The sequence below is a fragment of the Mesorhizobium sp. M8A.F.Ca.ET.165.01.1.1 genome (assembly GCF_004792065.1).
Lineage (GTDB): Bacteria > Pseudomonadota > Alphaproteobacteria > Rhizobiales > Rhizobiaceae > Mesorhizobium.
The window spans coordinates 1-57671 of record NZ_SRTH01000013.1 but is presented as its reverse complement, the minus strand read 5'-3'; the positions used below and the strand labels follow the sequence as shown (position 1 = coordinate 57671).

Genomic DNA, 57671 nt, shown 5'->3' with positions numbered 1-57671 from the left:
GGCGATGAAGCGGCCCAATCTGCGGGTCATTGTCAACGCGCTTGTCTCCCGAATTGTCATCGACGAGGCGCGCGCCTCGGGCGTCGAGTTCTTCGAGAACGGCGGGATCCGGCGAGCGTCCGCCACGCGCGAGATTGTCCTGTCGGCTGGTTCGTTCAACTCGCCGAAATTGCTGATGCTGTCGGGCCTCGGCGACGCGGAGGATCTGCAATCGCACGGGATAGCTGTGGTCAACGACCTCAGGGGCGTCGGCAAGAATCTCCAGGATCATGTCAATGCATCGGTCGCCTATGAGGCCACACAACCGGTTTCACTTGCCAGGACATTGCGCTGGCACACGCTAACGGCAGAAATGATCAATGCGCTGGTTTTCCGCCGCGGACAGATCACGCGCAGCCCGTTGGAAGCCGGCGGGTTTTTCAACATCAAGAAGGATGCCGTGGCGCCGGAATGCCAAGCGGTGTTCATCCCCTATTACCCCGGACAGGGGTTGAAGGTGTGGATGCCTTGGGCGGACCGGATGGCCGGACATTCTTTCGTGGTGCATGTCTGGCCCAACAGGCCGGAGAGCCGAGGGATGCTGACGCTTAAGTCGTCAGATCCCCGGGAGGCTCCCATCTTCGATCCGCACTTTCTCACGTCGGAAAACGATCTTGCGCTCACCCGCGATGCGATACGCGCCACCCGCAGGATCCTTCAGCAGGAAGCCTTGGCGCCCTACCGTGGCACGGAACTGGCGCCCGGCGCGGATATCCGTTCGGATGAAGAGCTCGACAGCTATATTCGCACAACGTGCGGCATCGGCCATCACACATGCGGCACGGCCAAGATGGGGCACGACGCGATGGCGGTCGTCGATGATCAGTTGAAGGTCCATGGCGTCGACGGCCTCAGGGTGGCCGATGCCTCGATCATGCCGACAATGGTGAGCGGCAACACCAATGCCGCCACGATCATGATTGCGGAGAAAGCGGCCTCGATGCTATTGCGCGGAAATTAGCGCTCCTGCCTGACTTCGTCGGCAATGGTCCGATCCGGCCTTTCATTTCCCGCCTTTGGCGCCGAGATGGGAGGCTTTCGGCTTTCCCCAGGAAGCCCGCAAGCCGCACATCAACCTCGACGCATATCGCTTGCCCATGAGTTGAAGTCATGGAGAAATGCGTGCAGCCCTATTGGCGGCCGCCATTACTCTCAATAGCGTCATAGCCACCATGAGCAGAGTTCATGGAAAGACAGTGCAAGAGGAGCAGCCAAGCTCGCACATTCGTACCTGTCGGGTTTGGCGGCACAGCCGATCAGCTCCACGCAACTTCAGGGGAGATTGGAACACATGAAACTATCGCTTAAGGGGCTGCTGCTTTCAGGCGTCGCGGCGCTTGCCAGCAGCGGCGCGCTCGCCAAGGACCTCAGTGGCCCCATCTACTTGCTGGTCAACAACGTCACGACTTCGCGCATTGCACAGTTCGATATACCAAACATCACGAAAGCCCTGGAAAAGCAGGCGCCCGGTAGCAAGCTGGTCGTGCTGAATGCGAACGACGACATGCAGCAGCAGGTCTCGCAGACAGACGCCGCGCTGGCCAGCGGCGCTGCCGGCATCGTCCTGATCGCCGTCGATCCCCTGCGTTCGGCCAGCATTCTTGCCAAGGCGGCAGGTGATGGCGTCCCGGTTGTGACCTATGCACACGATCCAGGCGAGGGCCCGGTCGCCTATCACGTATCCGTGCCGTTCGCTGATATCGGCGAGGCGCAGGCCAAGTACCTGGTCGAACATCTGCCGCAACACAGGCCGGTGCGCCTGGCATACATGCTCGGCGATCCGAAGTTCGCCTTCTACACCGAGCAGATGAAAGGTTTCGACCGTTACATCGCTCCGCTTGTGGCGGACGGCACCATCCAGATTGTCTGCCGGGCCGACGCGCTGCTTTACCTCGCGGCCAACGCGCAGAAGAACATGGAGCAATGCCTGACCCAAACCAACAACGAGGTCGACGGAGCCGTGGTGATGAACGACGACACCGGCGGCGGCGTGATCGCCGCCCTGACCGGCCAAGGTCTGGTTGGCAAAGTCGAGCTGTTCGGAGGCTACGATGCCACACTCGAAGGCGTCCAGCGTGTTCTGGCCGGATGGCAGGCGGCCGACATGTCGCCACCCTATGCGGGGATGGCGGACGCCGCCGTGACGTTGGTTCTGGCTGCTGCCCGTGGCGAGCAGCCGCCTTCCGGTTTGGTCAATGGCACCTGGGACAACAAGTTCGTCAAGGGTGGTGTTCCGGCTCACCTGGCCCCAAACGTTTTTATCACCGCCGACAACGTTCAGAAAACCGTGGTCGATGCCGGGCTTTACACCAAGCAGCAGCTCTGCACCGGCATTGCGGCCAAGTCCGATTTCTGCACCAAATAGAGCGTCAGGCGCTGCCGTCCCACGCGGTAGCGCCTTGTCGGCTTGTCTTGAAGGCATGCGATGACCAGATCAGATCCACCCATTCTCGAAATCCGCAATGTTTCAAAACACTTCGGCGCCATATCCGCGCTGACAGATGTGTCATTCAGTGTTTGGCCAGGCGAAGTCGTTGCACTGGTGGGCGACAATGGCGCCGGCAAATCGACGCTGGTCAAGATCATCTCCGGCATCCAGTCTCCCAGCGAGGGCGAGATTTTCTGTGCCGGCCTCGGCGTCGCGCTGCGATCGCCGCACGACGCGGGCCATGCCGGCATCCAGACCGTCTACCAGGACCTGGCGCTGTGCGATAATCTCGACACCGTTCAGAACCTCTTCCTCGGGCGTGAGCTGCACAATCCTTGGTACCTCGGCCGGCGTCTCCAGCGCGGCGCAATGGAAGCGCGAGCTAGAGAGATTCTGGCCAGCCTCGACGTCAAGATCCGCGACGTCAGCAACCCCATAAGTTCGCTCTCCGGCGGTCAGCGCCAGTCGGTCGCCATCTGCCGCTCCATCCTCAGTGACCCCAGGATCGTCTTGCTCGATGAGCCGACAGCGGCATTGGGCGTCGCCCAGCGCAAGCAGGTTCTGGCGTTGATCGACCGGTTGCGAGGGCAGGGGCGCGCCGTCGTGGTGGTGTCTCACGACCTAGGCGACGTCCAGCAGGTCGCCGACCGTGTTGTCGTGCTTCGGCTTGGCAGGAAAGTCGCCGAAGTCTCTCGTGGTGGCTACACCCGCGAGGATCTTATCGGAGCGATAACCGGCGTGATGGACGCCGCCACTCTCGCATCCACCCGCGATTTCAGGGGGGATCTCCATGTCTAGCGCTGCCGATAGTCCTATCGTCGCCAGTCCCAAGACAAGTGTGCGGCACGTCATGAACACGCAGTACATCCTCGAAGCGCTCGCTGGAAAATGGCGCATGGTGCCGGTGCTCATCGTGCTTGCCGTCATCTGGGCCTACTTCTACTCGGCCAATCCGCTGTTCCTGAGCCCACGCAATCTCTCGAACCTGTCGCTGCAGATCGTCGTCACCGGCACGCTGGCTCTCGGTCTGATGTTCGTGCTGGTGATCGGAGAAATCGATCTGTCGGTCGCGGCCGTTGGTGCGGTTTCGGCCGCGATCGCCGCGGGTCTGGCGGTGAACTCGGGTGTGGATGCGACGCTCGCCATCGCCCTCGGTCTGCTGACAGGAGGTCTGATCGGAGGCGTTCAAGGTGTAATCGTCACGATCTTTCGAGCGCCGGCATTCATCGTGACATTGGGCGTGTCCATGGTCCTGCAGGGCGTGTTGCTCGATTTGCTGCCGCCAGGTTCGAATCTGATCTCGCTGGTCGGCCAGCCGATGGGCACGATCTTCTCCCTCTACATGCCGCCGCTGGCGAGCTATGCCATCCTAGTCGGCGTTGTTGTCATCTTCGCCATTCTGTGCCTCCAGACCCACGTGACACGGGTCTCGCGTTCGATTGTCTCCAACCTGGGAACCAGCGTCATCGTACGGGTCGTCCTGCTTGCGGTCGTTGGCGCGGCAACCGTGCGGGTGTTCGACGCCTATCGGGGCGTGCCGGTCATGGTCGCATTCCTGCTCTGCATGCTGGGCGTCTTCGCCTATATCACGACGCAGACGCGTTTCGGCCTCCATCTATTCGCCGTCGGCGCCAATGCAGAGGCCGTCCGCCGCTCGGGCATCTCGGTGAACAGGCTCAAGATCACCGCGTTTGTGCTGACGGGCATGTTCGCGGCACTTGCGGGCATGATGGCGGCAGGCCGCGTCCTCGGCGTGTCACCGGACTCGGCGGATACCACCTTGCTGCTTGAAGCGATTGCCGCTGCCGTGATCGGTGGCGTCAGCCTGTTTGGCGGACGCGGATCCGTCTGGGCAGCTCTCACCGGTGCGCTGGTGATGGGCAGTGTTTCGAATGGCATGCTGCTTATCAATGCAACGACCCAGACGCGGCTCGAGGTGCAGGGCGCTATTCTGGTGCTGGCGGTTGTTCTCGATGCACTGTTGAGTCGGCGCGCGACGCGCCGATAAAGCATCCGGGCGGAAAATCGTGAAACGGGTTCCGCCCGGAATTGCGTCAAGACAACGAGACGACGTTTTGGCCAGCGAAGAAATGGACCTTCGCTGACTGGCTCACTTCACGAAAATGCGCGCCGTCTGTTCTACGGTGCGTTTTGCCTCGGCGCGCAACCATGAACGCATTTTCTGAACGGCGACTTTGCTGCGTTTGGTGCGCGGATAAATCAGGAAGTAGCTCCACGGCGAGCGGACCGGCACGTCGTGCAGCGGCACAAATCGGCCCGACGTCAATTCCTCCAGCACCATGAACAGCGGCATCAGGATTGTGCCCAGGCCTGCCAGAGCTGCCTCGATTCCCATCTGATATTGCTCGAAGACAGGGCCGGCGGTCGGGTTGGGGTGTGACATGCCGATCTCTCGAAACCATTCCCGCCAGGCCGTCGGGCGGTGCGAATGCTGGATCAGCCGCATACCCAAGAGCGCGCTCGGATCTGCCTTGCCGCCAACGATGAGGTCGGGGCGGCACACGGGAATGAGAACCTCGTCCATCAGGAATTCGGACTGCGAGTCCGGCCAAGCGTCGGTGCCATAATGGATGGCGGCGTCGACATCGCTGGCTTCGAACGAAAACTGGCCGATGCTTGCCGTGACGGTCAGCTCGATAGTGGGATTGGCGTTTAGAAACCTGCCGATGCGCGGGGCGAGCCACCGACTTCCAAGGCTGGGCAAGGTGGCGATATGCAGCCGCTCCGAACCACTCTGGAAAGTGCTGAGCCTCAATGTGGCAGCACCCAGATTGGACAGGATCTCGGTGGCCTCGGTGAGATAGAGGGCACCGGGCTCCGTAAGCACCAGGCCATGGCCGGTGCGTTCGAAGAGCAGGGCGCCCGTCGCATCTTCGATCGACCGGACGGCGCGACTGACGCCACTTTGCGTGATCTCTAGTTCATCGGCGGCCCGGGAGAAGTTGCGATATTGCGCCGACAGCACGAAGGCGCGAAGCGCGGCTATCGTCGGCAGGTTGCTTTCCCGCTCGACGGCGTCGCGATGGGCCGGTTTGCGTCCGCCGGCGCTGCTCTCGGGCACGACATCATCTCCATGACTTTGTGTCATGAAGATACAACTGCCGTCTCCTTGTCAATCGCGCCCGCACTTCGCAAAACTGCGGCCAAGAGAATGCGGAAAAGGCCTTTGCTGACAGTCGATCGAGGTGGGCCGGCTTTGAATTCCATCGTTATAGAACAATCCCCGGCGGCGCCCCTACGATGACTAGCAGTCATGACATACCGATTGTCGACGCCCATCACCACATTTGGGATCTGGCCAATCATCGCTACCCCTGGCTCGATCCCGACATGCCTTCGATCGTTGGGGACACGACGGCCATACGTCAAAGCTATGATCCGGTCGCGTATCGATCGGACACCAGCGCATTCAATGTCGTTGCGACAGTCCATCTGGATGGCGGGTTTGATCCGTCGAACCCGGTCGGTGAAACGCGCATGGTTCATGCCGCGTTCGAAAAGCACGGTTTTCCCAACGCGATTGTCGGGAGCGTACGGCTCGATGCAACCGACCTGGCCGACACAATTGACGGTCATCTCAAGGCCTCGCACCTGTTTCGCGGCATCCGCCACATCGTAGCCTGGCACGAAATCCCGCGGCTGAGTTATGCCGATCGGCCTGACTTTTTGACAGATGCGTCATGGGTGGCGGGGTATCGCAGCCTCGCGGCGCACGAACTGTCGTGCGACATGCAGATCTATCCGTCACAGATGGCTGATGCGGCTGAACTTGCCGCGTCCACGCCCGACATCCCCATGATCCTCAATCAGGCGGGCATGCCAGACGGTCTGGTCACCGGCGATTTCGAGCCTTGGCGGCGTGGCATTCGCCTGATGGCGCAAAGCCCGAATGTCGCGCTCAAGATCTCCGGCTTCGGCATGCTGCGCCCCGACTGGACCCTGGCCGATGTGCGCCCGCTGATCGAAGAGGCCATCGAGGTGTTCGGCACCGATCGGGTGATGTTCGGCTCGAACTTCCCCGTGGACAAGCTGTTCGGTGATTTTGCCCGAAGCTTCGATGTCTTCCTCGCAGCGACCCACGCGCTTTCGCACGCCGACCGCATCAAGGTCTTTGCCGCCAATGCGGTCCGCATCTACCGGATCGGTTCCGTCTCTCATCATTCGAAGTCATAGGATTGCCATGCCGTCGCTGCTCTTGAAAAACTGCGCCATTCTCGACGTTGATGCCGGCGCGTTGCTTGGCGAGCGCGATGTTCTGATCTCGGACGGCCGCATCGCCGAGATTGGCGACAACCCGATCAAAGCAAGCCACGATCGGGAGATCGACCTGCGCGGCAAGGTGCTGATGCCGGGGCTGTGCGATGCCCATGTCCACGCAATCGTGCCGATCAACAGCTTCGCGCAACTGACGCGCTGGTCACCCTTCTACACGGCGATCCGGGCCATGCCGATCCTCGAGGGCATGCTGCAGCGCGGCTTCACCACCGTGCGCGACGCCGGCGGCGCGGATTTCGGCATCGCCCGCGCGGTTGCCGAGAAACTGATCCCCGGACCGCGTATCCTCTACAGCGGCAAGGCGCTATCCCAGACCGGCGGTCACGGCGACATGAGAGGCCCCGGCGAAACCGAATTCGACAGCCATTATTATGTTCCCAGCCTTGGCCGGATAGTCGACGGTGTCAGCGAGATCCGCAAGGCAGCGCGCGACGAGATCCGCCGTGGCGCCCACCAGATCAAGCTGATGGTGGGCGGCGGTATTGCGTCCTACACCGACCCGGTGACGTTTGCGCAATTTTCGGGAGAGGAGATTCGTGCCGCCGTCGAGGAGGCGGAAAACGCTGAGCGCTACGTGATGGCGCATGCCTATACCGATCGCTGCATCCATCATGCCGTGTCGAATGGCGTCCGGTCGGTGGAACACGGCAACTTCCTTGAGGACGAGACCGCCAAGCTGATGGTCGAGCGTGACGCCTTCCTGGTCCCGACGCTTTCGGCCTACATCACCATGTGGGAAGAAGGGCTCGAAATCGGCATGCCGGCCGAACTGCACGCCAAGATCAAATACGTCCTGGACGTCGGCTCCAGGTCGCTCGAAATTGCTCAGCGACGCGGGGTGAAGATGGTTTATGGCACCGATCTGATCGGTCCGTTGCATCGGCACCAGTCGCTGGAATTCTCGATCCGCAGCGAGGTCCTGCCTGCCATAGATGTCATCCGCTCGGCAACCAGCACCGCGGCCGAACTGTTCAACATGACCGCCGAGATCGGTCGTGTTGCTGTCGGACTACGAGCCGACCTGCTGGTGGTCGACGGCAACCCCCTCGACGATCTGTCACTGCTGCAGGATCGGGCCAAGCTCAGGATGATCCTGAAGGACGGCGACATCCATAAGCACGATTTGTGAGATCGTAGGCCTGGCTCGCCTGATTAGAGCAACGCCATGCCGAGCAAGACTGGGGAACCCACGATAATCTTCCGGCACAGCCTCCGCTGTGCAGTGGAGATGACCCAAGATGCGCGTGGCAAGGATGAAAGACATCCCGCCAAAAACCTGAATTCGAAGCTGCTACTCGGAAAGACAAGCTTACAAAGTCAGCGAGCCGTCATCTCTGGAACCGGTAGCGTAGCCGTCCTCGATTTTGGCGGTCAACAGAGGCAATTCGTGGCCGAGGAAATCGAGAAAGGCGCGGACGGCCGGCACAAGGCCGCGCCTTGAGGGGAATATGGCGTGTAGCTGATGCGCCGGCAAAGCATGGTCGGGCAGCAGCCGGACCAGCCGGCCCTTGCGGACGGCATCTCCGCAGAGGTTACGTGGCAATTGAGCGATGCCCATTCCCGCAAGAGCTGCCTGGCCCAGCATATGGATATCATCGGTGGCGAGCGCCGGGACATATTCGATGTCGGTTGCCCGGCCGTCCGGCGTGGTAAGGTGCCATAGATTCCGTTCGCCTCTCACGCCAGCCGGACCCAGTCCTTTTTGCAGGTGCATGGACTTGGGCGCGTCGAAGGGCCCGTGGGATGAGACGTATTCAGGACCCGCCACGAGCCACTGCTCGCTGATCCCCAACCGCCTGATCATCAACTGGGAATCCTCGATGGCCGAGCGGACTCGCAATGCGACGTCGTAGCCTTCTCCGATAGGATCGACCCGGCGGTTTGTCAGATCGAGTTCCAGCCTCACGGCCGGGTGATCCCGCATGAATTTCCATAATACGGGCGCGACGAAAACGTGAGCGAGTCCCACCGGGCAACTTACCCGCAGGCGGCCCGCCGGCGCCTCACCCGCTTGCTCGGCGATCTCGAAAGCCATGCGGGCGGCATCGATCATTTCATTGCAGTGCTTGAGGAATTCCCGCCCCACGGAAGTGAGATTGACTGAGCGGGTCGATCGCTGCAGCAGCCGAACGCCGAGACGGGCCTCCAGGGCTGCTATACGTCGGCTGACGCGCGACTTGGGAATGCCGAGCGCAAGCGCCGCCGACGAAAAGCTGCCGTGACGCGCGATGGCTGCAAACATGGTCAGTTCGTTGAGGTCATCCACGGTAAGCTCCGCTCTCGATTGTCTCGTCAGTAGAACAATCTGTGCCATTTAGCTTACTGGTGCAACACCGGTGCGCCGGGATAGCTATGGCTCAACACTTCAACGGAGCCAAATGCCATGCAAATTCTTCATCTCGACTCAAGCATCCAGGGCGCGGCGTCCGCTTCCCGGACGCTGACGAAAGCTGTGGTAGAGAACCTGCTCGATCAACATCCCGGCGCGGCGGTGACCTATCACGATCTGGTGGAAGAGGCGGTCCCCCATCTCGATGGGCCGATCGGGGCAGGGTTTCGCCCGCTCGCCTTCGAAGTATCGGATGAGGCGACACGCCGTGAACACGCGCGGTCCGACGCGCTTGTGGGCGAGTTGATGGCAAGCGATATCGTTGTCGTCGGCGCTCCGATGTACAATTTCTCCGTGGCCAGCCAGCTCAAGGCGTGGCTCGATCGCGTCATCCAGCCCGGCAAGACCTTCCGCTATACCGAAAATGGCCCGATCGGCCTTGCCGGCGGCAAGAAGGTGGTGATCGTTTCGACGCGCGGAGGTTCTTATCTTTCCGGCCCGCTGACCTCCATGGATTTCCAGGAGAGTTACCTCAGAACGGCTTTGGCCTTCATGGGCATCAAGGACCTCGATTTCATCCGGGCGGAGAACATGTCGCGCGGCGACGATGCCCGCGCCCACTCCATGAGCAGTGCTCTTCAGGCCGTTTCCCCGCTGGTTGCCAGCATGGCAGCTTGATTTCGCGGCCTGCAGCGCCCGCTTTCAGGGCTGACGCCCGTGCCGCGCCTCGGTTGGCTTCCGACGGGCAACGTCCGAACTTTCATTCGACACAACCAACTTATCGAAACCCTAACTGGCGGGCGAAGCAACGCCGCCAGAAAACGCGGAGCTATGTCCATGTTCATTCTCGACAGACGAAATCTTCTGGCGCTCGGTGCGGCCGGCGCGGCAACGGCAATGGCAAGTAGACTTTCTCGTGCCGCTGCCGCCGATACCAAGGTGTTCACAGCCGATGAAGCCGGCGTGATGGTCGATAGCACGGTGATTGTCGGCGAGAAATCCGCCGTCGTCATCGACGCCCAGTTTACGGTCGCCAATGCCAAAGCGCTCGCCGACGTCATCCAGGCTACGGGCAGGAAAGTCGAGACCATCCTGGTCACCCACTACCATCCAGACCATTTGCTCGGCCTGTCAGTGCTGCTGGAGCGTTTCCCGGAAGCGAAGCCCCTGACCCATCCGAAGGTCCTTGAGATGATCAACAAGGCGTCCGCTCCGACACTCAAGGTGTTGAGCGAACATGCGCCGCAGGGCGTCTTCACCGACAAGCTCATCGTGCCCGACGTCTTGACCCGCGACCATCTGCTGCTGGAGGGCGAGCGCATCGACATTCTGGACCCGATGCATGGCGACACGGAGTTCGTAACGCCGGTTCACATACCTTCCCTGAACACCCTCATTGCAGCGGATGTCGGGTACACCGATACGCATCTCTGGTTGGAGGAAAACATAACTCCCGACCAGATCGGCAAGTGGCGCGAGAGTACCAAAAGGCTGGAGGCGATCGGCGCAGAAACCGTCATTCCTGGACATCGGAAGCCGGAAAGCCGTTCGGACAATTCCATATTCGCCTATACGAGAGCCTATCTCGACAACTGGGAGAAGGCCTTGCTCAAGAGCAAATCGGCCGATGAGCTGAAGGCTGCGCTTGTCAAAGAGCATCCCGATGCAGGGTTCGCCTTTGCGCTTGAGCGTTCGGTCGCTGCGATCTACGGAAAATAGCGTGTCTCAAACCTGCACCGAGCGGCCAGTCCTGGCCGCTTCGCGTGCGGCCACGGCAAATTTCAAGGATTTCAAGCCGTCGCGGCCCGTCACCGTTGGCGACCCATTGCCAGCCATCGCTGCGTTGAAGTCGCTGACGACTTTGTCGTAGGCGTTGACATGGTCGATCTGCTCTTCGACCTTTTCGCCATTCCTGCGCACGAACACGCGTCCACCACCACGCTGGAGCAGAACGTCGTCCGCAAACACCGAAGCCTTCGTGCCAAAGAGCTCAACCGTCGTTCTAGCGTGATCGATGGCAAAGCTCTCGGTGATCTGAACAATCGTCCCGGTCTTCATTCGGGCGACGATCGCGACCGTGTCCTCGACTTCCTTCGACGTTATTCCATTGTTGGCGGTCATCGCGACGACCTCCTGCGCTTCCGTACCCAGGATGTAGTGCAAAAGGTCTGCGTCATGCACGGTAAGGTCGAAGAACACGCCGGCTCCGGCGGTCACGGAATCGGTTCTCCAGCCGCGATTGGCGACTGGAAGCAGCACACCGAACGTCATGCGGGCCGCGACCAGCGTACCCAATTCCCCATTCTTCACCAGATCGTGGAGCCTGATATGGGTCGCCATGTTCCGCAGGTGGTGGTTGATGCCCAAAACGCGATTGTGCGTTTCGGCGGCCGCAATCATGGCTTCGGCCTCGGCGACTGTCATTGCCATCGGCTTTTCGCCGAGCACATGTTTGCCTGCCAGGATTGCCGCAATCGCATCGGGGGCATGCTTCTCATTGGTGTTGCTTATGTAGACGGCATCGACGTCCGAGCGAAGCAGCGCTTCAATGGTATCGTGGATCTGCGGGATGCCGTTTCGCTCGGCGTAGGCGTGTCCACGGGCCGTGTCGGAGGAGAAGACGGCGGCGACCTCGCTGTTCGGATCGCCGTTGATAGCTGGTATCAGCCATTCCTCGGCAATCCGGCTGGCGCCGATCAATCCCCATTTGTAAATTTTGCTCATCGATTTCTTCCTACTGGAACTCATGGTCATAGAGGGAGGATCTTATCCAAGCTGACACCGGGAGGGCGTTCTCCGGACTGCAGAATGGAGAGAAAACTCCGGTCGCGGTCAGCTGATCCGGCTACCGGTTTGCTTGTCGAAGGCGATCAGCTTCGTTGTGTTCAGGCGTAGTCGGGTCGGGCCAAGTCCAATGATCGAACCTGCACGCAGCCGCGCCGTCAGCTCGGCGCCGGCGAATTTGAAGATGATGACGTCGTCTGAACCAGTGGGCTCGATCAACTCGATGACGACGTCGATATCGAGATCGTTCTCACCTGCGCTTCCCGAGACGTTGGAGAAATTCTCGGGGCGGATGCCAAAGGTGCAGGCAGGGGCCGCTGTCGAAAGATGCGTGACCAACGCTGCAGGCAGGGGGATCACATCCGGCGCGTCGCCAAACCTTGCCGTCAGGCTGCTGCCGGTCTTGACCACGCTGCCATCGATCAGGTTTATGCGCGGCGCGCCGATAAAGGTGGCGACGAATGTGTTGGCCGGCCTGTCATAGACCTCGTTAGGCGTCCCGACCTGCTGCAGCGCGCCTTTGTCCAGAATTGCAATGCGCGTTGCCAGCGTCATCGCTTCGATCTGGTCGTGGGTGACGTAGACGGTGGTCTTGCCCATCCGCTGATGAAGCTTCTTCAATTCCGTGCGCATCTCCACCCGCAGCAGCGCGTCGAGATTGGAAAGAGGTTCATCGAACAGGAAGATGCTGGGTTCGCGGACAAGGGCGCGCCCGATGGCAACGCGCTGACGTTGTCCGCCCGACAACTGCGACGGTTTGCGGTCCAGCAGGTGCTCGATTTGCAAAAGCTTGGCGACACCCTGCACGGCATCCGCACGTTTCGCGCTGGAGACTTTCCGCATTTCCAGCGGGAACGAGATGTTCTGGCGCACAGTCATTGATGGATAGAGCGCATAGGACTGAAACACCATTGCGATGTCGCGGTGCTGGCATGGCAAATCGTTGATCACCCTACCATTCAGTTTGATCTCGCCCGAGGTCACTCCATGAAGGCCTGCTATCGCATGCAGCAATGTGGACTTGCCACAGCCGGAAGGGCCAAGCAGGACGAGAAACTCGCCGGAATCTATTTCCAGGTTGATGTTCTTCAGCACCGCGAGGTTCGGGCCGTAGAATTTGTTGATCTGGTTGAGGGCGAGGGATGACATCGACGTACCTTGTGTAAGGGCAACTGGCCTTGTGAACGGGTGGCAACGACAAAACATAGGCTTCGCGCTCCGCTTGGAGCACGGTTCGGGTATGGCAGCCGATTGGACCAGAATTCGAGGGTGACGCTTGCGGCCGAGAGCGGGATTAGCTGTCAGGCCCTCCCATCTTGTTGATCAGAACGGTCGGTCCGGATCTCTTCCAGTCGAGAACGGCATCGAAGCCCAGCAATCTGCGCCGGGACAAGGTCAAATGGTTGAACATCGCCTCGTAAGCCAGAAGCGGCTCCTTGGCTGCGATAGCATCGACGATCGGTGCGTGCTCGACGCGAACCACCTCCAGCCGGGTCTGGGTCGCTGTGGTCGCGAACTGACCAATCAACCGCATGCCGAAAACGATCTGCTTGTGCAGCATGGACATTGTGCTGGCGTACATGGAGTTCTGTGAGGCCTGCGCGACAGCGATATGAAAATCCAGGTCGAGATCGCCAAAGGCCTCATCGCTCATGCCTTCCTCGAAAGCATTGTGTGCCGCGATGATCACATCCATGTCTTCGTCACGGCGGCGCAGGGCGGCCACGGCCGCCGCGTCGCATTCGATGGTGAGCCGGAACTCGAATGCATGGATGAGATCGGCGATGTTCTCGATGGGGCGGAAACCCTTTGCAGGCGCTTCGGAGCCGTTGAGGACGTAGCTGCCTGAACCACGCTTCGAGTTGATGATGCCGTCATTGCGCAGCCGGATAAGGGCTTCGCGTACCACCGGCCGGGACACTCCATGCTGCTCGGCAAGCTCCATCTCGGTGGGGATACGCGTCCCTTCGGACCATTGCCCGCTGTCGACGAGTTGCCTCATCGTCTCGTAGAGCTTTTCCGAAAGTTTGGTCCTTTGGGCGTAAGCCATTCCAGTGCCTCATTACATATTTGTAAATCTACACGTCATTTGTCAGATTTCAAGCTTGATTTACGCTTAAAAGTCAGACATTGTCATTTTGTTCGATGCTGAGCTCGGTGTGAGTCCTCCCTCTGCACCAGCTTGCAGGAAACCGCCCGCCGGCACGCATTGCCAGAGGCCTCGCCTGGAGAATCTGCGTTTGGCACAGCATTTGTGCAGGGCGCGGGGCACAGGGCTGTGCACGATGCCGGGCAATCCTGAGCCGGGACCAGGCAATGGCCGGCGGGCAAATTCGTCCTGCCTCAACGGCAACGTCTGTTCGAGGCGCATACGGCCAACCTGAGGACTTTCCCTGATGAACCTGCCGCAATCGCTGTATGACGAGGTATTTGGGACGACTCCGCACTGGATTTATCATGCGTGGCTGATGTTCACGATCTGGATCGTGCTGGTGCCGGCCGTCCTGCTGCTGACGCGTTTTGGCAAACCGGCGCCGTCGCTGATCGGCATCCCGAAAGGAAGCCCTAAGCTCGGTCGTAAGCTGTTCTGGTTCACCATGCACCGGGTCGGCTTGTCGGTGCTTGCCATGGCCAGCGTTGTCGCTGGGACTATCGCCATTGCCGCCAGTGGAGGTTTCAGCGCCACGCTTCATTCGGTGTTCGGCATCGCGACAGTGGTCTTTGGCGTAATGCAGATCGTCAGCGCCTGGTTCCGCGGCTCGCACGGCGTCCGTAATCCGGCAGGTTCAGCCACTAATGAGCCTCCTGTTCCGCACGGCGATCACTATGAGATGACGGCACGACGGCGCTGGTTTGAAGCCTATCACAAGACGGCCGGCTGGCTGACGGTTGCCTGCGCGTTGGGCGCCGTCGCCACTGGGCTTTCACAATTTTGGGTGCCTGGCGTAGGGGTAGTTCTGGCGCTTCTTGCCGTGCTCTACGCACTGATCGCTGTCGTCCTTGAGGCGCGCGGTTATCGCCACGACACCTACATGTCGAATTTTGGCACGGGCGCGCATCACCCATTCAATGAGAAAAGAATAGAAGAAATGTCTCGCAGATAGCCCTGGCTATCGCCGTTTGCTGGTTTGGTCAGCACGACTTGCCGGCTGTGGAATATGAAACGGAAGGCTTGCCCCGCTTTTCAGTTGTCGAGCTGGTTGATGCGATCAGCCTCAATTCTGGTGCCGTCGCGTTCCCCGACCGGGCCATATCCACCACCGCCAGGCGTCTGGACAACGAGCGTATCGCCAGCTGGGACGAGTTGCTTGCCTTTGCCGCGCAGCCGCGGTCCCGATTTCAGCCCAACATAGCCGGCGCCGCCCTCCGCGCCGCCAAACCGTCCTCGCGCCGTATGCTCGATGCGATCAAGTGCGGCATAGATATAGAACGGATGGTTGTCGCGATGACCGATCTCGATGATCTGGCCGAGCCCGCCCCGGAAGCGGCCCTGTCCGCCGCTTCCCGGGCGCAGTTCCTTGCGCCAGAAGACCAGCGGCGTCATGGTCTCCAATATCTCGATCGGCACGCCCGAAACGCCGCTCGGAAAGGCGGTGGCGTTGAGCCCGTCGTCATTGGAGCGGGCGCCGGTTCCTCCCGTCTGGACGGACAGTGCCGAGAATCTCGGAGTCTGCCCGATGCCTTGGGTCAGACAGGCATCATGCGCGTCCTCGAGGATGAGATTCCAGAGCGAGGATGCACCCTCGGCCAGCACCTTGTCAGGTACGACCTGAGCCAGGCAGCCGTAGACGACGTCGGGAAGCATCTGGCCGATCACATGCCGTGACGAGACCGGGGCAGGGCGCTGCGCGTTGACGATCGTGTCTTCCGGCGCGGTGACCTCTACCACCGACAGCGACCCCGAATTGTTGGGCACCTGGGGAAAGAGCGCGCAAGCGATCGCGTATGTGGAATAGGCCTGTGCGTAGCTCAACGGCACGTTTATGCCACGTGCCGAAAGGCCTGACGTGCCTGTGAAGTCGACTTGGATCAAATCGCTTGAAATGGTCGTCGTCGCAACCAGGGCAACCGGCTTGTCGTAACCGTCTATCACCATTTCCGCGGTGGTCGTTCCGGTCGGCAGGCCCGCAATCGCAGCAATGGCCGCCTCGCGCGAGCGGCTGACGATCTGGTCGCAGAGCGGTGTGAGATCGCCCAGCGGAAATTCCCCTAACATCTCGCGCAAACGGCCCACCCCGATCGCATTGCAGGCGGCAAGCGACATGAGGTCGCCTTCCATTTCGGCGGGATAGCGCGAATTGCTTCGCGTAAGCGTTATCAGCGTTCCATCGAGCATGCCTTCGGCGATCATCTTCATGGGAGGAACATAAAAACCCTCCTCGAAGACGTCACGGCCGTCAGGTCCGAAGCCGATGCCGCCCACATCCATGAAGTGGCAGGTGGAAGCGAAGAGTCCCACCATCGACCCGGCAAAAAAAGCTGGCGTGACGGCGACGAAATCATGCAGATGGCCGGTGCCAAGCCATGGGTCGTTGGTGATGTAGACGTCGCCATCCTTCATGGACGACGCGGGAAACCGCGCCAGGAAGTGACGAACCGATGCCGCCATGGTGTTGACATGGCCTGGCGTACCGGTCACCGCCTGCGCGATCATCCGCCCATCCGGGTGAAAGAAGCCGGCGGATAGATCTCCGGACTCCCGCACGATTGGGCTGAAGGCTGTGCGCCGCAGCGCCTGGGCCTGTTCTTCGACGACCGCGATCAAGCGATTCCACATGATCTGGAATTCGATCTCGTCGATAGCGGGGATCGGCCGGTCAGTCTGTTGCATGGAAGTCTCCATTATTCCGCGGCCGCCGCAACGCCGATGGCGGTATTGGTGAGTTCAAGATGGCCCAGCCGGTCGACCGCCACTTCAAAATGCGCAGGCACCACCGTGTTGGTCTCGGATTCGGTAATGACAGCGGGGCCGGCGATCGAATGGCCGCTGCCAAGATCGGCACGCAGATAGACCGGCGCCTTGACGGATTTGCCGTCGAAATCGACAAAATCCGTCCAGCCGCTCGGCTTTGGCTTGGCGCTCGGTGGTCGAACTTCCTTCAGCGTCTCGCGCAAGGGCTGGTGCGCCGTCGCGGTGACCGCCCAGGTCAGGATCTCGATTGCGTGGTTCTCCAGGAAGCGTCCAAACACTGCGCTGTAGTGTTCTTCAAAACGCTGGCGCAGCGTGGTGGGATCGATGTTGGCCGATCTATCAAGCGGCAGGTCGACTTCCAGCTCGTGGCCCTGACCGACATAGCGCAGAAATGCCGACGTGCGCATTTCGACCGGGCGCCCGTTTGCCGCCGGCTCGACCACGGAAATGGCTTCGGCGTGCATTTGCAAGATGAGGTCGTGGATGACACCGTCGTTCACGTCGGCAAGACGGCTGTGGCGGCTACGCACGATCTCGTAGGCCAGCGGCGCTTCCAGGAAACCGATGGCTGAGCCAACGCCCGCGCCTATCGGCACGATGACCTTTTCCAGGCCGAGTTTACGGGCAAGCTGGGCCGCATGCATCGGCGCAGCGCCGCCGAACGCGATCATGGCGCGTTTGCGCAGGTCCTTGCCGTGTTCCGCGGCATGGACGCGGCTGGCGTTCGACATGTTTTCTTCGACGATGGCCGCCACGGCCGAGGCAGCGACCACCGATTTTAGGGATAACGGGGAACCGACATGATCGCCCAACGCCTTTTCAGCAAGGTCGCGGCGCAGTCCGACCTTGCCGCCGGCGAAGTTCGTGGCGTCGATGCGGCCAAGAACCAGATCGGCGTCCGTGACCGTGGGGCGATGGCCGCCGCGATTGTAGCACGCCGGACCTGGTTCCGACGACGCACTTTCCGGCCCGACGGTCAGCCGACCAAGGCTGTCGACTTGGGCAATGGAACCGCCGCCGGCGCCGATCTCGACCATTTCGATGACCGGAATGCGAACCGGAAGGCCGCTGCCTCTCAGGAACCGTTCGGTGCGGTCGACCTCGAAGCTGCGGGACTTCAGGGGCGTGCCGTTGTCGATCAGGCAAAGCTTGGCAGTGGTGCCGCCCATGTCGAAGGACACGATCTCCTTCAGACCGCAGTCGCCGGCGATCTTGGAAGCAAGAATGGCGCCGCCGGCCGGGCCTGATTCCACAAGTCGTATCGGGAATGCTGCCGCTTGGTCGACGGTCGTCAGCCCACCACCCGACGTCATCAGCAGCAGGGGAGCGCGCAGCCCACGACGGGCAAGTTCCGTCTTCAGGCGGCCGAGATAGCCGGCCATGATCGGGCGGATATAGGCATTGGCCACGGTGGTTGACGTACGCTCATACTCCCGAACTTCCGGGCAGACTTCGCAGGACAGTGAGAACGTCACGCCCGGTAAGGCGGCCGACAGAACTTCCCGAACCTTTAGCTCATGTGCCGGGTTCGCGTAGGCGTGGATGAACGAGATGGCAACACTTTCGATGCCGGCCGTTTTGAGCGTTTTGCCGAGTTCTGCCACCTGGTCCTCAGGCAACGGTTTCAGCACCGAACCATCGGCGGCGACACGCTCTCCTATGACGAACCGGTGTTTCCTGCCTACAAGGGGTTGAGGCTTCTTGATGAAAATATCGTATTGGTCGTGACGGCTTTCAGAGCCGATCTCGATCGTGTCGCGAAAACCGTCGGTGGTTACAAGGGCTGTGTTCGCCCCGCGCCGTTCGATGATGGCGTTCGTCGCCAGCGTCGTTCCGTGCAGGAACAGATCGAGGTCGGCGAATGACAGCCCTTTCTGCTCCAGGAGATTTTCGACTCCTTCCAGCACCGCTTCCTCGGGTGCCCGTTTCGTCGTCAGCACTTTCGTGGAAGAGCGTTCGCCGGCTATTTCCAGCACGACATCTGTGAAGGTACCGCCGATGTCGACGGACACACGGTTGATTTGCGCGTTCATAGCCTACCTTGGGAATGGAGTTGAAGGTACATTGTCTGACTAATATAGCTATGTCAATCCGGTATCTCCGCTCGCGAGGAAGCCGCCGTGAAAAAGCGATCGCTCTGGAATTTTTATATTGCATTGAAAACATTGAGTTTATTTGAAAGCGGCGACGTTTTCAGTCAGATTTTTTTGATTTCGACGGGCGATTTTTCGGTGAATTTCGCATGACAAACAGAATCACAATTGACAAATATGTAAATTCAAATGACTGTTGATGTGACCGGCTCTTGACGCAGTGGCTGGGGCGGGCGGGATAAGGCGCCGGAGATGCGGCTTTGCAATGGGCAGCATTGTCGACGTGCTGGGAGCCGGCGGATAGCGCGTTCGTTCCCGTCGCGCTCGGCCTGGCCGCGGGTCCTATGGAGTTCAGGCCGTGGGACAGCAGGGCCGGAAGGAATTCAGAATTGTTTCGGAAATTGACATGACATTTACGACGACAAGAAATTTCGACAACTGGATAGATGGCAGCTGGCGTCAGGCGTCAGGGCGCGAAATCGAGCGTCGCAATCCAAGCAATGGCGCCTTGGTCTCGCGATTTCGCGATTCTACGGTAGCCGACGTCGACATGGCTGTTTTGTCCGCAAAAACAGCGTTCAGGACGAAATGGGCCGGTGCGACAGGAGCAGAGCGTTCGGCGGTTCTCGCGAGAGCGGCCGATATCATCCGACGTCGTGCGGATGAACTCGCTTTTTTCGAAATGGCCGAAAGCGGCAAGCCCGCAAAGCAGGCCCGCGTCGAAATAGAACGCTCTTCAATGCTTTGGGACTATGCGGCAACGCAAGCGCGCTCCATCACTGGCGATAGTTTTGGCCAACTCGGCGACTGTTATTTCGCGGCGACGGTGCGTGCGCCGCTCGGTGTCGCTGCCATCATCACGCCTTGGAACTTCCCGTTTCTCATCATCAGCCAGAAATTGCCATTCGCGCTTGCCGCCGGCTGCGCTGCGGTGGTCAAGCCAAGCGAACTGACCAGCGCGACGACTTTGCTGCTCGGCGAAATCCTTCAAGAGGCGGGCCTGCCGGACGGCGTCCTCAACATCGTCGCCGGGTCGGGGGCGACCTGTGGGGATCTGCTACTGCGTCATCTCGACATCGACATGATCTCGTTTACCGGCTCCACCAGAGTGGGCAAGCATGCCATGCGGGTCGGCGCTGACGGCATGAAGAAGGTGTCGTTGGAATTGGGTGGAAAGAACGCGCACATCGTCATGGCGGATGCCGATCTGGACAATGCGCTGGACGCTGCTCTGCACGGAGCATTTCTCAATGCAGGTCAATCCTGCAACCAGGGCAGCAGACTTCTGCTCCAGTCCTCCATCGCGGCGGAATTCATCCGGAAATTCGTCGATTGCGCCGCGCGGGTGACGGTGGGAGATACCCAAGCTGACGGTATGCTGCTCGGACCGATCATCAACAAGGATCAGTACGACAAGATCGTCGATTACATCGCCGTCGGCAAGGCGGAGGGCGCGACACTGGCGCTGGGCGGCACACACCGGGAAGAGAATGGTGGGTATTTCATCCACCCTACGGTCTTCACCGGCGTGCGACCGCATATGCGCATAGCGCGGGAAGAGATTTTTGGTCCGGTCGTATCGATCCTCGAATTCGAGACGCTGGAGGACGCGATCGCTTTGGCAAACGAGTCCGTCTACGGCCTGTCCGCTGGCATCTGGACCGGAAATGTGTCGCACGCGATGAAGGCGGTGCAATCGCTCAACGCTGGCACTGTATGGGTCAACACCTATCTCGATGGCCCGGCCGAGCTTCCTTTCGGCGGCGTGGGCGAAAGCGGCATCGGTCGTGAAGTCGGCAGGCTTGGCGTCGAGGAATTCACAGACATTAAAACAGTCCAGATACGCAGCGGCGGTTATGGCCGTCGCTGGATTGGACAGGCGATTGAGGCCCCCAATGCCTGACACGACGATCAAGCCCGAATATGACTACATCGTTGTCGGCGGCGGTTCAGCCGGCTGTGTGGTCGCCTCCCGCCTGAGCGAGAACCCTCACGTGACGGTGCTGCTGTTGGAAGCCGGCGCCAGGAACGATACACCGCTGGTGCGCTGGCCGGCCGGCTATTCCCGCTTGCAAGGCAACAAGGTGCGCTGGGAATGGTCGACGGTGCCACAGAAGCACCTCAACAACCGGAAGCTTCTGTTCCCGCAAGGCAAGCTTCTCGGCGGCGGCAGTTCGGTCAACTCGATGGTGTACATCAGAGGCAACCGGAAAGACTACGATTCCTGGCGTGAGCAGGGTAACGACGGCTGGGGCTATGACGATCTGCTGCCCTATTTCCGCCGCTCGGAAGACAATGAGCGCTTTGCCGACGCTTTCCACGGCACCGATGGGCCGATGGGAGTTTCGGACCAGCGCCTGCCGATAGATCTGACCCGGAAATTCGTCCGCGCGGCCCAGGAGGCAGGGTTCGATCACAACCCGGATTTCAATGGGCGTGAGCAGTATGGCGTCGGCTACTATCAGGTGACGCAGCGAGCCGTTCGCCGCAGCAGCACGGCTGCCGCCTTCATTTACCCAAACTTGTCACGGCCAAACCTGACCGTGGTGACGGAAACGCGGGTCACCAGGATTGGCATGGAACATGGCCGGGCACGGTCGGTCACCTATCTCGCACCAGGTTCCAATCGCGCCGCGATTGTTCGGGCGGGCAGTGAGATCATCGTTTCCGCCGGCGCGATCAATTCGCCGAAGTTGCTGCTTCTTTCGGGAATCGGACCAGCTTCGGAACTGCGCCAAACAGGCGTGGATACGGTCGTCAACCTGCCAGGCGTTGGCAAGAACCTCCAGGACCACATGGATGTATATTGCTGCGTCAGCCTGAAGGAGCGCGCGTCTTACAACGGCCATGACCGGGGCCTGATGGCCGCCTGGCACGGCCTGCAGTTCCTGATGTTTGGAACCGGTCCGCTCACCAGCAATGTGTGTGAGGGCGGCGCATTTGTCAGTACAACCGGCGACCATGACTGGCCCGACATCCAGATGCATTTCCTGCCGGCCTATGTAATCGATCACGGCCGCGTGCGCGTTGCCGGGCATGGCATGACATTGAACACCGCCTATCTTCGCCCGGAAAGCCGCGGCCAGGTGACGCTGGCATCGACAGATCCCATGGACGATCCTCTTATTGACCCGGATTTCCTGTCCAATCCGAATGATCTTCGACACAGCATCGAAGGCTTCAAGCTGGCGCGTGAAATCTTGTCGCAGCCAAGTTTCAGCAGACTTTACAAGGCGGAGCATCTGCCCGGCAAAGATGTGCGCTCGGACCAGCAAATCACCGAGTACATAAGGCAATGGTCCAAGACCGATTTCCATCCGGCAGGTACCTGCAAGATGGGAAGCGACGATATGGCAGTCGTCGATAAGGACCTGAAGGTGCGTGGCGTCGACGCCCTGCGGGTCATCGACGCATCGATCATGCCGACGCTTGTCAGCGGCAATACCAACGCCCCCTCCATCATGATCGGAGAGCGCGGCGCGGATGCCATCCTTGGAAGGCGGGAACAGACGACACAGCCGCCGATCGAAATCGGACACGCTGCCCAGGTACTCCGTCAGCATGGATTGAGAGGGTGACTGTGAGCCAAGCCCGCCCCTTGATCCTTCATATGTTTCATACGGCGCCTGCGTTGGTTGCTGTGTTCGACGGACTTGCGAAGGAGCTCGGTGCCGGCATAGCGCTGAAGCACACGGTGCGGGAAGATCTGCTGAAGTCGGCGATCGAGTGCGGCAGTGCCACGCCCGAGATCATAGCCGCGGCCGCCGAAGCCATGCTGGCGGAGTTCCGGCTGGGGACGGATGCCGTGATCTGCACCTGCTCCACGATCGGGGCAGCCGCCGACGTCGCCAACTCGACATCGGACAGGCCTGTGTTGCGCATCGACCGGCCCATGGCTCGCGAAAGCGTCAGGACTGCGAGCCGCATTCTGGTCCTGGCTACGCTCGGCACCACGATTGCCCCCACCGCTGCGCTGATCGAGACGGAAGCCAGGGCCGCAGGACGCAAGCCCGATATCGATTCCGTCGTGCTCGACAGAGCGAGACAGCTTTTTCTGAGCGGCAACATCGATGCTTATCTCCAAGCGGTGGCGGAGGGCATCACCGCAGCCACTCTCGACGCCGACGTGGTTGTGCTGGCACAGGCCTCGATGGCTGCCGCATTGCCCCTCGTCGGCAAGACCGAGGTTCCGATCCTGACCAGTCCCCGCATCGGGTTCATCGCTGCGCTTCGGGATCTCCAGCCCGGCGGCGCATGGGGAGCTTAGACAACATGAAGGCTTCCAATAAAATGATCGACTTGCGCAGCGACACGGTCACCACTCCGACCCCTGAAATGATCGAGGCGATGTCGCGCGCCGAGCTCGGGGATGATTTCTTCCGCGACGATCCGACCGTGCTCGACTTCGAGGCGGAGGTCGCGGATCTGCTTGGCGTCGAAAGTGCGATGCTGGTGATCAGCGGCACGATGGGAAATGTCGTATCAGCCATGGCGCTGGCGCCGCGCGGCACCTCGATCATCCTCGAAGCGGCCGCGCATATCCACATCAAGGAAAGCGGCTGGCCGTCGACGATCGCCGGTCTGACACCACGCCCCGTCCAGGGAATAGGCGGCATGATCTCCCCGACGGCGCTCGCGGACGCCATCGCCGTGGGGCAGTCGCGGCTGAGCGCACCTGCAAGCTTGCTCTGCCTTGAAAACACCCACAATGCGGCCGGCGGCAGGGTCATGAGCCCGGAGGATCTCTCCGTTCTGGCTGGCATCGCCCATGAAAGCGGCCTCAATGTCCATCTCGATGGCGCGCGCATCTTCAATGCCGCCATATCCCTTGGCAGATCGGTCAGCGATTTCGTTCAGCCTGTGGACACGACCACGTTCTGCCTGTGCAAGGGCTTGAGTTGCCCGCTCGGTGCGGTCGTTGCTGCGAGTTCCGAGATCATCGAGCAGACCCGGCGGTGGCGGCAGATTCTTGGTGGTGGCATGCGTCAGGCCGGGTTGATAGCCGCGGCCGGGCGGGTCGCGCTACGCACTATGGTCGATCGCCTCGCGGAAGATCACCAGAACGCAAAACTTCTGGCCACACGATTGAGAGACGCCGGCCTGGATGTCGATCCATCCACCGTCGATACCAACATCGTGTTTGTCAATCTGCCCCAAGCTGACTTCGACGTGGACTACCTGCATTCCGAATTGCTCGAAAGCGGCGTGCGCATCTCGCCGGTGAAGGCAGGGCGCTTGCGCCTCCTGACCCACCGGGAGGTTACGCAACGCGAGGCTCTATTGGCCTCTGACCTCATCGCAAAGTCTTGCGCCGCGGCGCGAGGTCGACAGCCGTCTGACGTGAACAAGGCCGGCGTCGACGCGATTTACTAGAAGCGGGCGTCGCTGCCTTCATTTCACGAATTTTGGTCTCGCGGAGTACCTCATGCTTCTGGGTGTCATCGCCGACGATTTTACCGGCGCGAGCGATATCGCCAACACGATCGCCAAGGGCCTTCCCGGCCAGGGCGGGCTCAAGACGTCCCAGTTTCTCGGCGTTCCGGTGCGAGATGCCAAGCCCGACATCGAGGCCGGCGTCATTTCGCTGAAGACCAGGTCTGTGCCGGCCGAGGAGGCAATCGACCAGTCGTTGGCAGCCCTTGCATGGTTGCGGAAACAGGGATGTGAGCAGTTCGTGTTCAAATACTGCTCGACCTTCGATTCCACGCCGGAGGGCAATATAGGGCCGGTCGCAGAGGCGATCGCAGAGGCGCTTTCGGTCAGGGGCGTCGTCGCCTGTCCTGCGTTCCCGACAGCGGGCAGAACCGTCTATCAGGGCCATCTGTTTGTCGGACGTCGGCTTCTTCATGAATCGGGCATGCAGCATCATCCCCTGAACCCGATGACCGACCCGGACCTGAGGCGTTGGCTCCAGCAGCAGTGCGCAACTCCGGTCGGTCATATCGCCTGGCCTAAGGTCAAGGCGGGCAGCGACGCGATCGCGAATGCGCTCAGGGCGTCGGCTGCAAGCGGCGAGGTGCTGGCGATTGTCGACGCCATCGACGATGCGGATTTGCTTGCGATAGGCGCCGCCGTCCGGGACAGCCTGTTTGTAACCGGCGGATCGGGTATCGCTCTCGGCCTGCCCGCCAATTTCATAGCGCAGGAAAAGGCTTCGGGCGCGCTGCCCGAGAAATCGAACGTCGACGGTCCCGAGGCGATCCTTGCCGGCAGTTGCTCCAGTGCGACGCGCGGGCAGATCGACTTCCACCTTCAGTCACATCCCGGCCTCGCGGTGGCGGTCGACGACGTGATGGCCGGGACGATGACCAAGCGTGACATCGTGGCATTCGCCTTGGCAAACATAGGGCGCGAGCCCATTGCCTACTCATCCGCCACGCCGGCCGACGTGGAAGCGGCGCAAGCCCGGTACAGCCGGCAGGCAGTCGCCGATAGACTGGATCGATTGTTTGCCGATGCTGCCCGCGACCTCGTCGATGCCGGGGTTCGGCGGCTGGTCGTCGCTGGCGGTGAAACCTCCGGCGCGGTTGTCAGCGCGCTGGCGGTCGATAGCGTCGCGATTGGCATGGAAATCGATCCAGGCGTGCCTGTGCTTTCCGTTACAGGGCCGGTTACCATGGCGCTCGCGTTGAAATCGGGCAACTTCGGATCGCTCGACTTCTTTTCCAAGGCACTTCAACGAATGGCGGGACGATGACTAGCGAAGAACAGGTTCGGGCCAGCATTGTCAGGCTGGCAAAGTCGCTTTTCGACCGCGGTTTTTCCGTCGGGTCGGCGGGGAACATTTCCTGTGCGGTGGAAGACGGCATTCTCATCACTCCTACCAATTCCTCCCTAGGATCGCTCAACCCGGACAGGATTTCCAAGATCGGCCGGGATGGGCGCCACATATCCGGTGACAAACCGTCAAAGGAGGTCTTCCTGCATCGCGCCTTTTACGAAAGCCGGCCGTCGACTGGCGCAGTCGTCCATCTCCATTCGACCTACTGCACCGCGCTCTCATGCCTGGCCGACGTCGACCCTGACGATTGCATTCCTCCGCTGACGCCCTACGTCATCATGAGGGTCGGGCAGGTTCCGATTCTTCCCTATGTCAGGCCTGGAGACCAAAAGGCGGGCAAGTTGATCGATGATCTGGGCGGGAGATTTGCCGCGGTCCTGCTCGCCAATCATGGACCTGTCGTCGCGGGCTGGGATCTGGAATCCGCGGTGTTCGCCGCCGAGGAACTCGAAGAGACTGCCAAACTGCTCATCGTGCTGCGATCGATGAAGTTGCGCTATCTTACCGACGCCCAGGTCGAGGAACTGGGGACGGTCTTTGGAAAGCCGTAGGGACACGATGGCTGCAGCTCGCGGCTAAGTCAGCCCTGCAAGATCGCGTCCACCCCCTTTTTTGCCAGATCGATGTCTTCCTGCGTGGAAAGGCCGCTGACCGCGACGGCCCCGACCACCTTTCCATCGACAATGACAGGAAGCCCGCCGCCAAAGCCGGTGTAGCGGCTGTCGCCATAGGAGCCCATGTCAAAGCCCGCGCCTGGCGCTCTTGCTGCCTGCCCTACATCCATCGAGGGCCGGCGCTCGCGTGCGGCCGTCCATGCCTTATTGGCTGCGATCAGGATGGATGGATAGGGTGCGCCATCGAGGCGAGACAGGGCGATCAATTCGCCCTGTTGATCCACCACGGCGATGACGGCGCATTTTCCATCGGCTAGGATTGAATCAGCGATAACCCTGATCGCGCGCTCCGCGTCGGCGTGGCCAAGTGTAGGAATGGTCAGCATGATGCGGTCACCCAGATTCAGGTCTGTTCTATCGAAATCGTTCGCCCCGTCTCTGCCGATTCGGCAACCGCCTTTGCCAGCTTCAGGCTCCAGACGCCATCGTCGCCAGACGAGGAGGGCTTACCCCTGTTTTGGATAGCCGCGATGAAATCGGAGATGCCCCTGTCATAGGTCACTTTCAGTTCCAGCGGAATTTCGCGGTCGCCGTCCTTCGTGCGCAGGATCACGCGGCCGCCGGGTGCTTGGGACATGACGTCGATACCCAGGATGCTGCCCCCGCAGCCATGCACTTCGACGCCACGCGGTCCGTGACCGACAACAAAGCTGTCATGGCATTGAACCAAGATGTCGCCCGGAAATTCCCAGACCGACATCACGCTGTCCTCGATGCGTTTCGAGCCTGTTCCGGAAGTCGCGGCGATGGCCGATATCCTGATCGGGTTGGCGTTAAGGTAAAAACGAAGAAGGTCGCCATTGTGAACGGTAATGTCATAGATCACGCCGCCGCCGGCAGCCTTGTCGTGCAGCCGCCAGGTCTTCAGGCTGTCTGGAAGTTCCCCGGCGTGGAAGACGCGGATCGAATTCACCTTTCCGATCGCGCCCTGGTCGATCAGGCTCTTGATGGCACGGTGGCTCTCCATGTTCCGAAGATGGTGGTTGGTCGCCAGAACGACGCCCTTGTTTCGGGCCGCATTGACGATCTTCTGGGCGTCCGCGATCTCCAGTGCCAATGGTTTCTCGCACAGCACGTGCTTGCCGGCCTCGATTGCGGCCAAGGCGTCCGGCACGTGCCGGTCGTTGGTCGTGCTTATATAGACGGCGGTAATTTCAGTGTCCGCAAGCATGGATTCGACTGACGCATAGCTGGCGGCAATAGCCTTGTCGCTGGCGAAGGCCTTGGCTCTGTCCAAATCCGAACTGACGATCGCCTTTACCTTTCCGGACGGATGTTTGCGGATGGAATCCACCATCCACTCGCGTGCGATCGTGCTTGCGCCGATCAGACCCCAGACAACGGTATCGACCATCCTGTTTCCTTCCCTGTTGGTTTCCGCGGACGCTCAGCCCGTGTCGCGGCTTGACCGCGCAATTGTCTGACAACAGATGCATTTGTCAATAAGCCTTACATAAAGGCAGGCGGACCAATGAAATCAAAATTTGCGGCGTTATCTCATAAATTTCAGATTGTTAATGGGCTTTAGGCGCTGGAAGCCACCAAAAAATTGCGCCTGAGGCGATTCTAGTGAGCCGTGATTGTTGACAGATATGTAATATATAAACATGATGGTCAGACATTTGTTGCCAACTGGAGGGTGCGGCTCGCTGGTGCAATGCGAGCACATTGACCAAGCCGATAGAAAATCAGGACAGAACTGGAAACATCGCGAACGAGCCATGCCTGTTTCGACGAAACAAATGTCGTCGGCTGCAGGCTTTGAATCGATGATCGAGATCGAAAATTGTCAGAAAACTAAACAGGGGAATTCAGATGATCACACGTAGTCTTGTCATTGCTTCCATCATGTTGTCGGCATCCTCAACGATGTCGTTTGCCGGGGGAGAGAACGTTGAAGTCATGCATTACTGGACCAGCGGCAGCGAGGCCGCAGGTCTGGACGTATTGAAACAGCTGCTCGAAAAGCGTGGCGTCACATGGGCGGATTCTCCGGTTGCCGGGGGCACCGGAATGAACATGGTACAGGTCCTTCGTGCGCGCATCGCATCCGATACCGCGCCTTCGGCTGCGCAGATGCACGCACAGCAGGTTCAGGCCTGGGCTGCCGAGGGCGTGCTCACCGATCTCAGCGATCTGGCCAAAAAAGAGGACTGGGCCAAGATTATCGCTCCGGAACTGGTGCCGCTTATATCGTACAACGGCAAGACCGTCGCCGTGCCGGTCAATGTCCATCGGTCGAACTGGCTCTGGTACAACAAGAAGGTGTTCGACAAGGCCGGCGTCCAGCCGCCGACCACCTGGGACGAATTCAATCAGGTCTCCGAAAAGCTGCTGGCCGCGGGTGTGACGCCACTGGCCCTTGGCGGTCAGCCCTGGCAGGAAGCTGATCTGTTCGAGAACGTTGTGCTTGGCCTGGGCGGTCCTGACTTCTACCGCAAGGCGCTGATCGAGCAGGATCAGGACGCGATCAAGAGCGAAACGATGGTCAAGGTGTTCGACCAGCTTCGCGTCATGAACAAATTCGTCGACAAGAACTACCCCGGCCGCGACTGGAACCTGGCGACCCAGATGGTGATCAAGGGCGAAGCCGGCATGCAGATTATGGGCGACTGGGCAAAGGGCGAATTGTCGCTCGCCAAGATGGAGCCGAATGTCGACTATGGCTGTTCGCCGGCGCCCGGCACCAAGGGCAATTACGTCTGGCTTACCGACAATTTCGGTTTCTTCACGACGAAGGACGAAAACCGCGTCAAGGGCCAGATGGAGATGGCGTCCGCCATTCTCGACAAGGATTTCCAGGAGGCCTTCAACATCAAGAAAGGGTCGATCCCGTCGCGTGTGGACGTTTCGATGGACAAGTTCGATTTCTGCGGCAAGGCGGCTTATGCCGATCGCGCCGAAGCGCAGAAGACCAACACGTCGCTTCCGTCGCTTACGCACAATGCTGCGACAGGAGCTACCAAGACCGGCGTCTTCCTCGACGTGGTCTCGACCTTCTTCGAAACGCCCACGATGACCTCTCAGCAGGCCATCGATCAACTCGTGGCCGGGTTGAAGTCGGCCGAGTAGCAGCAATCGAGCCGAAGCAACGCCCCCGAACCGGAGTTTCGGAGGCGTTGCCTCAACTACTTCGCATATCGCGCCGCAACCGCCCCTCGCCGCATGGCAGGGGCCGTTATCCGGAGCATGCAGAAAGGCCATACTGTGGCGATGAGTTTTCCCGATGCAGGCGCTTTCGCCGACCGTAGCGCGCCAAAGTCCGATCTTCGGCTGTGGCTGGCCAAGAACGCCTCTCAACTGGCGCTCGCTCCGTCGGTGGTCATCGTGCTGGTTGTCATCTACGGCTTCATGGTCTGGACCGGCGTGATCTCGCTTACTGCTTCCAAAATGCTGCCGAACTACAGCTTTGTCGGATTAGCCCAGTACGGTCGTCTCTGGTCAAATCCGATATGGCAGATCGCCGTGTCCAACATCTTTATATTTGGCTTTCTGTTCATTGGTTTCTCGACGGCAATCGGTCTCGCTCTGGCGATCCTGATCGACCAGAAGATCCGCGCGGAAGGCTTCCTCAGGACCGTCTATCTCTACCCGATGGCGCTGTCCTTCATCGTCACCGGGACGGCGTGGAAGTGGATCCTCAATCCGGGTCTCGGATTGGAGCGTATGCTCCATTTATGGGGCTGGGAAAGCTTCAGGTTCGACTGGCTGGTCAACACCGAATACGCGATTTACACCTTGGTCATCGCCGGCGTGTGGCAGTCTTCGGGCTTTGTAATGGCCCTGTTCCTGGCGGCGTTGCGGGGCATCGATGAGGATCTCGTCAAAGCTGCAAGGCTCGACGGGGCAGGGGCGAGGCAAATCTATCGGCGCATCATCATACCTCAGCTTGGGCCGACCTTCATGACCGTCGGCGTCATCCTGATGCAACAGGCCGTAAAGAGCTTCGACCTCGTCGTCGCCCTGACGTCAGGCGGCCCCGGAAACAGCACCAATCTGCCAGCAACCTTCATGTACACCCAGACCTTCGGGCGCGATCAGATGGCGGTGGGTGCGGCCAGCGCCATCATGATCCTCATGACGGTGGCTGCGATCGTCGTTCCCTATCTTTATATCGACATCAGGAACAACCGCAATGAGCGCTGATGCCATCATCCTGCAGCGAGGCGCGTCGCATCAAGTCGCCCGCATCTTTATCTATGTTTGCCTTATCCTCTTCGCAGCCGTGTATCTTATGCCGCTGCTGGTCGTGGTCCTGACTTCCGTGAAGGACCTTGACGATATCCGCAACGGATCGATCCTTTCGCTTCCGCGGCGTGTTACCTTTGAGCCTTGGCGCCAGGCGTGGTCCGAGGCTTGCATAGGATTGCGCTGCGCCGGCCTCAGGGATTTCTTCATCAACTCCGTGGTGATGATCGTGCCCTCCGTCGCGATTTCCACGGCGGTTGGGGCGATCAATGGCTACGCACTGACACAGTGGAAATTCCGCGGTGCGGATCTGATTTTCGCGATCCTGCTGTTCGGCGTGTTCATTCCATTCCAGATCATCCTGATTCCAATGGCGCGGACCCTGGGCGCTATCGGCGTCGCCAACACCATGGCCGGACTCATAATGGTCCATGTGGTTTACGGCATTCCGTTCACCACGTTGTTCTTCCGGAATTTTTTCCTGTCGCTGCCGTCGGATCTGGTTAAGGCGGCTCGGGTTGACGGCGCCGGTTTCTACCAGACTCTTTGGCGCATCATCCTGCCGATTTCGGTTCCCTGTTTCGTCGTGTCGATCATCTGGCAGTTCACCAACATCTGGAACGATTTCATCTTCGGCACGACCTTTACGTCGGGCGAAAATGTTCCGGTCACCGTGGCGCTAAACAATGTCGTGAACACGACGACGGGCGTCAAAGCCTACAATGTCGATATGGCTTCGGTGATCATGACCGCGCTGCCCACTCTGGCGATATATGTGTTCGCTGGCAGGTATTTCCTGCGAGGTCTGATGGCCGGTTCGATCAAGGGATAACGAAGGGACTGGTCGGCGCTGCTATTCGTGGCCCGCAGATCAATTCCTTCTTTGGGGAACAACACCAACGGGGAGATTTCTAGGAAGGACCAGCAGCCGGTGTTTCCCTGACTGTTTTATCAAAGCCAGGCACGGAGCCTGAAAACCATCACTGAACTGGAGCCCGTGTGAGGCCTCGCATCAAGCTACGCGACCTACAGCAACGTCTTTTGTATGAGACCAAAGTGCAGGCGATAGCGACGCGCTTGGTAGACAAATGGGGTTCTGCGAAGGCTCAGGCGCGTGCCCAGGCGGTGGCGCGACGCTCTGCGGGAACGCGAGCGAAAGTCGCCTGGGATATCGCTATGTCGGTCAGAGACTGCAATCGCCTGGATATTTACTATCACTGACAGGGGGGCGATTAAACTCGTCAATCGGCGCTCCGCCCCTCGCTGACCCAGGTTCCAATTGTCGAATCGTGCAAGACATCCTCCGAGCCTACCAAAAGTATTGCGCTTGCGATCTGAAAATGCGCTACTTAGGGCGGTGACGGTACTTTTCGGGATGGCTTTGGTACGCAGTCGAGTGCCGTAGGGTGAGAAAAATCGCCCGATTGGTCCCGATAGTTGGTGAAACTTCCAAATATTTTTTGCGGCAATTTTCCTTTTAAAATCAAAAGCGTAACTTTTTGACGGGCCATGCGTCGGGTTTCTTGCTTCGCAAGCAAGAAAAAACCCAGCTAGAACAATGGCATAGCTGGGTTGAAAACAATCGAGTGGGAATAGGGGTTAGGCGGCAATAGCGTGGTTTGCCGAACCATTTCCGGCGCGATCGCCTCTTTCGCTGTTTGGTTTAGATAGACCTCTTTCGATCTCCTGGCAAAAAACAGGATTGATCTGAACGAAGTTGGGAACGGTTGTAAGTGCAGTCGGCGCGTCGGAGAGTTGCGGCGTGCAACGGCGTGCAAATAGGCGGGTTCCTTTGCGCTCAGAGACCGTCGTTCAAGGGCAGCTTAGTCCCTGGGCACTTGGTTAGGCTGACCAAAATCGTCACCCTCTACGCTTGGCCATGATCCTGTTCCATCAGCATTATGTGGCCCGATCCGCCTCCGGATTTCGCACGCTCGTCCTTCTTGCAAATGATCACGCGGATGGCTACTTCGACTGACGTATTTCTGGCGGTTTCAGTCAGCGGGCGTTCGCCGTGCGCCCTTCATTGGTTCGTGTCTGTGACTGTAATGCAGCGCGGTCCTTCCAAGCGAGAACGACCATTCAGACTGGCAACGGCGAGCCGTCCTTCATTTGCTTGATCTCAAGCTGGAAATTATCACGGACACTTCAAAAAATTGACACGGTTCCCGGTCGAGCGGGAGCAGCACGCCATGACCCGGCATGGAATGGTCGAGCCTTCAGCCGCAGGCGCTTCGCCTCCGGCAACGGACCCGCGCGCGCCCATGGTGACTATCGATGTCGACAGGGCCACACCCAACCGCATCTCGGGTCGGCAATACCGCGCGGAGGCGCAACGAAGCGGCCTGTCCGCATCCACCCCTGCGCTTCCAAGCGGCGGTCGCGCCATCGCCGACATCAGCCGCAGATCGAAATCCCCATAGCCATCGACTTGTGGCCCGCGGGTTCCTTCCTCGGGGACTTTCGTACGCCTGCCGGCGCCCGAAACTCTTCACGTCTGCAGACTTGCGGCTTCGAGGCTCGGAATGTCAGAAACGGACGTTCAGGCATCCCGCGTCTATCGACGCGGCTTGACCTATTTCTCGAAGCGGGTCATCACCCGTGGAACCGCTTGAGCTCGGCGAGGCCGCATTCGACGGGATGATGCCAGGTAACACGGGAGCGCTGGCAGTCCGTATCGCACGATATGTCCAGGGCCGGTCAAGAGTATCGAGGAGGCAATGTATCGCCTGCTTTATGCCACCGAATGGTTGCACGGTTGGTCGACGGCAAACCGATTCTGAATCAACCGGAAGCGTTTCCCTTGGGGTAAAAGCCCGTCACACTGTTGAGGACGTGGTCAGTGTTCGCAGGTGCCAAAACTGCCGGAGCAAAGGATGCAACCGCGCCAGCATAGGGTTTCGCCAAGGGATAGGCATATGCCCCCCGTTTTGACGTGCTTAACCCTTGCGCCACTAGCGCCTCGGCCTGTTTCACCGCAGCCGCCACGCCGTCGATCACGGGCACGCCGTATTCGCGGCGCAGCTCATCCATAAGGTCGGCCATGCCGGCGCAGCCGAGTACGATCGCCTCAGCGCGATCCTCAGAGAGTGCGCGGGCGATCTCGCTCCTGAGTTTTGATTTTGCGTCCGATGCTGGATCCTCAAGCGACAGTACCGGAATGTCGGCCGCGCGCACCTTCGCCTTGCTTTGCATCCCGTAGCGCTGCACCAGCGCTTCTAGCGGTACCCGGGAGCGATCCATGGTTGTCACCACGGTAAAACGCTGGGCGATGAAAGCTGCGGTCACCAAGGCGGCTTCGCAGATGCCGATAACGGGAATGGTGGCGAGTGCTCGTGCAGCATCAAGGCCGGTATCGTCGAAACAGGCGATCACCGCAGCGTCAGCCCCATTGCGCTCGGCGCCTGCGATTTCATCAAGCAGACGCGGTACCGCCAGTGCCTCGTCGTAATAACCTTCGATCGAAGCTGGGCCCATGCCGGATGTGGCGGCGAGTATCTCAGTCGAGCTCGCCGCGACCGCGGATGCAGCCCTGGCGATCGTCGCGGTCATGCTGGCGGTTGTGTTGGGATTGACGATGAGAATACGCAAGGCGTTACCTCACTTCCATGCGGCGATGATCCCGACTGCTTTGATCCTGCTCAACGCGCATCGCGCTAGAGGGTCGCATGATGGCAGCGCACCAACGTGCCGCCGACAGGGCGGGATTCGGGTGCGTCAGTCCGGCAGGTATCGGTGGCCAGCGGACAGCGCGGATTGTAGGCGCAGCCAGGCGGCGGATCGATCGGGCTCGGCAGGTCGACTGTCGCCGGCACGCGATCGCGGTTTGGGCGATCTAGATTGGGCACGGTATCGAGCAGGAAGCGCGTATAGGGATGTTGCGGCCGTTCGAAGATTTCATCGGTTGCGGCTTCCTCCACGATCCGGCCGAGATACATGACGGCGACACGGTCCGACACGTGCCTCACGGCCGCCAGATTGTGGCTGATGAACAAATAGGTGAGGCCGAGTTCACGCTGCAGGTCTTTGAGCAGATTGAGGATCTGCGCCTGCACCGACACATCGAGAGCCGAGGTCGGCTCGTCACAGACCAGAAACTCCGGTTCGGCAGCCAATGCCCGGGCGATAGAGATGCGCTGGCGCTGGCCACCGGAGAATTCGTGCGGATAGCGGTTGGAATCCTGACCGGAAAGGCCGACCGTCTCCAGCAATTGTCTGACGCGTGTCTGCGTCTCCGCGCCCGAGGGGCGCAAACCCATTTGTTTGATTGGCTCGGCGATGATGGCGCCGACGCGCCAACGCGGATTGAGGCTGGCGAAGGGGTCCTGGAAGATCATCTGGGTGCGCACCAAACCATCGCGACCGCTGCCGTTCGCAAACGAAAGCGTGCCGCGCGTCGGCTGATACAGTCCGACCACCAGGCGCGCCAATGTCGATTTCCCACAGCCGGATTCGCCGACGATCGAAAACGTGGTGCCGCGCGGGATCACAAAACTCAGGCCGTCGACCGCCTTGAGCGTGCGTTGCGGTTTGCGCATCACCGTACGGTCGAACCACGACGGCGAAACGTCGAAGAAACAGGCGACATCGTCGACGCGCAGCGTCGGTTTGGCGAGCAAGTTTGTCATGCTGCCTCCACGGCATCGCCGGCGGCAAGGTTCCAGCAGGCTGCCATGCCCGGGCCATTCGCCAGCAAGGGCGGCAGAGCGCTGCGGCAGCGCGTATCCGCCAGAACGCAGCGCGGATGGAAAGCACAGCCGGGCGGCATGGAATTCAGACGCGGCATCGCGCCGTCAATCTGGACGAGACGCTCGTGACGCGTCACCAGGCTCGGGATCGAGCCGATCAATCCGCGCGTGTAGGGATGTTGCGGCCGGCGGATGGTGTCATCGACCGGCCCGATTTCGACGATGCGCCCGGCATACATTACCGCCACGCGGTCGGCGGTTTCCGCGATCACTCCCATGTCGTGGGTAACCAGCATCACGGCGGTTCCCCTGTCGCGGCAGATGCGTTTCAGCAGCGCGGTGATCTGTGCCTGGATCGAAAGCGTCGGAATATCGATGCAATAGCCAGGTCCACTCGCACATATGGCCGGGATCCAGCCTTTCGGATTGGAATTTCGGGCCTCTTTCCCAAGCCGGCCCGAAGAATTCACACAAGGGACCCGCGCGCCGATTGTAAAACTGTTCGAGGAACAGCGTATAGAGCCCGTCCGGCGGCGATGCGAAGCGTCCCGCGTTTTCGTTGCAAGCACCAGGCAGGCTTCGAACAGATGCATATGTGGATTTTGCCGCCGGGGCAACGTCCCATGCTCGTCCTCGGCCCAGCCGCCCGCCGGATCGGCGAGAGTCGTGTCGATGGCCGTGAGCAAAATTTCGATCTGCTTGCGATAGGCGATGCGGTCCGTGGCTGCGAAAAGGGCGGCGAGCGCTAATAGCACGCAGGCATTGTCGTAAAGGTCGCGGGTCTCGTCCACAGCCGAGCGGGCGACGCGATCAATCGTTCTGGCATAACCCGGCCGAGAGCCGCCGATCCAGGCCGCAGAATGAAGATTGGCGGCATCGCGCCGCGGGGCTGGACGTCGTTCGATCCTGGGCCGCCAACAGACACCTGGACAATCTTAGGCAGATGTCGTGACAGCGCAGATTTTGGCTGTGGATTGCGTCGAACCGGCCGACCCCGCTCTCTCGCCTTTTTTGCGGTGGATCAAAGCGTGCGCGATCCAGCGCTACTACTGATGTCACGAACAGCAGTTATCGCAAGTCCTTAGGTGCCGGTGGCCGGTTGACTGTGAACCAAACAGCGCGGGAAGCGTTTGTGTCCATTCACTGCAGATCGATGGCACAGGCGCATGTCGCGGTACGGCGAGATGCACCAAGAGGCAATGGAGCCAGACATGACCCAACACACCTCTCTACTTGCCCAATCGAGCCAGCCTTCCGAGCATGAATTGCAGGACATCGATGCCTATTGGCGCGCTGCCAACTATCTGACGATTGGCCAGATCTACCTGCTCGACAATCCGCTGCTGCGCGAGCCGTTGCGGCTGGAGCACGTCAAGCCGCGTCTCCTCGGCCACTGGGGAACGTCGCCCGGCTTAAGCTTCATCTATGCGCACCTCAATCGCGCGATCCGGCTCAGGGACGCGAATGTGATCTATGTCTGCGGCCCCGGCCATGGCGGCCCGGCAATGGTGGCGAATACCTATCTGGAGGGCACCTACAGCGAGCTCAATCCCGACATCGCAATGGACGAGCAGGGGATGCGCAAGCTGTTCCGGCAGTTTTCGTTTCCCGGCGGTATCCCGAGCCATGCAGCACCAGATGTGCCCGGCTCGATCCATGAGGGCGGCGAGTTGGGCTATTCGCTCTCGCATGCCTATGGCGCGGCTTTCGACAATCCGGATCTTGTGGTCGCCTGCGTCGTCGGTGACGGCGAGGCTGAAACCGGACCACTGGCAGCCGCGTGGCATTCCAACAAATTCCTCAACCCTGCGCGCGACGGGGCGGTGCTGCCGATCCTGCATCTGAACGGCTACAAGATCGCCAATCCAACCATTCTGGCTCGCATTCCCGAAGACGAATTGCGCGCGCTGTTTGCTGGCTACGGCTATGAGCCGCTGTTCGTGGAAGGCGACGAGCCGGCTCTGATGCATGAGCGGATGGCGAGCGTTCTCGACGATGCGTTTGATCAGATCCAGGCTATCCAGCATGCCGCACGCAACGGACCTGCGGCGACCGCGTCACGACCAAAATGGCCGATGATCGTGTTGCGCAGCCCCAAGGGCTGGACCGGCCCGAAAGAGGTCGACGGCCTGAAGACCGAGGGCTTCTGGCGCTCGCATCAGGTTCCCTTGTCAGGCCTTGCGGAAAACCCCGCGCATCTCAAGCTGCTCGAGGAATGGCTGAAAAGCTACCGGCCCGAGGAGCTGTTCGACGCTGCCGGCGCTCCTGTCGCCGCGATCCGTGCCACGGCACCCCAGGCAACGAAACGAATGAGTGCAAATCCGCACGCCAATGGCGGCCTGCTGCGCAGGTCTCTCGAACTGCCCGGGTTGCATGACCACGCCATTGCGCTCGAGCGCCCCGGCGCCATCAAGGCCGAGTCGACGCGGGCCATGGGCAGTTTCTTGCGAGATGTCATGCAGTTGAACGAGGCTTCGAAGAACTTCCGGATCGTCGGCCCTGACGAGACTGCCTCGAACCGCCTTCAGGACGTGTTTGAGGTGACCGAACGTGGCTGGATGGAAAAGATCCTGCGCGAAGACGTTCATCTGGGACGCGATGGCCGGGTTCTCGAAATCCTCTCTGAGCACACCTGCCAAGGTTGGCTGGAAGGCTACCTGCTTACCGGGCGCCATGGCCTGTTTTCCTGCTACGAGGCGTTTATCCACATCGTCGATTCCATGTTCAACCAGCATGCGAAATGGCTTGACGCCTGCCGCGATATCCCATGGCGGCGGCCGGTCGCATCACTGAACTATCTGCTGTCGAGCCATGTCTGGCATCAGGAACACAACGGTTTCAGCCATCAGGATCCCGGATTCATCGACGTCGCCCTCAACAAGAAGGCGGACATCGTGCGAGTCTACCTGCCACCGGACGCCAACACTTTGCTGTGCGTGACCGACCATGTGCTGCAGACCTGGAACCGCATCAACATCATCGTCGCCGGCAAGCCGCCATCTTGGCAGTGGCTGTCGATGGACAAGGCAATCGTTCACTGCAGGGCGGGGATCGGCGTCTGGGACTGGGCGTCAACGGACGATGGAGCTGAGCCCGACGTCGTGATGGCTTGCGCTGGCGACGTCCCGACCCTCGAAACGCTGGCCGCAGTGCAGATCCTTAGGCAACAGGCTCCTGATCTCAGGATCAGGGTGGTCAATGTTGTCGACCTGATGACCCTTCAGCCTAAGGAATATCATCCGCACGGCCTGTCGGACCGCGAGTTCGATTCGCTGTTCACCGCCGACAAGCCGGTGATCTTCGCCTATCACGGCTATCCCTGGACCATCCATCGCCTGACCTATCGACGCACCAACCACGACAACATCCATGTGCGCGGCTACAATGAGGAGGGCACGACCACGACGCCCTTCGACATGACGGTGCTGAACGGCCTTGACCGCTTTCATATCGTCCAAAGCGTCGTAGATTGGGTTCCACGACTGAAGAGCATGCGGGTCGGGGTTAAGCAGGCGATGGACAGCAAGCTGCTTGAACATCGAGCCTATATTCGCGCCCAAGGGCAGGATATGCCGGAAATCCTTGAGTGGAAGTGGGAACAGGATGCCGATGCGGGGCCGAGGCGTCCAGATTGAGCGGATGCCCGTTCGCAAGCGCAAGGAAACGGCAACATATAGGATGGCTTCATGACCGATGCGATCCTTGTCCTGAACGGCGGTTCTTCGAGCCTGAAGTTCGCCGTTTTCGAGCGACGCGGTGAGCTCCCGCTGCTGCTGCGCGGCAATGTCTCCTCTCTCGGTCAACAACCGCGGCTGCGAGTCGAGGCTGCGGCCGGCAGGTCAAAGTTCGACAAGAGCTTGGGCGAAGCACCGATCGGTGTGGGCAAGGCGTTCGCGGCGGTTGCATCCGTGCTCGCCGAAAACGATCTCCTGCGCCGCATCGACAGGGTAGGACACAGGATCGTTCACGGTGGGCGTGACTTCACCGAAGCGACGCTGCTCGACGAACGCACGCTCAAAGCACTGCGCCTGCTAGAGCCGCTGGCGCCCATCCACCAGCGGATCAATCTCGAGATTGTCGCGCTGGCCGCTGAAATCTTGCCGCAGGCCCTCCAGGTCGGTTGCTTTGACACGGCGTTTCATTCGACCAGACCGGAGCTCGCCAAAATCTACGGGCTGCCGTGCGCGATGACTGACGCGGGCATCGTTTCCTACGGCTTTCATGGGCTGTCCTACAGTCACATCGCTGCGAAGCTGCGTGACCGATACGGCGCGCACGCCGGCGGTCGGGCGATCGTTGCCCATCTCGGCAGTGGCGCCAGCCTGTGCGCGATGGCCGCCGGACGAAGCATCGCCACGACGATGGGGTTTTCGACGCTCGACGGCCTGGTGATGAGCACGCGCTGTGGCGCGCTCGACCCGGGGATTATCCTTCACTTGCTGCAGGAACGGCGACTGTCTGGAGACGAAATGGTCACGCTTCTCTACGAGCAATCGGGCCTGCTCGGAGTGTCTGGAATATCGGGTGATATGCGGACGTTGATCGCCTCGGACGATCCCGCCGCCGCCGAGGCTGTCGCGCTCTTCGTTTATCGGATCGGACGTGAGATTGGATCGCTGGCCGCTGCCATGGGAGGACTGGACACGCTGGTGTTCACGGCTGGCATCGGCGAAAACGCGCCGTTGGTCCGGGAGAGGATTTGCGGTGCCGCTGCCTGGCTTGGAGTCGATCTCGACGAGAAGCGAAACCGAGAGGGCGAGGAACTGGCCAGCAACGCGACTTCCCGCGTCGATGTCCTTGTCATTCCTGCGGATGAAGAATGCGCTGTGGCCGCGGAGATGCTCGTCTTTTGACCTGCCGCGCCCACAACGGCCCGGAAGGGGCCAAGGCAGCTAAGCGGCTGATCGCGCCCCCAGCTCCCGTCGAACCAGGACCAGCGTCGCATCGTCGGGATCGGTCGTGACGGTGAAGCCCATGTCGCGCTCGACCTCGATCGCGGCACGATTCTCGCGGCTCTCGATCGACTCGATCGCTTCCAGGCCGAGGTCTTCGGCATAGTTCGCGATATAAGCGAGCAACTCCCAACCAACGCCCAGATGCTTGCGATCCGCACGAATGCATATCGCGACCTCACCGTTTCGATCGGCGGCATCGCCTGCCAGCGTTGCAACCGCGATCAGCATTCCGTCGGTGGAGAAGGCTAGAAAATTATGGATATGGGCGTCGTCTGAACGCGTCATCGCGACCAGCCGTTCATGCGAGACCTCCTTCACCGCGCCGAGAAAGCGAAAGCGCAGGTCGTCCGGGGTCACATGGGTGAAGAACTCGGCCAGCGTTGGCTCATCCTCAGGGTACGCGCGGCGCACTTCGAAGCGAAATCCGGTGTGGGTGGTAAGTGTATGGTGCATGACAACAGGGTCCTGATCTGAGGCTGACGTTACGCTGTCTGCTTGGGAGGGCTCATTCGCCCATGGTCTGCAACACATCCTGCTTGAGGATTTCGACGCTGCGCAGGTTGAGCAGGCGGATCACGCCCTTATCCTTCAGCCGGGTGAAAACCCGCGACACGGTCTCGATAGTGAGTCCGAGATAGTCGCCGATGTCCATGCGCGACATCGGCAGCTCCACCTGCCGCAATCCACCTTGCCGCTCCATCATGTCGACCAGGAAGGCGGCGACACGTTCGATGGCGTTCTGACGACCGAGGACAAGGAGGTGCTCCTGCGCCCTCGTCAGGCCCTTGAGTGCCAGGGGAAGCAACTGATGGGACATGTCCGCTCCAGCGCTGAAGCGGAAGGCGCGTACCCCGGTGGCATTGATCGCTTCGGCGAAGAAATGATGCGTCGTGTCGCCTTCGAAGCCGAACGTCTCTCCGGCGAGGTGGAAGGCGCTAATCTGCCGGCGGCCGTCCGCGAGCAGGCGATAGATGCGTACGGCGCCGAATTCGACCTGGTAGAAAGCGCCGGCCTTCTCGCCTTGAGCATAAATCTCCGAACCGGCGGGAAAGAAGCTGACCGGCTGTTGCGTTTCCGAGTCGAGGGCCACTGGCAGGCTTGGCTGAGCAGAATGCGACGGCAATGAAATTCTGGAGGCGGTGTAAGCGTGCATGGCTGTTGTCCAGGTTGTTTCGCGACACAGCAATCGCGCGAATCCGCGGGTCGCGAAATTCGGTTTTGTCCCTACGGGAAACTACCTAGGCACGCGCCGGCCCGCTCATGTCCAGAGCAGATTCGATGCGCCGGCTTGGCGCGAGGGTGTCGCCTCTTCCGGCCCTGTCTCCATTGTCAGCCTGTTGTCAGCTTGGCCGCGCTAGCCCGGCGCTGCGACCGGAAATGATTCTTCAAAACCATCGGCTGCGGGGTCGCCGCACGCGATCAGGAGCAATTCTAACATGCAGTTTTTCAAGTCCGGACTGGTCTTGGTCCTCTTGACGGCGTCGGTGCCAGCCTTCGCCAACACGACCGTCAACGTAAAGCTTTGGGACAAGGACGGTGCCGTGAACCCGGACGCCAAGATGGGGATGGGCATGCCGGCAAACATGAGCATGGCGACGATGGCCATCAAGCTGGACAAGACCGTCGTACCCGCGGGCGAGGTTACCTTCAAAGTCAGCAATACGTCCAAGGACACGGTTCACGAAATGATCGTCGTGCCGGCCGCGGATGCGAAAAAGACCGCATTGCCGTATGTGAAAAATGAAAATCGCGTCAACGAGGACGCGGCCGGCCATCTCGGCGAGGTTTCCGAACTCGATCCAGGCAAAACCGGATCGCTGACCCTGGACCTCAAGCCGGGCAGCTATGCCGTTTTTTGCAATATCCCCGGTCATTTCATGAATGGAATGTGGGCAACGATCCTGGTCAAGTAGACGGTGATCCAACGCTGCAACCCGCCCGCCAAAAGGCGCGGCGGGTTGCTGTTCATTGCTTCCCCGATCGAGACCGCTACCGCTTGCGCCCGATACGGCGCCGGGTTGATGATTGGCCGATCGTCAAGCGATGTCCGCCGGTTCGGCGCTGCGTTTTCGTCCGGTGATCATGGCTCGGACCAGGTTTTCGCGGTGGCGAAAGCTTGCCAGGGCGACACCGCCAATATGAAGCAAGACGAGGAGCAACAGGCCGTGCGCCGCCAGGCTATGTGCGGCTTCGACCCAGGGCACACCGAAATAGGCGTCGGTCGTCATCAGCCAGCCGGTAAGAGCGGTTGAAGCCATCGCCGCGATCAAGACGATCACCATCGCGCCGCCAGCCGGATTGTGGCCGATATATCGGGCCTCGCGGCCGCTCAGTATTGCCGAGAGATAACGCGCGACAGTCGCCGGATCACGCACGAATTGGGAGAACCGCGCATAGCGGGTACCAAGAACACCCCACAAAAGCCTTATGCCGATGAGGGCGGCGGCGGCGTATCCGGCCCAGTGGTGGATACCCTCCGAGGAATGGGAGGTGAGCCAGGCCGTGACGAAGCTGAGCACCAATGCCCAATGGAAACTCCGCACGGCCCGATCCCAGACGCGCACCATCGGCGGCGATGGGTGCGCGCCTGCTGCTGCCGGAACGTTCTGATCAATTTTCGCCGGCTTCGGCATTGTCGAGCTTTTCAAGGGTCTCGGCATTGTAGGCCAGATTGACCTTTTTGCCCGCCTTATCGACCGCGTAGACCTCATAGCAGCCCTTCTCGACCTTGATCTGCCGCACGGTGAGGCCTTCGCCAGTCAATTGTGCTTCCAGTGTTGCCTTGGGCTTGAATTGCGATTTTGGGGCGGTGCTGCAGCTGCCGCCGGCGGCGAGCGCCGGTCCCGCGATCATGCCAGCCAAAGCGGCGAAAACGAGTGTGCGATACATGATGACTCCATTCGGAAGGTTGAGCGCCGATGTTGCGCCCGCAGGTGGATCTTCGATCGTCCAGACGGCGATTCTCACCGCCATTGGAGCGAAATAATCAATTCAAGCTGACAACTGGCTGACAATTGTATCATCGGCACCGATCGGGGCCGCGCCGATCAATTTGATCTGGCGCAAGGACGGCGGGTGACGTCGTGAGCAGGATGACGGCCGGATGTAGAGCACTTCTGCTGCCCACCCGGAAAGAGGATCGCCATGAAAACCGTATTGAGGAAAGCAACATTTGGGCTTGCTGCTGCAATGCTCATGGCTAGCCATGCCGGCGCCGCCCAGGCTGACGCGCTCGTCCAGGTTTCGCTCTGGGACAAGGGCGCGAGCACGGAGATGCCGATGGGTCTTGCGTATGCAGCGCCGGGCCTCGATCTCGCCAAGGCGACCATGGGCATCAAGGCTTTGCCAAGTGTGGCAAAGGCCGGAGAGGTCACATTCAATGTGAAGAATGACTCCAAGGACACCGTCCACGAAATGATCGTGATGCACCTTGCCGATCCCGGCAAGCCGCTTCCTTACCTTGAAGCCGAGAACCGCGTCGACGAAGACAAGGCTGGCGACAAGGGCGAAGTTTCGGAGCTTGATCCGGGAAAATCAGGCACGTTGACCGTCGAGCTGAAGGCTGGAAAATACCTGCTTATCTGCAACGTGCCAGGTCACTATGGAGCCGGCATGTGGGCCGAATTCACCGTCGAGCCATAGATAATGAAGCAGGCAGCCGCCTGGCCGGAACCTGTGACTGCCGCAGTTTTCGAAAGCCTGCCGGGATCGCCGGCCTTGTCGGTTTGGCCGCGCCACGGCGGAGGCTGGGCAGTCACGGCATTTGTTTTTCCGGGGCAACATGGAGCACGTCATGAGAGCGATGGTGCTCGAAAACATCGGCGTGCCATTGAAGCTGGTCGACAGGCCTGATCCCATAGCGAGACCCGGTGAGATCAGGTTGAGGATCGAGGCATGCGCTGTCTGCCGGACCGATCTGCATGTCATTGATGGCGATCTGCGTCATCCGAAACTGCCGCTCATTCCGGGTCACGAAATCGTCGGCACTATCGATTCCGTCGGCAAAGGCGTGGCGCGTTCCAGGATCGGGCGCAGGGTTGGCGTGCCTTGGCTTGGGCACACTTGCGGGCATTGTCCCTACTGTGTCGCGGAGAATGAAAATCTCTGCGATCAGCCAGATTTCACGGGTTATACACGCGATGGCGGCTTCGCCAGCCATGTCATTGCCGACGCGCAATTCGCCTTCGATCTGGACACGGATGCCGACCCCGTATCGCAGGCGCCGTTGCTTTGCGCTGGCCTGATCGGCTGGCGATGCCTGAAGAAGGCCGGTGACGGCAAGCGGCTCGGGATCTACGGCTTCGGTGCCGCTGCACATATCGTTGCGCAGATCGCAATCTGGCAGGGTCGTGACATCTTCGCTTTCACCCGGCCCGGCGACAGTGAAGCACGGGAATTCGCCCGCTCGCTCGGCGCGACGTGGGCGGGCGGGTCGGAGGAGCTTCCGCCCAGGCAGCTCGATGCCGCGATCATCTTCGCTCCTGTGGGTGACCTGGTGCCGATCGCACTTGGTGCCGTGCGCAAGGGCGGCCGGGTGGTTTGCGGCGGCATCCACATGAGCGACATTCCGGCGATGGCCTACGAGTTGCTCTGGGAAGAGCGTGAACTGGTGTCGGTTGCAAACCTGACGCGCCGCGACGCCGAAGAGTTCTTTCCCATTGCCAGGCGCGCTCGGGTGCACACGTACACCAAGGTCTACCCGCTGGAACAGGCCAATCAGGCATTGGACGATGTGAGGCAAGGCAGATTGAGCGGCGCCGCCGTCCTGGTGCCGTGATCGGCATTCAACGAGCGTTATGTGGGAGCGTTATCTGGCCCGTCCACCCAGTTCGCGCATATGCCGGATCCACTTCGCACGGGTCGCATCGCTGGCTCCAGCGACCATGCCGAACAAGGTCTCGCGTACCGGACTGATGCCGACAAATTGCAGAATGCTTCGCTTCAGGCCGGCGATGCCGTGTCCGAGGAACCATAGCCGATACACGACGGAAGGCATGCCCATCGTCACCACGACGCGCGCCGAGCGGCCACGAAGCAATGTCTTGGTGAAGCCGCCGCCCTTGTCCGGATAGGCAAAGGCCGTTCCCGGCCGCATGACCTGTTCCAGAAATGCCTTGAGTATGGCCGGCATGGTTCCAAGCCACAGCGGAAAGACAAAGACGACATGCTCAGCCCACACGATCGCCTCGGCTGCTTCTTTCAACTCATCGGGAACCGCACCATGCTCGAACTCCTGCATCGTCCGAAGCATCGGAAAATCGATTGCCCCCAGATCGACCCGGCGGACACCATGCCCTGCCTTTCCCGCGCCCTCGCCATAGGCGTCGGCAAGACCGCGGCAGAGCCGATCCGGGGACGGGTCTGGATGGCCGACCACTATCAGGATGCGTCGCGACATGGTCTACTCCCAGGGAGCCAGGCGTTGCCGCGTCATGGCCGCTCGACCCTTGCCACCTGGTAGGTGTGCATGGTGCCGTTGCGCTCGATCGACACATATTCACCGGTCACGAACCGTTCGTCGCCGAGATGAAAGCCGATTTCGTCATCGCGGTCGCCTTCGGCGTAGTCGAAATACCACTGCCCGCCGGGCTTGCGTCTCAGCCGGCCGATCAGATCCTCCTCGCCAGTCCGAAAGCGGCGAACTCGACATGAGGCCCTGTGCGATTTCCATTCTTCGGCATCGATACGCCCTTCGCCGTTCAGCGGAGCCAGCACGTCGTAACCCTCTTCACGATCTCCTCCCGGGTGATCCTTCTCGCGGGCTAGCAGCAGCCGGACATGGCGGAATTTCGGGGTAAGGTCCTTCAAACTGGTCATGGCGAACTCCTTTTAAGGAGTCCCATAGAGCCGTAGCTGGGCCTGCCCCTTGATCCGCATCAAAGATGGCTCAAGAACCGCGCTTCTATCCCGGGCCAGGCAACAACATGGCGCCATAGCCGGCGGTCGCAGCGGTCAGGGTTGCGCCGGCCAGCGGCACCCAGAACCTGATCGGACCGGCAAATACCGCCAGTGACAGGCGGCCGATCGCATTTGCCGCCAGTGCCGCCAGCACAGCCTGACCGACAGTCTCGACGGGGACCGAATACTTGACCAGCCGCAAGGCACTGAGCACCGAGACGTCGACATCGAACGTGCCTGCCAGCGCTGAGGTAACCAGCAAGCCGCGGCTGCCGAATTGAGCTGCCAATCCAGCGCTTGCGGTCGCGACAAGCGCGAAGAGCAGCGCGAACAGCAACAGCGGACCCAGCTCGAATGGATTGCGCGCAATAGCGCTGCGTTCCTCATTCCCGCTGTCGCGAGTCATCAGCAATGCGCCGCAGACAGCGAAGGCGAGCGCGGCTGCCATCGCCGCTATAGCGACCGAAGCGAACACGCCTGGCTCTATGATCAGAATCACGGCGCAGACGCGGAGCACCGAAACCATTGCAGCCAGGGATGCCGCCCCGGCGAGCGGCAGTGGATTGCCGCCCGACGCGGCATTGCGGGCAAGCGCCAAGGTCACCGCTGTGGAAGAGACGATCGCACCGACGAGCGAACTGACCAGCAGCCCACGCGTATTTCCCAGAATGCGAACAGCCACGTAGCCGGCGAACGATATCGAGGCCATCAGCACCGTCAGGAACCAAACTTCCCAAGGATTGAAACCGCCCCACGGGTCCATCGTCCGGTTTGGCAACAGGGGTAAGACGATCGCCGTCATCACTGCCAGGATCAGCGCCGAACGCAGTTCGACCCAGGTCAGTCGCTTCAAAAGACCGTGCAGGACTTCTCGGCTGGCCAGGATTGCCGCCAGTGCCGCCCCGCCCGCAGCAGCAGCCCGATAATCGCCGGCTACGGAAAGCGCGCCAAGGGCGAAAACGCCCAGGCCTGCGATCACGCTCGTGACGCTGAAATCCTCGTCATGGGCAGCCTCACGCGCCTTGTACCAGGCAAAGATTGCCGCAAAGGCGATGAAGCCTCCGACGAGCACCGATACGGAGCCTAGTGCACTGGCCAGCGCCGCGAGCACGCCACCAAGCAGCCCGGATATGCCGAATGTCCGGATGCCAGCTGTGCGACTGCGGTCGGGCGCATCCCGCTCTTGCCAACCACGCTCCAAGCCGACAAGGAGACCTATTGCGAGGGCCAGTCCAAGCCGGGCGATGAGCGGATCCATTGGCGCGACGACTTCAGGCGGTCACCGTCGGCAGGCGGTCGCGAACCCACCTGACGATCTGGCCTGCCGTCATTGCGCCAGATGTGCGCGCGAGTTCGCGTCCGCCATGGAACAGAATCATGGTCGGGATGCCGCGAATGCCGAGCCTTGCCGCGACAGATTGCTCATTTTCGGAATTGAGTTTGATCAGGCGAACATGTGGCTCCAGTTCGATTGCCGCCGCTTCATAGGCCGGCGCCATCATCTTGCAGGGGCCGCACCAAGGTGCCCAGATGTCGACGACAACGGGAATACTGCTTCGCGTAATCTGGTGATCGAACGTCTTGGCGTCGACGTCCGGGGGGTGACCTGAAAACAGTCTGGTCCGGCACTTTCCACATTTTGCCTCACTGGCATTTCGTGACGGCGGCAGGCGATTGACTCCGCCGCATTTGCTGCAAACCACCAGATTTTGCTGTGCCATGGCCATTCACCGAACTTGTTCTCGACCACTATGCGCGCCACAGATGTCCATCGCCAAGGGTCCGCAAAGCGTTCAGGATAACCGCCACGTCAATCCCTTCCTGAAGTAGCGCTCCGGCAACCGGCGTGATCTGCCCCATGGCCGCTGCGATCATTGCCAGCCCCGACAGCGCCAGTCCGGCAATGATGCTTTGCAAGGCGATCGATCGCGTTCGCCGTGCAATCCGGACGGCATCGGCGACAGGCAGCAGCCTGTCGGTCAGCACGATGACGTCCGCCGCCTCGGAAGAGGCCGTCGCCCCACGCGCGCCCATGGCGACGCCGACCGTCGCGGCGGCAAGGGCGGGTGCATCGTTGATGCCGTCGCCGACCATCATCGTCGGCGCCAAGGCTTTCTCGGCTGTGACCGTCGCGACTTTTTCGGCAGGGGTCGCATCGGCGACCAGGGCGTCGAGGTCGAGCCGGGCGGAGATGCGCTTGGCCGCCACGCCGTCGTCGCCTGTGAGCATGATCATGCGATCAATGCCAGCGGAGCGCAGCTTGCCGAGTGCATCATGCGCATCAACACGCAGGGCGTCGCCGAACGTGAAAACACCGGCAAGCTGCCCGCCGAGTGCTACAAAGACCCTGAGCACCGCCTCGTCCCGGTATTTTTCTTCGCCCCCTTTCGCCCAGTTGGGCAGGGGACTGTCGGCGAGCACAAGAGCCCGCGATCCGGAGGCGATCGCAATGTTCTCGACCCGGCCCTTCAGGCCCGCGCCGCGATGCTCGCGGACATCACGCGGATGCGAAAGCATCAGCTGTCTGCCGCGCGCCTCCCGGATGATCGAGTCGGCGAGCACATGGTGTGAGGCCTGTTCCAGGGATGCCAACAGCTGCAGCAGATGGTTCGCGTCACGGCCGGGTGCGGCTTCGATTTCGATGAGCTCGGCGCCACCGATGGTCAAGGTCCCCGTCTTGTCGAAGATCGCGGTTCGGACTTGCGCTAGAGCCTCCAGCGCCGTGCTGCCTTTCATAAGGATGCCGGCACGCGCGGCACGCGAGACGCCGCCGATGAATGCAACGGGGGCAGCAAGGATGAGCGGGCAGGGCGTTGCGACGACCAGCACCGCAAGCGCTCTGATTGGGTCGCCGGAAACATACCAGGCGGCGCCGGAAACCAGCAGAGTGGCTGGCAGAAGGAACAGGGCAAACCGGTCGGCCATGCGAATGAATGGAGATTTCGCGGTCTGCGCTGCAGCGACCATGCGTACGATCGCGGCATAAGTGCTCTGTTCCGCGAGGGCAGAAGCCCGCATGCTCAAGGTCTCGCCCGCATTGACGGTGCCGCTGCGCAGCACATCCCCCGCGCTACGCCGTTCCGGCAGGGGTTCTCCGCTCACTGCGGACTCGTCGAGAGAGGCCGAAGCATCAAGCAGGATGCCATCGACGGGGAGCAGTTCGCCGGCCCGGACCAGAATCTCGTCGCCGACATCAACGTCCTCGACAGAGATGGTTTCTGTCCCCAGCATTGACGTTCGGTGGGCGACACGCGGCGATCGGTCGGTCAATGCCTTGAGGTTCCGTTCCGCGCGGCCGCGAGCGAAATCCTCAAGCACCGTGCCGCCCGCATACATAATCGCGACCACCACTGCCGCCAAGGGTTGGCCAAGAAACAGCGCGGCGGACATCGACACCAGCGCAATAGCATCGACACCGAAGCGGCCGATCCAGAAATCGCGCAGGATGGAGATGGCGAGAGCCGCTACCACGGGCAACGTCGCCACCGTCCAGATCGTGTCGGCCTCAAGGGGCCCGAGCCCGGTTCGCCACGCTCCGATCCCAACGGCGAGACCCAGGATGGCAATCACCAGCAATGCGCGTCGCAGGATGGACTCGTTCATGCGATGCCTTCCGATCTGATCGATGCTCGCCAATTTTCGTCAGCGCTGACGAGCGCGTCGAACTCGGGCAACAGCTAGTCGCGAGAACCACAGAACGCTTTGATCCAACGCAACGAACGGGCAAGATCGACCGGCGATTATCGCCGCTAACAGGAGACACAAGGGGTGACGATCCGAAATCTCGAACATGCGTTCGCCCCGAAGTCCGTTGCTGTCTTCGGTGCGTCGGTGCGCGAAGGCTCCGTCGGCCATGTCGTTTTCGACAACATCGTCAGCGGTGGCTTCGAGGGCGACATCTGGCCGGTCAACCCGAAATATTCGCAGATCGCCGATCGGCAATGCTATGCTGAAGCGGCGGATCTGCCTGACGTCCCAGACCTTGGTGTCATCGTTACGCCGCCTGAGACAGTTCCCGGCATCGTGCGCGACCTTGCTGAAAAGGGCACGCGGACGGCGGTCGTGATCACTGCCGGGCTTACGCGCGAGAATGGCCTGCGTCAGGCGATGCTGGACGCTGCCAAGCCCACGCTCTTCCGCATCATCGGGCCGAACACGGTCGGGCTGATGATCCCGCCGATGAAGCTAAATGCCGGATTTGCGCATATGGCCGCGAAGTCCGGCAACATCGCACTGCTGTCGCAATCCGGCGCCATTGCCACATCGCTGATCGACTGGGCGGCCGACAACAATGTCGGCTTCTCGCAGATCGTCTCCCTTGGCGACATGGCCGATGTCGATGTGGGGGACTGCCTCGACATGCTGGCGGGCGACATGCACACCCACGCCATCGTGATGTATCTCGAAACCATTCCCAATCCGCGCAAGTTCATGTCGGCGGCGCGCGCCGCCGCGCGCCTCAAGCCGGTGATCGTCATCAAGTCGGGCCGGCACGAGCAGGCGGCCAAAGCGGCCGCGACCCATACCGGCGCGCTGTCGGGCGCGGATCGTGTCGTCGATGCCGCATTGCGGCGCGCGGGCATCCTGCGCGTCGAAGGCCTGGCCGAGTTGTTCGACGCGGTTGAAACGACCGCCCGCTTTGCTCCGCTGGAGCGAGCCCGCGTCGGCATCGTCACCAATGGCGGTGGCGCCGGCGTGCTTGCCGTCGACCAACTTATCGACTGCAACGGGGAGTTGGCCGAACTCGCGCCGGGAACGATTGCCCGCCTGGATGCCGTCCTGCCGGCCACATGGTCGCATGCCAATCCGGTCGACATCATCGGCGACGCTCCGCCTGAGCGCTACCGGGTCGCGGTCGAGGCCATCGCGGCCGATGCCGGGACCGACGTTGTCCTGGTCATGAACTGCCCGACCGGGCTCGGCTCGCCGCTCGGCGCGGCAAGCGCGGTGGCAACGCTCGCGCAGGACGGTAAGATCGGCGGCAAACCGGTCCTGACCTGCTGGCTTGGCGAACACACGGCGCGCGAAGGGCGACGTATCCTTCAGGACGCGGGGATTGCCAGCCTCGAGACACCCGCCGATGCCGCGACGGCCGTATCCTACCTCGCCGACTGGTCGCGAGCCCAGCGGGCCCTGCTACGTACGCCGTCGAGCCACGGCGAGGCCGCCACGAGCGGTCGAGAAGCGGTGCTTGCCCTATTCAGGCAGGTCGCCAGGGAAGGCCGGCGCATGCTGACCGAGCCCGAGGCCAAGGCGGCGATTTCCGCCTACGGCATCCCGGTGCCCGAAACGATCATCGCCAGATCCCCTGCCAAAGTGGGGCAGGCGGCCGGCCGACTTCTCAAGACATCCGAGCAGGTCGTCGTCAAGCTGCTGTCAAAGGCGATCTCGCACAAGTCGGACGTTGGCGGGGTGGTGCTCGGCATTGCAGCCGCGGCGGCAGCCGAGGAGGCAGCACGCGCAATCGAGGCCCGGTTGCATAAGCACGATCCTCAGGCCGATATCGAGGGTTATGCCGTACAGCCGATGGTGGTGCGAAAACAGGCTCAGGAACTGATCCTTGGTGTCAGCCATGATTCGATTTTCGGTCCGGTTCTCCTGTTCGGGGCGGGTGGCGTCGCCGTTGAGGTGATGGACGATACCGCGATCGCGTTGCCTCCGCTTGACGACGTTCTTGCCGGTGACCTGATCGGGCAAACGCGGATCGGTCGGCTGCTCGACGGATTCCGCGATCGCAAACCCGCGGATCAGCAGGCGATCGTTGCGGCGCTCAACGGCCTATCGCAGATGGTTGTCGACTTTCCGTGCCTCGTATCAATGGACATCAATCCGTTGCTCGCGGACACCGCCGGCGTGATCGCGCTCGATGCACGCATCGAGATCGAACCGAAGCGGGTGGAGGAACCTGGGCCGAATCCTGCACTGTGCATCCGGCCCTACCCGTCAGGTTGGGAGAAGGAAACGTCGGCAGGTGGCGCGCATTATCACGTCCGGCCGATCAAGCCGACCGACATCGCGCTCTATCCCGAATTCCTGGCCAAAATTTCGTCTGACGATTTGCGCCTGCGTTTCCTTTCGCCGCGAAAAAGCTTCTCCGATCAGGTGTTGAAGCGGCTCACCCAGCTCGACTACGACCGCAATATGGCTTTCGTAGCATTGGACAAGAGCACTGGCGCGCTGGCTGGCATCAGCCGGTTGTCCTGCGATCCCGACCACGTCAGCGCCGAATACGCATTGCTGGTGCGGACGGACTTGCAGGGTCATGGCCTAGGTTGGGAGTTGCTCAGCCAGATCATCGATTATGCAAAGGCCGATGGGATCCGCCGCATCGGAGGTATCGTGCTCAGTGAAAACAGCAAGATGCTGGCAATGTGCCGTGAATTCGGCTTCTCCTTGATGCATCTTCCGAACGAGCCAGGGCTTGTCGAGGCCAAGCTCGAACTCGGTTGAGGTCAATCATCCGCAACAGTCAGGAGGCCGTGCACAGGGTTTCGGAAGCATCGCGCTGCCAACATCTCCTCAGTTCCGCGGCAATGTCGACGGGCTTTCGATCGGAATCGGTCCTGCGCCAGCTGGCCTGGCCGGCTTTTCGCTGCAGTTGACGCGAAAGGATATCGACCGTTGCATCCGAGGGACCGCCCTTGCGTTCGCTGACCCGTCGCCAAAGGACGAGTGGATCCGCCTCCAGCCAGAAACCGAAGAATGGAATACCCCGGTCTCGCGCCGCCTTCTCGATCCGCTCACGATCGGCCGGTCTGTCGAAAACCGCATCAGCTACAACCGAGCCACCCTCGGAGAGAATCAAGCCGGCGCGCCATGCCATTTCGTTGTAGACGCGATCGGACACATCAGGACGATAGGCCTTGTCCGGCAGCCTGGCCTCGGCGGGCACGCCGTGCATCGCTTTGCGGATGCGGTCGCTTTCGACTATGCGCGCACCGGGCGGCGCACCGATATGGGCGGCGAGCGCCTCGGCAATGGTCGTCTTGCCTGAACCACTGAGACCGCCGATGGCAACGAGCCTGGGCGGCGTTTGCTGCAGAAATGTTCGGGCCAGTTCGAAATAGGATCGGGCCTCGGCAGTCAATTTGCCGGAATCGGCGCTGCCTTCCTCGACCTGGGTGGCGGTGACATGCGCGCGCACAGCCGCCCGCACCGCCATGAAGAAAGGCAGCAGGACAAAGCCATCCTCGTCATCGGCCTCGTCGAGGTAGCGGTTCATCACGAGATTGGCGAGCTCTGGGAAACGGCGATGCCAAAGGTCCATCAGCAAGAAGGCAAGGTCGTACAGAACATCGATGCTGGCGATCTGGTCATTGAATTCGATGCAATCGAAGAGGCGAGGCTCGCCATCGAAAAGGCAGATGTTGCGCAGGTGCAGATCGCCATGACACTGGCGGATCTTGCCCGCGGCCTCCCGGCGATCCAGCAATCCGGAATGGCGCGCGAGTGCGGTGCGGAAAGCCCGGGCAAACGTCTCGATCTCCCGTTTTGTAAAAACGTGACTGGTGCCAAAGCCGGCCTCGTTGATGTCGAGCACGCCCATCAAATTGAATGAGCCGGTTCCGTTGTGGATCTTCGGCGCCGCACGGTGATGTCCCACGATCATGCGTGCGACCGCCGTCATCAGCGCTGGCGTCAGTTCTCCCGCGGTCGCCATCCGATCAAGGAGCCTCGACTGATCAAACCGGACCATCTCGATCACCGCATCGACCATTTGGCCAGCGCCATCGAAAACGAGTTTGCCGTCGACTTCGCGGGTAATGCGCCGCACGCCCAGATAGAGGCCGGGTGCGGTCCTGGCGTTGAGTTCCACCTCTTTTTCGCAAGCGGCCAGCCTTAGTGCTGGCGTCGAGAAATCGACATAGGGCAGCTTGACCGCCCGTTTCATCTTAAAGGCACGTCCATCGATCAAGAAAATTCGCGAGATATGAGTCTCGATCGCTTCGACCTGTCCGGCCATGCCATAGGAGGCGGGATCAAGCAGGAACGCCGTAGCGGATTGCTGCTCGTCAACGACCATGTCCGGCCTCATCGATGCCTGTGTCGTGCGGAGACTGTTTGCGCCCTCTGTTTTCATTGCTGCAACGTCTCGACATAACCGGCCAGATCATGGATCCGTTCCCTGGTGACGATTTCCCCGGCATTCGGCCCATATTTCTTCACGTCACCCGGAAGGAATTGCCGACCCCAGACCGGCATGTCGCGATTGCCATGCGCCGGCACCATGCCGCGGCCGTCGATGACGGCAAAGACGCGCCAATAAGGGAATTCGCCGCCATTGCGCCTGGAGAGGCGCGTCAGGTCGCTTGGCCGCTTCAACAACTCGTCGCCCAACGGGCCGTCCCCCTTGCCTTCAAGGCCATGGCAGACGGCGCATGAGTTCATGTATTCCGCCTTGCCGTTGCCGAGTTCCTGGGCGCCAGCTGCGTTGAGGGCCAATCCCGCCAAAATCGCCGCGATCAGGAATTTCATCTGCGTTTCCCCGACTGATCGACTGAAACCTACAGCCCTGGTTTGCTAGTGCGTTGATGCGGATCAAATGCCGCCGCGGTCACGGTATTTGATTCAGCGCAATGAACGCATCGGGCAGCCTCGCTAATGACTGAAACCACGACTGATCCTTCAATCGAAATCAGGAGTTGCCGCCGTGACTTTCAGGACCTTGCTTACGGTTACCGGGCCGAACCAGGGTGAAGGTGATCTCAAGCTAGCCGCCTCGCTGTGCGAACAGGTCGGCGCCCATCTCTCCGTGCTCGTTCTCGAGCTTGCCGCGCCGCCCTCAGGCGGCGAGTATGCCGCTGTCGTTTCGCCTGCCTGGCTGGAGGAACGCCAGGCCGAGCTGAAAAGGCTCGAGAAGAGAATTTCGGATGTCGCCGGCTTTCTCTCCCAGAGCGCCGTATCGGCCGATCTGAGCGACGACTATCCCGACACGGGGTGGGCGGACGACGTCATCGGAAGGCGTGCCCGCTACGCCGATCTGACCATTCTCGGGCCAGATTTGCTGGCAAGCCATACGCTGAAGGATAAAGTCATCGAGGGCACGCTGTTCTCGTCGGGAAAGCCTATTCTGCTCGTTCCCGAGGGCACGCGGCCGACGCTGAAGCCGAAACGCGTCCTCGTTGCATGGGACGCCCGCCTTGAGTCATCGCGCGCCGTCCGCGAGTCCCTCGATATGCTGAAGGGCGCCGAAGATGTGCGCCTTGTCATCGTCGATCCTATTGAAGATGAGTTCCATCATGGCGAGGAGCCGGGTGCAGATGCCGCGGCCTATCTTGCCCGGCATGGCGTGAAGGTTACGGTCGACCGGCTGCCGAGCGCGAACCATTCGGTTGCCGATGTGCTTCGCCAGCATGCCGGCGACGTTGCGGCTGAGCTGATGGTCATGGGCGCCTACGGTCATTCCCGGTTGCGCGAACGGATTTTCGGTGGGGTCACCAAGTCGATGCTTGAAGGTCAATCGTTGCCGGTCTTCATGGCGCGATAGCAATTCACAGGGAAGAGCGGGCCGGCGCAGCTTGCGCCGGCCCGCTCTCGTTCCTGTAGCGAAGGGTTGCGGACTTACTCGCTCGCCTCTCGACCGGACACCTGCTCGATCAGAATCCGGAAGAAGACATGCGGTGCATTGTCGGCCGCGGGAGGAGTGATCGGCTTGAGTGCGCCGGGCTCCCACCAGTCGGTGTGCTTGCTCAACACCGACCAGGCATGGTCCCTTTGAAGCTTGTGGCCGATCCGGTCGGGCAGCTCTTCATATCGGCCATCGACAATGACACTTCTCCATCCTCGGCCCTGGCCATGTTCGTCCACCTGGACGGACACCAGCGGATTGGACCGCATCCATTCGATCTTTTTGCCCGGCATGGAAAACGCGTAAAGATGAGCGTCCGAATGGGCGTAGTGGAAGGGCACGACATAGGGCTGCCCATCCTTAGCGCATGCCAGATGGCCAACACGATTGGCCGTCAGCAATTTGGTACATTCCAAAGCCGAAAGCGTGCTGATCTGCATTAGTGCGATCTCCTGTTCTTTACGGCTAGGCCGGAAACGTGCCGCTGGCCAGTTTTGTACAGTTGGGCAGCCTCGTCCATAGCGAAGACAACGTCGTTGTCAGAGAGCCGCGGGAACCGCAGATAGTGGTGGCCCAAGGCCCGGAACTGTCCTGGCTGACTAAGGCAAACCACACGGTCCGCTTCCTGTTCCAGTTCAACGACCGTCTCTTGCGGTGAAACAGGAATTGCCACGACGATTTCCCTCGGTGACCGGCGCTTGAGGGCGCGGATCGCGATTTTCATGGTCGTACCGGTCGCGGCCCCGTCATCGACGATGATCGCGGTCTTTCCCGCAATCGAGATCGGTCTGGTCTTCCAGCGATAGGCAGCGCGCCGGCGCTCGAGTTCTGGTCGCTCATTTGCAATCAAGACACGTAGCTCGCATTCGTCGAGTGCATAGGTCTCGACAATCTCACGGTTCAGCACGACCTCCCCAGGGTCGCCATCGACGATTGCGGCAACAGCCAGCTCGGGATTGCCCGGGGCGCCCACCTTGCGGATGATAAGCAGATCAAGAGGAGCGTGGAGGGCTTTGGCCACTTCCACTGCGACGGGCACGCCGCCGCGCGGTAATGCCAGTACGATCGGGTGATGCAATTGAAGCTTGCTCAGTTCCAGGCCAAGCTTGACTCCAGCGTCTTCCCGGTCGCGGAACATCGGTCAATCCACCGGCCACAGTTTTCGCAGCGACTTCTTCATCGAGTTTCTGACCTGTACGATCTCGCCATGCGAAATGTGACGGTCGAGAAGCTTGAAAACGGCACTGATCGCGACATCGAAATCGATCTCCTCATCGTAGCCGAAACTGTTTCTAACGCTGATAATAAAGTCGCGCTTGGTGCGCTCATGCGCAGGCACCGCGGGGTTCCAGCCTTCGAAATAGATGCCGCGGACCAAAACAGGCAGTTGCGCCGAGAGATCGGCCATTTCTGCTGGCGAAAGCCAATCCCGCACCGTGTGTAGAACGGATCTCAGGAGACGGCACGCGCTCGGTTCGCTCCAGCAGAGGTCCTTGGCGAGCTCCTTGACCCATTGTTGCGCCTGCTGGCCAGCGTGCGTGAAGTCAGCAAAGGACGTGTGGGAAATATGACCCATGGCGGATGCTCCTCGAAGATTTGAACTCCATTCTCAGGCATCGAAAGGCTTTGAGCATTGAGCAGGATCAAATCGTTCAAAAGTGCGTCGCCCCGATTGTTTTCTACAGCCGCCTCGACCAGTTCGAGGAGGCCGCGCACCCGCTGGCAAAGGGGACGAACACCGTTTGCGCAAGCGGCGGGTTTCAGCCGCCGGATTTTTGCACCAGCAGCGGAATGATCCGGTCGCTTTTCGCGACGGCCGGCCGTCCCGCCGAACCGTAGGGGATGCCGAGCGCGTCCCAGGTTTCGACCAGCGCGTCCTGCAGTTCGGCGATCAGCGCATCCGAATGGAATGGCGTCGGCGTGATGCGCAGCCGCTCGGTGCCGCGCGGCACGGTCGGGTAGTTGATCGGCTGGATATAGAGGCCGTGCACGCCAAGCAGCCGGTCGCTGGCCATCTTGCACAGCTCCGGGTCGCCGA

At 60.8% G+C, this 57671-nt stretch carries 51 protein-coding genes and 1 pseudogene (1 of these 52 running past the window's edge); 25 read left to right on the top strand and 27 right to left on the bottom strand.

The window, feature by feature from the left end; translation table 11 throughout:
• The 4 genes from EN808_RS26910 to EN808_RS26895 all read left to right on the top strand — a co-directional run.
• Positions 1–1000, top strand: the 3' portion of a protein-coding gene (locus EN808_RS26910) for a GMC family oxidoreductase N-terminal domain-containing protein (protein WP_135917228.1). The gene continues 620 nt to the left of window position 1, outside the view; the window shows 1000 of its 1620 coding nt (coding positions 621–1620); its start codon lies off the left edge, out of view; it ends in the stop codon at positions 998–1000.
• 279 nt (positions 1001–1279) lie between these two features.
• Entirely contained in the window at positions 1280–2404 is a 1125-nt protein-coding gene (locus EN808_RS26905; RefSeq protein WP_135913139.1) for a substrate-binding domain-containing protein, read from the top strand.
• Between the two features lie 60 nt (positions 2405–2464).
• Positions 2465–3265: an ATP-binding cassette domain-containing protein gene (locus EN808_RS26900; RefSeq protein ID WP_127870987.1), complete on the top strand. Its 801-nt coding sequence runs from the start codon at positions 2465–2467 to the stop codon at positions 3263–3265.
• A 115-nt stretch (positions 3266–3380) separates the two neighbouring features.
• On the top strand, positions 3381–4475 hold the full coding sequence (locus tag EN808_RS26895; RefSeq protein ID WP_210235356.1) for an ABC transporter permease: 1095 nt from the start codon (positions 3381–3383) through the stop codon (positions 4473–4475).
• 102 nt (positions 4476–4577) lie between these two features.
• On the opposite strand, the gene EN808_RS26890 is transcribed toward EN808_RS26895, so the two are convergent.
• The gene (locus EN808_RS26890; RefSeq protein ID WP_135917227.1) at positions 4578–5576 is read right to left on the bottom strand and encodes a LysR substrate-binding domain-containing protein; all 999 of its coding nucleotides are present in this window, start codon (positions 5574–5576) and stop codon (positions 4578–4580) included.
• 152 nt (positions 5577–5728) lie between these two features.
• Between EN808_RS26890 and EN808_RS26885 the strand changes: the two genes are divergently transcribed.
• Both EN808_RS26885 and EN808_RS26880 read left to right on the top strand, forming a co-directional pair.
• The gene (locus EN808_RS26885) at positions 5729–6661 is read left to right on the top strand and encodes an amidohydrolase family protein (RefSeq protein ID WP_127870989.1); all 933 of its coding nucleotides are present in this window, start codon (positions 5729–5731) and stop codon (positions 6659–6661) included.
• A gap of 7 nt (positions 6662–6668) precedes the next feature.
• Positions 6669–7892 carry an amidohydrolase family protein gene (locus EN808_RS26880; RefSeq protein WP_127870990.1) on the top strand — a complete coding sequence of 408 codons (1224 nt, stop codon included), beginning with the start codon at positions 6669–6671 and terminating at the stop codon, positions 7890–7892.
• 180 nt (positions 7893–8072) lie between these two features.
• On the opposite strand, the gene EN808_RS26875 is transcribed toward EN808_RS26880, so the two are convergent.
• Positions 8073–9029, bottom strand: coding sequence for a LysR family transcriptional regulator (locus tag EN808_RS26875; RefSeq protein ID WP_135917226.1), 957 nt, complete (start codon positions 9027–9029; stop codon positions 8073–8075).
• Between the two features lie 117 nt (positions 9030–9146).
• On the opposite strand from EN808_RS26875, the gene EN808_RS26870 reads away from it, so the two are divergent.
• Together EN808_RS26870 and EN808_RS26865 are read left to right on the top strand one after the other, a co-directional pair.
• Positions 9147–9770, top strand: coding sequence for an FMN-dependent NADH-azoreductase (locus EN808_RS26870; RefSeq protein WP_135917225.1), 624 nt, complete (start codon positions 9147–9149; stop codon positions 9768–9770).
• Between the two features lie 39 nt (positions 9771–9809).
• The gene (locus EN808_RS26865) at positions 9810–10811 is read left to right on the top strand and encodes an MBL fold metallo-hydrolase (protein WP_245525130.1); all 1002 of its coding nucleotides are present in this window, start codon (positions 9810–9812) and stop codon (positions 10809–10811) included.
• A 6-nt stretch (positions 10812–10817) separates the two neighbouring features.
• Here the strand turns inward: EN808_RS26865 and EN808_RS26860 are convergent, their stop codons facing one another.
• The 3 genes from EN808_RS26860 to EN808_RS26850 all read right to left on the bottom strand — a co-directional run bounded on the left by EN808_RS26860 (position 10818) and on the right by EN808_RS26850 (position 13926).
• Complete coding sequence (locus EN808_RS26860) at positions 10818–11792, bottom strand: Gfo/Idh/MocA family oxidoreductase (protein ID WP_189524170.1); 975 nt, start codon at positions 11790–11792, stop codon at positions 10818–10820.
• Positions 11793–11924: 132 nt separating this feature from the next.
• Positions 11925–13025: an ABC transporter ATP-binding protein gene (locus EN808_RS26855; protein WP_127870994.1), complete on the bottom strand. Its 1101-nt coding sequence runs from the start codon at positions 13023–13025 to the stop codon at positions 11925–11927.
• Between the two features lie 145 nt (positions 13026–13170).
• Positions 13171–13926, bottom strand: a complete 756-nt coding sequence (locus tag EN808_RS26850; RefSeq protein ID WP_127870995.1) for a FadR/GntR family transcriptional regulator — start codon at positions 13924–13926, stop codon at positions 13171–13173.
• A gap of 346 nt (positions 13927–14272) precedes the next feature.
• Here EN808_RS26850 and EN808_RS26845 point away from each other — a divergent pair, with 346 nt between their 5' ends.
• Positions 14273–14980 carry a hypothetical protein gene (locus EN808_RS26845; RefSeq protein ID WP_135917223.1) on the top strand — a complete coding sequence of 236 codons (708 nt, stop codon included), beginning with the start codon at positions 14273–14275 and terminating at the stop codon, positions 14978–14980.
• Between the two features lie 80 nt (positions 14981–15060).
• Here EN808_RS26845 and EN808_RS26840 read toward each other — a convergent pair whose 3' ends face one another.
• Together EN808_RS26840 and EN808_RS26835 are read right to left on the bottom strand one after the other, a co-directional pair.
• Positions 15061–16707 carry a hydantoinase B/oxoprolinase family protein gene (locus EN808_RS26840; RefSeq protein ID WP_135917222.1) on the bottom strand — a complete coding sequence of 549 codons (1647 nt, stop codon included), beginning with the start codon at positions 16705–16707 and terminating at the stop codon, positions 15061–15063.
• A gap of 11 nt (positions 16708–16718) precedes the next feature.
• A complete protein-coding gene (locus EN808_RS26835; protein WP_135917221.1) occupies positions 16719–18821 on the bottom strand; it encodes a hydantoinase/oxoprolinase family protein in 2103 nt (700 codons plus the stop codon).
• A gap of 418 nt (positions 18822–19239) precedes the next feature.
• Here EN808_RS26835 and EN808_RS26830 point away from each other — a divergent pair, with 418 nt between their 5' ends.
• The 6 genes from EN808_RS26830 to otnC are packed head-to-tail and all read left to right on the top strand — an operon-like array spanning position 19240 to position 26213.
• On the top strand, positions 19240–20784 hold the full coding sequence (locus tag EN808_RS26830; RefSeq protein WP_245525129.1) for an aldehyde dehydrogenase family protein: 1545 nt from the start codon (positions 19240–19242) through the stop codon (positions 20782–20784).
• A complete protein-coding gene (locus EN808_RS26825) occupies positions 20777–22459 on the top strand; it encodes a GMC family oxidoreductase N-terminal domain-containing protein (RefSeq protein WP_135917220.1) in 1683 nt (560 codons plus the stop codon). The genes EN808_RS26830 and EN808_RS26825 overlap by 8 nt, the downstream gene beginning before the upstream one ends.
• A 32-nt stretch (positions 22460–22491) precedes the next feature.
• Entirely contained in the window at positions 22492–23148 is a 657-nt protein-coding gene (locus EN808_RS26820; RefSeq protein WP_210235457.1) for an aspartate/glutamate racemase family protein, read from the top strand.
• Between the two features lie 5 nt (positions 23149–23153).
• A complete protein-coding gene (locus EN808_RS26815; protein ID WP_189524169.1) occupies positions 23154–24254 on the top strand; it encodes a GntG family PLP-dependent aldolase in 1101 nt (366 codons plus the stop codon).
• 52 nt (positions 24255–24306) lie between these two features.
• The gene (otnK, locus tag EN808_RS26810; RefSeq protein WP_135917218.1) at positions 24307–25578 is read left to right on the top strand and encodes a 3-oxo-tetronate kinase; all 1272 of its coding nucleotides are present in this window, start codon (positions 24307–24309) and stop codon (positions 25576–25578) included.
• Complete coding sequence (gene otnC, locus EN808_RS26805; protein WP_135917217.1) at positions 25575–26213, top strand: 3-oxo-tetronate 4-phosphate decarboxylase; 639 nt, start codon at positions 25575–25577, stop codon at positions 26211–26213. Before otnK ends, otnC begins: the two co-directional genes overlap by 4 nt.
• Positions 26214–26242: 29 nt before the next feature.
• On the opposite strand, the gene EN808_RS26800 is transcribed toward otnC, so the two are convergent.
• Both EN808_RS26800 and EN808_RS26795 read right to left on the bottom strand, forming a co-directional pair.
• Positions 26243–26662 carry a heme-binding protein gene (locus EN808_RS26800; protein ID WP_127871004.1) on the bottom strand — a complete coding sequence of 140 codons (420 nt, stop codon included), beginning with the start codon at positions 26660–26662 and terminating at the stop codon, positions 26243–26245.
• Positions 26663–26679: 17 nt separating this feature from the next.
• Positions 26680–27690, bottom strand: a complete 1011-nt coding sequence (locus EN808_RS26795) for a Gfo/Idh/MocA family oxidoreductase (RefSeq protein ID WP_135917216.1) — start codon at positions 27688–27690, stop codon at positions 26680–26682.
• Positions 27691–28151: 461 nt separating this feature from the next.
• Here EN808_RS26795 and EN808_RS26790 point away from each other — a divergent pair, with 461 nt between their 5' ends.
• The 3 genes from EN808_RS26790 (at position 28152) to EN808_RS26780 (ending at position 31356) form a co-directional block, all read left to right on the top strand.
• Positions 28152–29408, top strand: coding sequence for an ABC transporter substrate-binding protein (locus tag EN808_RS26790; protein ID WP_210235358.1), 1257 nt, complete (start codon positions 28152–28154; stop codon positions 29406–29408).
• A gap of 117 nt (positions 29409–29525) precedes the next feature.
• On the top strand, positions 29526–30482 hold the full coding sequence (locus tag EN808_RS26785) for a sugar ABC transporter permease (RefSeq protein WP_245525128.1): 957 nt from the start codon (positions 29526–29528) through the stop codon (positions 30480–30482).
• Positions 30472–31356: a carbohydrate ABC transporter permease gene (locus tag EN808_RS26780; protein WP_135917215.1), complete on the top strand. Its 885-nt coding sequence runs from the start codon at positions 30472–30474 to the stop codon at positions 31354–31356. The genes EN808_RS26785 and EN808_RS26780 overlap by 11 nt, the downstream gene beginning before the upstream one ends.
• 1952 nt (positions 31357–33308) lie before the next feature.
• Here EN808_RS26780 and EN808_RS26770 read toward each other — a convergent pair.
• The 3 genes from EN808_RS26770 to EN808_RS26760 all read right to left on the bottom strand — a co-directional run bounded on the left by EN808_RS26770 (position 33309) and on the right by EN808_RS26760 (position 36003).
• Complete coding sequence (locus tag EN808_RS26770) at positions 33309–34115, bottom strand: aspartate/glutamate racemase family protein (RefSeq protein ID WP_135917214.1); 807 nt, start codon at positions 34113–34115, stop codon at positions 33309–33311.
• A 65-nt stretch (positions 34116–34180) separates the two neighbouring features.
• On the bottom strand, positions 34181–35152 hold the full coding sequence (locus EN808_RS26765) for an oligopeptide/dipeptide ABC transporter ATP-binding protein (protein ID WP_135917213.1): 972 nt from the start codon (positions 35150–35152) through the stop codon (positions 34181–34183).
• Entirely contained in the window at positions 35149–36003 is an 855-nt protein-coding gene (locus EN808_RS26760; RefSeq protein WP_135917212.1) for an oligopeptide/dipeptide ABC transporter ATP-binding protein, read from the bottom strand. The genes EN808_RS26765 and EN808_RS26760 overlap by 4 nt, the downstream gene beginning before the upstream one ends.
• Positions 36004–36423: 420 nt before the next feature.
• On the opposite strand from EN808_RS26760, the gene EN808_RS26755 reads away from it, so the two are divergent.
• Together EN808_RS26755 and EN808_RS26750 are read left to right on the top strand one after the other, a co-directional pair.
• Entirely contained in the window at positions 36424–38847 is a 2424-nt protein-coding gene (locus tag EN808_RS26755) for a phosphoketolase family protein (protein ID WP_135917211.1), read from the top strand.
• A gap of 51 nt (positions 38848–38898) precedes the next feature.
• Entirely contained in the window at positions 38899–40065 is a 1167-nt protein-coding gene (locus tag EN808_RS26750) for an acetate/propionate family kinase (protein WP_135917210.1), read from the top strand.
• 39 nt (positions 40066–40104) lie between these two features.
• On the opposite strand, the gene EN808_RS26745 is transcribed toward EN808_RS26750, so the two are convergent.
• Both EN808_RS26745 and EN808_RS26740 read right to left on the bottom strand, forming a co-directional pair.
• Positions 40105–40620 (bottom strand): GNAT family N-acetyltransferase, encoded by a 516-nt coding sequence (locus EN808_RS26745; RefSeq protein WP_135917209.1) that lies wholly within the window; start codon positions 40618–40620, stop codon positions 40105–40107.
• Positions 40621–40672: 52 nt separating this feature from the next.
• The gene (locus EN808_RS26740; RefSeq protein ID WP_135917208.1) at positions 40673–41320 is read right to left on the bottom strand and encodes a helix-turn-helix domain-containing protein; all 648 of its coding nucleotides are present in this window, start codon (positions 41318–41320) and stop codon (positions 40673–40675) included.
• Between the two features lie 331 nt (positions 41321–41651).
• On the opposite strand from EN808_RS26740, the gene EN808_RS26735 reads away from it, so the two are divergent.
• Positions 41652–42080 carry a plastocyanin/azurin family copper-binding protein gene (locus tag EN808_RS26735; RefSeq protein ID WP_245464307.1) on the top strand — a complete coding sequence of 143 codons (429 nt, stop codon included), beginning with the start codon at positions 41652–41654 and terminating at the stop codon, positions 42078–42080.
• Between the two features lie 123 nt (positions 42081–42203).
• Here EN808_RS26735 and EN808_RS26730 read toward each other — a convergent pair whose 3' ends face one another.
• Together EN808_RS26730 and EN808_RS26725 are read right to left on the bottom strand one after the other, a co-directional pair.
• Positions 42204–42734 (bottom strand): cytochrome b/b6 domain-containing protein, encoded by a 531-nt coding sequence (locus tag EN808_RS26730; protein ID WP_127277208.1) that lies wholly within the window; start codon positions 42732–42734, stop codon positions 42204–42206.
• Between the two features lie 43 nt (positions 42735–42777).
• On the bottom strand, positions 42778–43056 hold the full coding sequence (locus EN808_RS26725) for a PepSY domain-containing protein (RefSeq protein ID WP_189343527.1): 279 nt from the start codon (positions 43054–43056) through the stop codon (positions 42778–42780).
• Positions 43057–43311: 255 nt separating this feature from the next.
• Between EN808_RS26725 and EN808_RS26720 the strand changes: the two genes are divergently transcribed.
• Together EN808_RS26720 and EN808_RS26715 are read left to right on the top strand one after the other, a co-directional pair.
• A complete protein-coding gene (locus EN808_RS26720; protein ID WP_127277185.1) occupies positions 43312–43809 on the top strand; it encodes a sulfocyanin-like copper-binding protein in 498 nt (165 codons plus the stop codon).
• Positions 43810–43960: 151 nt separating this feature from the next.
• Positions 43961–44944, top strand: a complete 984-nt coding sequence (locus tag EN808_RS26715) for a zinc-dependent alcohol dehydrogenase family protein (protein ID WP_127277182.1) — start codon at positions 43961–43963, stop codon at positions 44942–44944.
• Between the two features lie 30 nt (positions 44945–44974).
• On the opposite strand, the gene EN808_RS26710 is transcribed toward EN808_RS26715, so the two are convergent.
• The 5 genes from EN808_RS26710 to EN808_RS26690 all read right to left on the bottom strand — a co-directional run bounded on the left by EN808_RS26710 (position 44975) and on the right by EN808_RS26690 (position 49668).
• Positions 44975–45565, bottom strand: coding sequence for an NAD(P)H-dependent oxidoreductase (locus EN808_RS26710; RefSeq protein WP_135861776.1), 591 nt, complete (start codon positions 45563–45565; stop codon positions 44975–44977).
• Between the two features lie 32 nt (positions 45566–45597).
• Positions 45598–45984, bottom strand: a complete 387-nt coding sequence (locus EN808_RS26705; RefSeq protein WP_127277177.1) for a hypothetical protein — start codon at positions 45982–45984, stop codon at positions 45598–45600.
• Between the two features lie 85 nt (positions 45985–46069).
• The gene (locus EN808_RS26700) at positions 46070–47323 is read right to left on the bottom strand and encodes an MgtC/SapB family protein (RefSeq protein WP_127871017.1); all 1254 of its coding nucleotides are present in this window, start codon (positions 47321–47323) and stop codon (positions 46070–46072) included.
• 13 nt (positions 47324–47336) lie between these two features.
• Entirely contained in the window at positions 47337–47786 is a 450-nt protein-coding gene (gene trxC, locus EN808_RS26695) for a thioredoxin TrxC (RefSeq protein WP_127871018.1), read from the bottom strand.
• Positions 47787–47814: 28 nt separating this feature from the next.
• Positions 47815–49668 (bottom strand): heavy metal translocating P-type ATPase, encoded by a 1854-nt coding sequence (locus EN808_RS26690; RefSeq protein ID WP_135917206.1) that lies wholly within the window; start codon positions 49666–49668, stop codon positions 47815–47817.
• Positions 49669–49833: 165 nt separating this feature from the next.
• On the opposite strand from EN808_RS26690, the gene EN808_RS26685 reads away from it, so the two are divergent.
• Entirely contained in the window at positions 49834–52515 is a 2682-nt protein-coding gene (locus tag EN808_RS26685) for a bifunctional acetate--CoA ligase family protein/GNAT family N-acetyltransferase (protein ID WP_135917205.1), read from the top strand.
• Positions 52516–52534: 19 nt separating this feature from the next.
• Here EN808_RS26685 and EN808_RS26680 read toward each other — a convergent pair whose 3' ends face one another.
• Together EN808_RS26680 and EN808_RS26675 are read right to left on the bottom strand one after the other, a co-directional pair.
• Positions 52535–54028, bottom strand: a complete 1494-nt coding sequence (locus tag EN808_RS26680) for a bifunctional aminoglycoside phosphotransferase/ATP-binding protein (protein ID WP_245525137.1) — start codon at positions 54026–54028, stop codon at positions 52535–52537.
• A 113-nt stretch (positions 54029–54141) separates the two neighbouring features.
• On the bottom strand, positions 54142–54540 hold the full coding sequence (locus EN808_RS26675) for a cytochrome c (RefSeq protein ID WP_127280173.1): 399 nt from the start codon (positions 54538–54540) through the stop codon (positions 54142–54144).
• 175 nt (positions 54541–54715) lie between these two features.
• Here EN808_RS26675 and EN808_RS26670 point away from each other — a divergent pair, with 175 nt between their 5' ends.
• Positions 54716–55552, top strand: a complete 837-nt coding sequence (locus EN808_RS26670) for a universal stress protein (protein WP_127280174.1) — start codon at positions 54716–54718, stop codon at positions 55550–55552.
• A gap of 74 nt (positions 55553–55626) precedes the next feature.
• Here EN808_RS26670 and EN808_RS26665 read toward each other — a convergent pair whose 3' ends face one another.
• The 4 genes and pseudogenes from EN808_RS26665 to EN808_RS26650 all read right to left on the bottom strand — a co-directional run.
• A complete protein-coding gene (locus EN808_RS26665; RefSeq protein ID WP_127280175.1) occupies positions 55627–56073 on the bottom strand; it encodes a pyridoxamine 5'-phosphate oxidase family protein in 447 nt (148 codons plus the stop codon).
• On the bottom strand, positions 56073–56771 hold the full coding sequence (locus tag EN808_RS26660) for a phosphoribosyltransferase (RefSeq protein ID WP_135917203.1): 699 nt from the start codon (positions 56769–56771) through the stop codon (positions 56073–56075). The genes EN808_RS26665 and EN808_RS26660 overlap by 1 nt, the downstream gene beginning before the upstream one ends.
• Positions 56772–56774: 3 nt before the next feature.
• Positions 56775–57209 carry a DUF2267 domain-containing protein gene (locus EN808_RS26655; RefSeq protein WP_127280177.1) on the bottom strand — a complete coding sequence of 145 codons (435 nt, stop codon included), beginning with the start codon at positions 57207–57209 and terminating at the stop codon, positions 56775–56777.
• 184 nt (positions 57210–57393) lie between these two features.
• Positions 57394–57671, bottom strand: a pseudogene (locus EN808_RS26650) (aminotransferase class I/II-fold pyridoxal phosphate-dependent enzyme); the annotation flags it as partial.

Excerpts from the sequence above, each read along its gene's own strand:
- EN808_RS26900 (WP_127870987.1), top strand. The coding sequence starts at position 2,465 with ATGACCAGATCAGATCCACCCATTCTCGAAATCCGCAATGTTTCAAAA.
- EN808_RS26890 (WP_135917227.1), bottom strand. The coding sequence starts at position 5,576 with ATGACACAAAGTCATGGAGATGATGTCGTGCCCGAGAGCAGCGCCGGC.
- EN808_RS26885 (WP_127870989.1), top strand. The coding sequence starts at position 5,729 with ATGACTAGCAGTCATGACATACCGATTGTCGACGCCCATCACCACATT.
- EN808_RS26880 (WP_127870990.1), top strand. The coding sequence starts at position 6,669 with ATGCCGTCGCTGCTCTTGAAAAACTGCGCCATTCTCGACGTTGATGCC.
- EN808_RS26870 (WP_135917225.1), top strand. The coding sequence starts at position 9,147 with ATGCAAATTCTTCATCTCGACTCAAGCATCCAGGGCGCGGCGTCCGCT.
- EN808_RS26855 (WP_127870994.1), bottom strand. The coding sequence starts at position 13,025 with ATGTCATCCCTCGCCCTCAACCAGATCAACAAATTCTACGGCCCGAAC.
- EN808_RS26850 (WP_127870995.1), bottom strand. The coding sequence starts at position 13,926 with ATGGCTTACGCCCAAAGGACCAAACTTTCGGAAAAGCTCTACGAGACG.
- EN808_RS26845 (WP_135917223.1), top strand. The coding sequence starts at position 14,273 with ATGAACCTGCCGCAATCGCTGTATGACGAGGTATTTGGGACGACTCCG.
- EN808_RS26840 (WP_135917222.1), bottom strand. The coding sequence starts at position 16,707 with ATGCAACAGACTGACCGGCCGATCCCCGCTATCGACGAGATCGAATTC.
- EN808_RS26835 (WP_135917221.1), bottom strand. The coding sequence starts at position 18,821 with ATGAACGCGCAAATCAACCGTGTGTCCGTCGACATCGGCGGTACCTTC.
- EN808_RS26825 (WP_135917220.1), top strand. The coding sequence starts at position 20,777 with ATGCCTGACACGACGATCAAGCCCGAATATGACTACATCGTTGTCGGC.
- EN808_RS26820 (WP_210235457.1), top strand. The coding sequence starts at position 22,492 with ATGTTTCATACGGCGCCTGCGTTGGTTGCTGTGTTCGACGGACTTGCG.
- EN808_RS26815 (WP_189524169.1), top strand. The coding sequence starts at position 23,154 with ATGAAGGCTTCCAATAAAATGATCGACTTGCGCAGCGACACGGTCACC.
- otnK (WP_135917218.1), top strand. The coding sequence starts at position 24,307 with ATGCTTCTGGGTGTCATCGCCGACGATTTTACCGGCGCGAGCGATATC.
- otnC (WP_135917217.1), top strand. The coding sequence starts at position 25,575 with ATGACTAGCGAAGAACAGGTTCGGGCCAGCATTGTCAGGCTGGCAAAG.
- EN808_RS26800 (WP_127871004.1), bottom strand. The coding sequence starts at position 26,662 with ATGCTGACCATTCCTACACTTGGCCACGCCGACGCGGAGCGCGCGATC.
- EN808_RS26795 (WP_135917216.1), bottom strand. The coding sequence starts at position 27,690 with ATGGTCGATACCGTTGTCTGGGGTCTGATCGGCGCAAGCACGATCGCA.
- EN808_RS26790 (WP_210235358.1), top strand. The coding sequence starts at position 28,152 with ATGATCACACGTAGTCTTGTCATTGCTTCCATCATGTTGTCGGCATCC.
- EN808_RS26785 (WP_245525128.1), top strand. The coding sequence starts at position 29,526 with ATGCAGAAAGGCCATACTGTGGCGATGAGTTTTCCCGATGCAGGCGCT.
- EN808_RS26780 (WP_135917215.1), top strand. The coding sequence starts at position 30,472 with ATGAGCGCTGATGCCATCATCCTGCAGCGAGGCGCGTCGCATCAAGTC.
- EN808_RS26765 (WP_135917213.1), bottom strand. The coding sequence starts at position 35,152 with ATGACAAACTTGCTCGCCAAACCGACGCTGCGCGTCGACGATGTCGCC.
- EN808_RS26755 (WP_135917211.1), top strand. The coding sequence starts at position 36,424 with ATGACCCAACACACCTCTCTACTTGCCCAATCGAGCCAGCCTTCCGAG.
- EN808_RS26750 (WP_135917210.1), top strand. The coding sequence starts at position 38,899 with ATGACCGATGCGATCCTTGTCCTGAACGGCGGTTCTTCGAGCCTGAAG.
- EN808_RS26745 (WP_135917209.1), bottom strand. The coding sequence starts at position 40,620 with ATGCACCATACACTTACCACCCACACCGGATTTCGCTTCGAAGTGCGC.
- EN808_RS26740 (WP_135917208.1), bottom strand. The coding sequence starts at position 41,320 with ATGCACGCTTACACCGCCTCCAGAATTTCATTGCCGTCGCATTCTGCT.
- EN808_RS26730 (WP_127277208.1), bottom strand. The coding sequence starts at position 42,734 with ATGGTGCGCGTCTGGGATCGGGCCGTGCGGAGTTTCCATTGGGCATTG.
- EN808_RS26725 (WP_189343527.1), bottom strand. The coding sequence starts at position 43,056 with ATGTATCGCACACTCGTTTTCGCCGCTTTGGCTGGCATGATCGCGGGA.
- EN808_RS26720 (WP_127277185.1), top strand. The coding sequence starts at position 43,312 with ATGAAAACCGTATTGAGGAAAGCAACATTTGGGCTTGCTGCTGCAATG.
- EN808_RS26715 (WP_127277182.1), top strand. The coding sequence starts at position 43,961 with ATGAGAGCGATGGTGCTCGAAAACATCGGCGTGCCATTGAAGCTGGTC.
- EN808_RS26710 (WP_135861776.1), bottom strand. The coding sequence starts at position 45,565 with ATGTCGCGACGCATCCTGATAGTGGTCGGCCATCCAGACCCGTCCCCG.
- EN808_RS26705 (WP_127277177.1), bottom strand. The coding sequence starts at position 45,984 with ATGACCAGTTTGAAGGACCTTACCCCGAAATTCCGCCATGTCCGGCTG.
- EN808_RS26700 (WP_127871017.1), bottom strand. The coding sequence starts at position 47,323 with ATGGATCCGCTCATCGCCCGGCTTGGACTGGCCCTCGCAATAGGTCTC.
- trxC (WP_127871018.1), bottom strand. The coding sequence starts at position 47,786 with ATGGCACAGCAAAATCTGGTGGTTTGCAGCAAATGCGGCGGAGTCAAT.
- EN808_RS26690 (WP_135917206.1), bottom strand. The coding sequence starts at position 49,668 with ATGAACGAGTCCATCCTGCGACGCGCATTGCTGGTGATTGCCATCCTG.
- EN808_RS26680 (WP_245525137.1), bottom strand. The coding sequence starts at position 54,028 with ATGGCCGGACAGGTCGAAGCGATCGAGACTCATATCTCGCGAATTTTC.
- EN808_RS26675 (WP_127280173.1), bottom strand. The coding sequence starts at position 54,540 with ATGAAATTCCTGATCGCGGCGATTTTGGCGGGATTGGCCCTCAACGCA.
- EN808_RS26665 (WP_127280175.1), bottom strand. The coding sequence starts at position 56,073 with ATGCAGATCAGCACGCTTTCGGCTTTGGAATGTACCAAATTGCTGACG.
- EN808_RS26660 (WP_135917203.1), bottom strand. The coding sequence starts at position 56,771 with ATGTTCCGCGACCGGGAAGACGCTGGAGTCAAGCTTGGCCTGGAACTG.
- EN808_RS26655 (WP_127280177.1), bottom strand. The coding sequence starts at position 57,209 with ATGGGTCATATTTCCCACACGTCCTTTGCTGACTTCACGCACGCTGGC.